Raw genomic sequence first — 57,671 nt, 5'->3', positions numbered from 1 at the left:
CCCATAGGATGTTAAAGGACATAACACCATTGGTCCTTTCCACCCTCCCCCAAAACCTTGGGAACTGCCTGAATATGTATTGGGCAATTAACCGACTAGCCGTACCCGATTGGAAGCCTCATACCGGACTCCTTCAAAAAAGATTAATTGATGCTCCCTTATCCGGATTTGGGCTTAACAACAAAAGCCTGTATGTGGAAAACGGACTGGCGGGATTGATATTATTAGATCATCAAATGAAGTCGGACTTTGGGGATTTTGATGGGATTTTTGACCAGAAGGACAACATTTGGGAAGCTTTTATACATTTGGAAAGGTCCGAATATTGGGAATACCTTTCTAACAACCTTGACCATGAACTGGGCTTGCTGTATGGCATAACAGGGATTAACTTTTCTATTCTCCATCTATCCAAAGAAAAAACCATCATTCAAAAATGATCCCATTATGAAAGACGTCAGTTTTCTTATTCCCATTAGGTTGGACTCTATACTCCGGTTGGAAAACCTTCTGGTTGTGGTCGATTTTTTGAGGAGTCATTTCCACTCCCCCATCTTGATATATGAATCGAATAGTTATTCTACAGGAATTTTGCCTTCCCTAATCGGTACGAAAGCAGTTTACAGATTCACAGAGGACAGGGACGATATCTTTCACCGGACGAAATACATCAACAAATTGGTAACCTTATCCTCTACTCCTTATGTAGCCGTATGGGACTGTGACGTCATCATCCCCCCTGAGCAAATTAAGGAAGGCATTCAACACCTACAGGAAGGCCGATCCAGTTTCGTCTTCTCCTATGCCAATGAGTTTTTGGATACCGGCTTCATTTTAAGGGAGATTTATGTGAAAGAAAGGAATATTGACATGCTGTTATCTCAAAGAGGGAAAATGACCCCATTATATGGTCCCGAGCCAATAGGAGGGGCATTTATGGCCAATCGGCAGGACTATATGGACATAGGGCTTGAAAATCCCGATTTTTACGGATGGGGAAGGGAAGATGGTGAAAGGCTTCATAGGTGGAAAGGCATGGGGTATAAATAGACGGGCCACTATTCCATCTGTCCCACCCCCGAGGCATTAATAGTGGCTTTCATAGTGTTCGGGAGGATCAGGGAAAATGGAGCGATATCCTAAATATTAAATCCCTCGGGAAGGAAGAGTTAACCAAAAAAGTTAAGGAATGGTCTCTTTTTTGAACAAATTGCCAAATATCCTCGGAAAGCTGAGGTCATCATCCGGGATAAAAACCCAGGTAGCCTACTGGATCCAAAAATGTGGGGCTAAAAAACCCTGGATGGTGGTACAAATTGGAGCCAATGACGGCAAAACCAAGGATCCCCTGCATCAGGCCATTTCAAAAAACCCGAAATGGGATGTCCTTTTTGTGGAGCCAGTCCCTTATCTATTTGAAAAACTAAAGGCCCATTACCCGGAAACATCAAGATTTAGGTTTGAAAACTCGGCGATTAACGAGGGTAGTGTCCAGGACTTTTACTGGGTGGACAAAAAGGCAAAATATATCCTGGGCAATATTCCTGAATGGTATGACCAATTGGGCTCCTTTGACAAAAACCATATCAGGAAACACCTGAATGGCATCCTGGAACCGTTTATCGTTTCCAAAAAAATACAGGGGATTACCTTGGAAGCCTTGTTTCAAAAGCACCACATCCAACAAATTGACCTACTGCGCATCGATTGCGAAGGGTACGACTGGAAAATACTTCGGCAATTGGATTTAAGCAGGTTTAAACCCTCTCTCCTTCTCATAGAGATAAAACACCTGAATAAGGAAGAACTAAAATCCACCATTTCATTTCTCTCCCACGATTATCATATCTATCAATTGGAGGGGGATTTTATGTGCATCGCAAAAGGCACTCACGAACAACTTTCAAAAAATGACAGGTACCACTTAAGTTCCCGGCATTCCTTCCAACCCCTAAAAAACCAAATAATGTCTCATCAGAAATAGTTTGACTATAGTTTTTCCGTAGCGTACGCTGGTTACTGCGGATGTACTCTGCAAAGATCTGCGATATCTGCGGGAGATATTCGGACATTAATTGGTTATAAAAACATAAGTTGATAATGAACAATAGTCAAAAAAAATTAAAAATTGCCTTCTTTGTGGAGCGGTTCCCAAAATTATCGGAAACCTTTGTGGTCAATCAATTGAGCTTCCTGCTGAATGCAGGACACGAAGTGGATGTTTTCCCGGTTGGAAGGTCCGGGGAAAAAGACATGCACCGGGATATTCACCAATTGCGCTTACTCCGTCGCACCAATTATCCCCCTATAGTGCCCCAAAACAAAATTTGGGCATGGATAAAATTCACGGGGTTGGTATACGTAAAACCGACACTACGTACTGTGGTTAAATTACTCAAGGCGCAGGACTTCTATCGCAACCAGGATATGCTCCGTCGGTTTTATTTGATTTCCCTGATTTATCCATTTATACCAAAAAGGAAATATGATATTATCCATTGTCATTTTGGCCCTACCGGGTTAAGGGCGGTATTTGTGGCCTCGCTGGGGCTTTTGGAAGGGAAAATGCTCACCACATTTTACGGATATGATATCACCCATCATACCATGGGAAAAAACTATTACCAGAACCTCTTTAACAGTTGCGATAAATTTATCGTCATTTCAAATTATATCAGGGAAAAAGCAGCTTCCGTGGGGTTTGACCGGGACAAGTTGGAGGTATTGCCCATAGTTGTGAACACCGATGAATTTATTCTCTCCAGTAGGAAAACAGACAGCGATTGCATACGCCTATTGAGCGTTGCCAGGTTAGTGGAGAAAAAAGGGTTGTATTATTCCATTTCGGCATTTCACCTTCTTGTGGAACAATACCCTAATATCCATTATGACATCGTGGGGGACGGGGAATTGATGGAGCCTTTGAAGGAACAGGTAGCATTACTCGTATTGGAAGAAAGGGTAATTTTTCACGGGGCCAAAAAGAAGGATGCCATCATTGATTTTTATAGGAAGTCCGATATTTTTGTCCTGCCCAGTATAACGGGCAGCGATGGCAATTCGGAAGGTCAAGGGCTGGTGCTGCAGGAGGCACAGGCCATGCGATTACCTGTGTTGGCTACCTTGCACAATGGAATCCCTGAGGGGGTGATGGATGGTATTACAGGATATTTGGTGCCAGAGAAGGACATCGATGAACTTGTAAAAAAAATGGAGCTGCTTATTGAAAACCCAAAGGCACGTAGGGAAATGGGGGAAAGAGGCAGGGAATTCGTGAACAGAAAATTTAACAACACCCTTTTAGGTAGGCAATTGGAAAATATTTACAGAGACCTACTTTAAAAATCATGGATTTTTATAATATAAAAATCAAATAAAAGATTTTAATTATAAAATTTTATGGGTATATATAATGTTATTTTGAATTATTAATCAAAAAATAATGCAAAATAATTTGAAGTCATATGTTTTTTTTTTTTTTAATTTAACGAAATAGTTGAACCTTTTTATTCTTTATTTTTATGGAAAGCAACTTCTACTTCTTAAAATGTAACCATAAGGTAGTAAAACTGGACATGCACTTGGTCACTCATATTTCCGTAGATGATTATGTGGTTACCATACATTGTTTGGATGGGTCTATTCATTCCTGCTGCTCTTCCCTAAAAAGGATGGAAAATGAATTGCCTTCCGTTTTCAAAAAAATCAACAGAAGCTGCTTGGCCAATAGTGGTTTAATACAATCCATCCACAGTAAGGAAAGAGAAATAACGATGCTAAACGATATTCGACTGAGGGTGGCCAAATCCAAATGGTCTGAACTTAAAAGGGAATTTGTTCAACTTAAGCACCGGACCAATCAAATCCACAGGGGAAAATAGTCCTATCTCTTATTTCAATTTATTTGAAGGTACTTTTGAAGGGGAAAAATGTAGGGGAGAATTCAAAAGATACTTTATGAAACCGAAAAGAAGTTGTCACCGAAAAACCTGAAAGCCATTAACCCTCTATTGCTTAAGAATTCGCTTTACCTACTCTAAATTCCAGTTCACGGGAAAAAACGGTCCGTTCACGGGATAATCCATACCGTTCACGGGAAACAGAATTATTCCTGTTTTATTTTTAGTTTTTTATGGATAGGTTTAATTCATGTATAAATTTAAAACATATCAATCATGAAAAAGAAAATGACATTGCAGAAATCCGCTATGGCTGCGGGAGTGGTGGCCATGAGCATTGGGTTGTTTAATTCGTTTGATGCAGAAGCTGATGGGGGCTGTCAGTTTGTGTGTTGTGCAAGAAATTATACCATTTTCTGTGAAGACAAAGATGGAAATGCATGGGAGAATTCAAAAAAAATCGATTGAGCCACTACCTGTACAGGACATGAGTGGGATTAAAACCATGAATGGCAGCATTTATTCTTTAAAAAAGAATAAATGCTGCCCTAGTTGCGGAAAAAAATGGCTAGGTTCGGTTGGTGGTTTATGTTTATTCTTGGTTTGGGCATGCCAGGCTCCAAAACAGGGGCAGGGCTCCACAGAAAAAAGATTTGACATGTCCAGTCTCCCTGCAGTCTTTCTTCTTCCAGGAAAAAAACATGTTTTTGAAGAAATAATAATGCCGGGAAGCTTATTGTTCAAACAAGATAAGTTGGTTATTTCTGATAAATCGGAGAATGGATACCTCTCGCATATTATTGACACAGATAGTTGGAAATACCTGTATCCCATGGGAGTGATTGGATATGGCCCGGGGGAGACACCTTCGGTATGGGCGATAGAAAGTGGTCTTGATCCGGACTACTTCTGGACTTATAGTCTTACTGCCAAGACTTTTTCCCAGTATCCCTTGAAGGAAACACCAGAAAAGCTAGCCGTACGCCAAATAAAACAAAAGGAAGATTTTTTCCTGGCCATGGGCCTGACATGGAGCTCAGATAGCACAATGATGACCTATCTGGTGAGGGGAGAGGACAAATTTGTGGAATTTAAAATAGACGGCACAAGATTAAAAGGTTATGGAAAATGGAAAAATACGATACCGGGAAATTACTCGGACGAAATAATAGCTTCCCTGCACAAAGGGAAGTTAATGGGAAACCCCAAAACCAACAAATTCCTGAAAGCATGTATACTTAGGGACCATTTGGAAATTTTAGACAAAATGAGTGGTGTTATCATTTCAATCGATGGCCCGCTAAGTCATATCCCTCAATTCAAAGTTGCCGGTTCAGCCGGTAATCAATCTCCCATAGTCCAGTCGGATCAACCTCTGGCTTACATGGATGCTTTTCTGGGGGATGATTTCCTCTTTGGGTTGTATTCCGGAAAAACAGACCAAGAAATAATGGAATTGGGAAGAGGGGAAACGGAAATCTTTGTGTTTGACCTAAACGGGGAAGTCCGCGCACTATTTAACCTGGATACCCCAATCAGTGCCTTTACCGTGGATGAAGCCAATAAAAGAATATTTGGGATCACTGTGGATAAAGACCCAGGGGTAGTTGTTTTTGATTATAATCTTTGAGAAATTTTTGGAAGGCCTTTTTGATCCTATACATCAGCATCTCCCTTCCCTTTATCAAAAAAATCCAGGCAAAAAACAAGGTGCCCGGATAAAAAATTATTCTTAACTTACTTCATATTGCCATTCTCCTTCAACCAAAAAAAACCCGGAATAACATGAAATATTTACAAATAACCTTATTATATCTTCTATTATCTTTTTTCCATAACACCCAGGCCCAGGACCTGGTAAGCGGGAAATATTCGAAAAATGAATTATCGGCAGTGCTGATACCTTATGCGGAATGGAAACCCTTCCCCAAACTGGAAAACCGGAAAGCCTGGAAGGAAGCTGAACAGTCTCTCCTGGAGAAATACTTACAGTCCGCCAATGAATACATCGATTATGATTGGCCCTATATCCCGGCCACAAAATCCTTACTTATTGAAAGAACAGGTGACAGGGATGAATACCAGGCCGTCTCATTTGAGAAAAGGAAGGTATTGGGTACCATGATCATGGCTGAAATTTATGAAAATAAGGGCAGGTTTATAGATCCCATCATCAATGGTGTGTGGTCCATCTGTGAGGAATCCTTTTGGGGTGTGCCTGCCCATCTGCCCAAAACCAAAGAACATTCCGGTTTAATAGATGTTTCCAAACCATTTGTGGACTTGTTTGCAGCGGAGACTGCAACCTACCTGGCCTGGGCAGACTATTTCTTCGGTAAAAGATTTGATGAAGTTTCGCCCCAAATCCGGAAAAGAATAAGGTATGAGACACAAAACCGGATTTTTGAACCGCTGATGAAACAGCACCACGGCTGGATGTCCGCCAATGCCAATGGCAGGCCACCCAACAACTGGAATCCATGGATATGCTCCAATTGGATCAATGCGGCTTTGTTGCTTGAAAATGATCCGGCCAAAAGGACAGCTTTGGTCCATAAGGCCATGGAGGTATTGGATGAATTTCTGAATCCTTATCCCCAGGATGGCGGTTGTGATGAAGGCCCCAGCTATTGGGGGGCTGCGGCGGCTTCCCTTTATGACAATATTTCCCTGCTCAACCTGGCTACTGATGAAGCCTTTCAATATGTATTGGAAGATGAAAAGGTGAAGAACATGGGTAAATTTATTTACAGGGCACAGATCAGTGAGGATTATTTTCTCAACTTTGCTGATGCAGATCCCCAGCCGACCATGTCCGCGGCCATGATTTATCGGTATGGTAAGGACATCCGGGATCCGGATATGATGAAATTTGGGGCATATTATCGGGACCCCGAACAAACCACACTTCCCCGGTTTCATTATTTTCGCAATTTGTTTGAGCTTTTTATTCAGGATGAGTTTAAAAACGCCGAAAAAGGATTGCCCCTGCCAAAAGATGTGTGGCTTAAGGATATCCAGGTATTGGTAGCCAGGGACCATGAAGGTAGCAGTGATGGGTTTTTCCTGGCAGCTAAAGGTGGGCACAACGATGAAAGCCATAACCACAATGACATAGGCAATTATGTGGTCTATTATAATGGACATCCTTTATTGATCGACGTAGGGCGTGGAACCTATACCCGTAAAACCTTCAGTGATGACAGGTACACCATCTGGTACAACCGCTCAGACTACCATAACTTACCTACGGTGAATGGCAAAACCCAGCTTCCCGGTAGCCAATTTAAAGCTACACAGGTTTCTCATCAGGCCAAAAGAAACAGTCCGGGCATGACCCTGGACATTTCCCGGGCCTATCCTGATGAGGCCGGCATCAATAGCTGGAAAAGGACCCTGACCCTGGACCGGGGAAAGCAGGTCACGATAACCGATGATTATGATCTGACAGATGCCAATCACATCACCCAGCACCTGATGACCATCTATCCTGCCGTGGTAACTAAGCCGGGAACCTTGACCATTCCATTTATGGATGGGGATGGACAAAAAAGGGATTTTACCTTGACCTATGATGAAAAAAAGATGGAGGCATCTGTTGAAAAGATCCCATTGACCGCACCTGAGGACAAGGGTATCATCACCAAATGGGGTGACAATATCTACCGGATCAATCTTGAAATGAAAAATCCCAACCCTAAGGACAAGGTGAAGTTTGTGGTGAAATGAGGAAAAAGGTAAACCTGACAGGTTTAGTGTCAAACATCTGAAAAATCTTTCTCGGAAAAGTTAAAAACCTGTCAGGTTTTAAGCAATTACCGAATATGGTATATTAGTGAGGGAGGAAACCTGACAGGTTTGGTATCTAACATGTGGTAAAATCATTCAAGGAAAAGTAAAAAACCTGTCAGGTTTTAATCCTCTCCTAAACTTAAAAGTCAATATTAGTCTGAAAATCATCAACAAAGGAAAATGTTAAAAGGAATCAGAATTTTACTGTTTACAGGTTTTTTCTTAACCATAAGTATCAGTCTCTTTGCCCAAAGAAATTGGAAGGAAATTTCCACAGTTGAGGATTTGAATGAAACCTATCCGGAAACCATCAAAAATCTATTCGAACAGATCAATATGGATCGCCCTGGTCTGGAAAAGGTAAAGGCAGCTTATGTGCATGGTGATATGATAAGTGCCGGCAAAGAATTGTTGGATTTTTATAAAACTTCGGGGAATGCACCTGAACTGATAAAACAACTACCCGGCAAAACCAATAAAACCATAGCCTCAACCGATAAAATTTTGAACAATGTCTTTGTTATCCAAAACGTAAGGGGGCAGGTTCCTGTAGGAGATGATGGTCATAGGGACTGGTATTACAAAGGTCCAAACAATGACCGGGAATGGGCCTGGCTTTCCAACCGGCACAGCCAATTGTTGGAGGTGTTCAATACTTATTTTGAAACCGGCAACCCCAAATATGCGGAATACCTGGATGCTTTCTTAAGGGATTTTATCATCAAAAGTATGCCTTATCCTGATCAAAAAGGCTCGGAATCCATTTGGAGGGGACTGGAAGTAGCGGCCAGGGCCAAAGCCTGGACCCGTATTTTTTATGGATTGATTAGCAGTGACTATTTGCAACCCGCCACCCGGCTTTTGATCTTGAGCAGTTTGCCTGACCATGCCCATTACAGTAGAAATTTTCATGGGGGCAATAATTGGTTGACCATGGAGATTTCAGCACTGGCGACCATTGCTGCGCACTTTCCTGAATTCAGGGAGTCTGACAGTTGGTTGGACTATTCCATTGGTGCCATGACTGCCAGCATGGAGGACCAGGTTTATCCCGACGGGGTGCAAACCGAATTGACTTCTCATTACCATAATGTGTCCTTGGCAAATTTTAAACTGTTTAAATCCATTTGTGAAAAGGCCAATAAGCCTTTACCGGATTTTTTTAACCAAACCATAGAAAACATGTATGCCTACATTGCCCATGCTGTCAGGCCGGATGGCCACCGTATATTGAATAATGACGGCGATAGGGGCAGTGACCGCGATCTCATCTTAAAAGGAGCAGCGCAATTTGACCATGCCGATTGGGCGTTTATTGCCACTAATGGGCAGACCGGCATCAGGCCGATGGATGGCCCATCCTATTTCTTTCCCTGGGCAGGTCATCTGGTATCGAGAAGTGGTTTTGATGCCGATGCGCATTGGTCTTTTTTCGATGTGGGACCTTGGGGCAGTGGGCACCAACACAATGATAAGCTGCATCTTTCCGTCGCTGCCTATGGCAGGGATTTATTGGTGGATGCCGGCCGGTTTGCCTATACCGGTGAGATAGCAGAAAAATTCCGGCCTTATGCCAAAGGAACGCAAAGCCATAACCTGATCCTGATTGATGGAAAAGGTCAGTCCGCAGGTCCCACACATGCCAGTGAACCCATTGGAGAAGAGCACTTCAAAATTGCAGAAGATTATGATTACGCCTCCCATTTCTTTGATGATTTTATTGACCTGGAAGGAACGGCCCGGCATGTTAGGACTCTTTTTTATGTAAGGGGTGAATTTTGGGTGGTCGTGGATAAAGTCGATACAGACAGGCCCAGAAATATTGAAACTCTATGGCATTGGCATCCCGAATCAGTAGTGGAACAATCGAAACAAATGGTCAAAACCAACAATGAAAAAGGCAACCTTGCTGTGATTCCGGTGGGTGGACATAATTTTGACATTAGCTTTGTAAAAGGTCAGGAAGACCCCGAAATCCAGGGCTGGTACAGTCCTGAATACAATATATTCGGGCCTAACACCACCGGTATTTATTCTACCGAAATTGAGGCAACCGCTACCTTTGTGTGGATACTTATGCCATCCGAAAAGGAAACTCCCATGGTGAAAGCAGCCATCATCTCGGAAAGTGAAAAAGATATCAGGATTAAAGTGAATTCAAAGGGAAAAACCTGGCAACTCCAAATCCCATTTATGGACAGTGATAAAGCCAAATTATTAATAGACTTGTAATGGGGAAGCAGCTTCTTTATAAAGCGATTGATTGATCACAGGATATGTATGTACTCAATGATGCCAGTAAAATGTCAATTCAATATAATTCTTGCTAGGAGATTGAAATGTACGGTACATCGGTCTTCCGACTTCGGTCTTCCGTCTGTAGTAGAATATTGGGTTACTGGCAAAGAAGCGGATATCCATTTTTCCAGATCTTTCCAGTTAGAAAAACAAATAACTATCCATATATGACCTTCAAATTCCGGCCATTTAAACATTCATATTATACCATCTTCCTCTTACTATTGATTTTAAAGGCTTGCAATTTTAGTCAGGATCCAAAAGAAAAGCTCCCATCAGAAAATCAGACCCATGATCGACTGGACAATTATTTGGAATGGGGAATTTACAGAGGAGATAAAAAGGCCAATCAATATGCAGAAATGGGCCAGATCCATGCTGCTAATGTACATACCTTAGAACCGGTCTGGGAATACCGTACCGGAGATGCCGACGAAAATTCAAATATGTACAGCAATCCCATTGTGATTGACGGGAGAATGTACTTTTCTACACCGGCGCTAAATGCAGTAGCCTTAGATGCGGTGACCGGTGAGGAAATCTGGGTTTTTGAATCTTCCAAATACAATAAGGATCAAAAAGTACTTAGAGGCAGGAACCGGGGTGTTACCTATTGGGAAGGAGAGGAAGGACAGCGCATATTCCTCTTTGTTAGAGACCGGGTTTATGCCATTGATGCAAAAACAGGTGAATCTATTTCCTCTTTCGGTGGGAAAGGCCATATTCAACTGACACAAAATCTGGGAATGGATGAGGACAAAGCTTATATAGAGGTGACCACACCGGGTATCATATATAAAAACCTTTTGATTATCGGTTCAAAAGTTCCTGAAGATTACCACTCCACGCCGGGACATGTCCGGGCTTATAATGCTGTCACCGGGGAATTGGAGTGGGTTTTCCATACCATTCCACAAGAAGGCCAGTTTGGACACGACACCTGGGAGTGGGTCGAAGGGGAAATGTACGGTGGAGCAAACCCCTGGGGGGGATTTTCATTGGATGAAAAAAGAGGTTGGGTATTTTTTGCTACGGGTTCTCCTGCCAACGATTTTTATGGTGGGTTCAGAAAAGGCATCAACCTGTTTGGCAATTGTGTCATTGCTCTGGATGCTGCCACGGGGGAACGTAAATGGCATTACCAGACCGTCCGACATGATATTTATGATTATGACAATCCTCCTGCCCCTATACTTGTCACTCTTAACATGCCAGATGGGCAAAAGGATGCTGTCGTACAAATGACAAAAATGGGCTTGACGTTTGTTTTGGACCGGGATACGGGAGAGCCTTTGTTTCCCGTAGAAGAACGCCCCATTCCATTCTCTGAAGTTCCGGGCGAAGAAACCTGGGCTACACAACCTTTTCCTATAAAACCACCTCCACTGGTTCGGCAAACTCTAACAAAGGCAGATATCAGTAAAGTGACACCCGAATCCCATGCCTATGCGCTGGAGCAGTTTAGTAAATATGATCTGGGGGGAATTTATTCACCTCCTTCAGTAAAGGGGACAATCTCGCTGCCGGGACATCTTGGAGGGGTAGAATGGGGAGGTGGAGCTTTTGACCCATTTCTGAATATTTTGTACGTGAATGCCAATGAACTGCCCAGTATCAACAGACTATTGGAAGTCAGTGACAACATGGAAGACACTTACTCTGAGCCCGCAGAAATGGGTGCGGCTTTATACCGAAGTCATTGCACTGTCTGTCATGGCGCTGATTTGAAGGGTAACCCACCGGTTCACCCTTCTCTACAAGGCCTGTCTTTAAATGATAAGGAAATTTATCGAACCATCAGTCAGGGGAGTAACCTGATGCCGGCCTTCAATCACCTTTCTGAAAAGGAGGCCAAAGCTTTGGTAACTTTTCTTAAAAGTAACCCGGCCTTACAGGAAAAACTGATCAGTCAAAAAGACAATAAAACGGGGAATTCCGGAAAAACAAGGTTTGTTATTGACGGATACAAATACCTCAAAGATCAATATGGTGCCCCTGCCATTTCCCCTCCGTGGGGTACCCTTAGTGCTATGGACCTGAATAAAGGGGAAATACTTTGGCAAGTGCCTTTGGGAGAATATCCGGAATTGGCAGCCAAGGGAATCCGCAATACCGGTTCCGCCAATTTTGGTGGGCCCGTGACTACTGCAGGAGGGGTGGTTTTCATAGCTGCAACTCCGGATGAAAAGATCAGGGCTTTTGAATCCTATTCTGGCAAAGAATTATGGGAATACCAATTGCCTGCAGGAGGTTATTCCATACCAAGCACTTTCATGATCAATGGCAGGCAATACCTTGTGGTCACTGCAGGGGGCGGAGGGAAAAATGCCACCAAGTCCGGCGATTCCGTCATTGCCTTTGCCTTGCCGGAACCTAAAGAAAATCAGCCTGCATCTCCCTCCAGCACTTGGATGTCACTTTTTGACGGGAAATCCCTGGACGGGTGGGTCCACTTGAATGGCTTCCATCAATTTATTGTAGAAGATGGTGCCATAGTGGGCCGGACTGTCGAAGGAAGTAATAATTCGTTTCTCTGCACAAAAGAAGAATTCGGGGACTTTGAACTGAAACTGGAAATCATGATTGATAGCATTACCAATTCGGGAATTCAGATCAGGTCCTCCGCCAAGCCACTCAAACATGGTGATCACTACAATGAAAGTGCAGGCAGGGTGTATGGCCCACAGGTTGAAATAAGGCAAAATCACGGTCAGGGATTGCTGACGCCTGAAGGATATTCCCCTACCACCGGCGTTTTATATGGAGAAGCATTGGGGACAGGATGGATGTCTTCTGAAAAGTTGATGAAAGACGGTCATCCACACTACCGTAATCACGGATGGAATGAACTCCGGATCCTTGCCGAAGGCCCCCGTATTCAAACCTGGGTGAACGAACATCAGATAGAGGACCATACCAATGAAGCGGTTTATAAAACCCATCCTAAAGGATTTATCGGTTTGCAGGTTCATGGTGTGGATGGAAAAGGACCCTTTGACATGAAATTTCGAAATATTAAAATCCGCCGCATTTCCAACAATTAAACCTATCTGATTTATTTTTTTTAAAATTTCACCTAATCCCTTTTCATTTTGTAAGGCAATTGGTAAACCTTTCCCTTACTATCAGAAAAATACAACCTGCTAAGATTTAATCGAAATCATCTGTTTCAAAATCAGATTTATTCACCCAACCTGCTTTCGTCTCCTCGTTTTTCATGAACCTTTCATAAAAATTCAAATCGGCAGGATTGGCATACTCATATTGATCAAAAACGTACCCCTTGCCAAACATTCTGGGATCGCCCTGTTGTTTCAACTCATTTTCCATTTGTTCCCTCAGACTATTGGCTATATGGGCATATTCCGGTTTCAATGTCAGATTATGCATACAATCACTGTCTTTGCTGATATCATAAAGCTCTTCATCCATTCTTTTCCCAAAATTCAGTTTCCAGTACTCCTCATTTTCTCCGCTACGGCGCATATCCAAAATACTGGTTTTAGTAGCTCCGCCGTCTGTATTGAGATAACCTGTCTCAGGATTTCCGGCAGGCCACCTGGAATTTTCGTAATTCCTCACATAAAGAAAATTTCCTTTTACTATACCCCTGATGGGATAACCAACATCATTGGGCCTCCCCACATCATGCCTTTCTTTACCAATAAGGACGTGGTCTCTTTCAGCATTGATAAATCCTTCCTTATCTGAAAATAAAATATCAGTAAGGCTTCTGCCCTCAACAGCCTCCATTCCAGACTCTTCAAAAGGTATTCCCGCCAACTCCAGAAAAGTTGGTGCCAAATCAATGAAGCTGATAAAATCATTGACTTTTCGCGATGCGTTTTTTATACCATTTTTCCACATGATGGCCAGAGGGAGATGGTTGGACATCTCGTAAGCCTGCCCTTTCACCCTGGGAAAAGGCATACCATTATCGGAAGTGATTATAATAATGGTGTTTTCCAATTCCCCTTTTTCCTCCAGGAGTTGAAGCATCTTTTCGATATGCTGATCAAAATATTCGAGTTCTAAGGCATAATCCAACATATCTGTCCGGACAGCGTCATTGTCAGGCCAAAAAGCAGGTACCTGTTCGATTTCATCTGTAGATTTTCCATATCGCAGGGAAGAACCATACTCATAAGCCCTGTGAGGTTCTACAGAGCCATACCAAAAACAAAAGGGTTCACCTTCCGGTTTTTCATTTAAAAAATCCTCAAAATTAGCAGCATAATCTACTTTGGATATGTGTTTGGTCGGAGGTTCCAGTGTTCTTTCATTGTATGCTTTGCCTGTTAGCAGTCTATTCTCACCGTTTATTTCACCTGAATTTCCTGGAGCCCATCCTTTCACGGTATGGCCGGTAAAATAACCATGCTCACCCAGTGCTTCCATAAAGGTTTTGAATTTTGCGGGAAAATGAGCCCAGTGGTTACCTGCTTCTTCCAGTTGCCATGAGTTCCTTCCTGTAAGAATAGTTGCTCTGGAAGGGGCACATTTGGCATTGGGAGTATAGGCATTCATAAACAAAATACCTTCTCTGGCCACCCTGTCAAAGGCAGGCGTATTGACCCATGTGGTCCCGTATGCACTCATATGGGGAAATGATGCATCATCAGCTATACAAAACAAAATGTTGGGACGTTGATATTCCTGTTCAGTATCGGAACTTGTACACGAGGAGCAAAATGAGATGAAGAAAAATAATCCGGCGATATAAATTGTTGACTTGTAGGTTGAATGCATAGTTTAAAGGGTTTAAGAACTGATTGAAAAATGCTTTAATTCATGGGATTGGCCGCATGAAAAATTCTATTTAAACAAAGCATTTCCATTGTTTTGGTTTTGGGAATTTTAATGAAAAACCTCTAAGTCCGCATGTTGGAAATTTTTTCCGCTCCACCTGATTTCAAATTTGGGATCAGCCTGGTTTTTATTTTGATAAACAATCTTTACCGGATGAAGACCCTTGGCCAAATTTACCTTTGCAGTTCCTGATTTTTCATTTCCAGATACCTTGTCCTTATCAAACAGCAATGCCTCATGGATGTGCATCACAAAACTCTCGTTGGTTTGAAAATCAAAAATATATTCACCTTCTTCTTCCACTTTTAAAAACCCCTCATACACGACGGTCATCTCTTCCTGTCCGGTGCTATTAACCACCTGGATTTTTGGCAGGATACCTTTTTTCTTGGAATCTTGGTTTTGGGGATTGATGTAGGGAACCCAGGGAGATTTTATGGAATAGAGGGAATAATGGATTCCTTTTTTGAGATTCCTCTTTCCTGCTACTGCGGGTACCGGAACACGATCATAAGGTCGTTCAGCGGATGCATTGGGTCTTCGCCATTGGAGCACAGTGTTTTTCATGTCCTGTTGAAGCCTTACAAAATCCTGATCGGTTGCGGCAAGATCAGTGATTTCACCGGGATCATTTTGGGTATCGTAAATTCTGAAATCATCCCGGTGGGAAAGGATGTTATAGCGGACTCCTTTAAATCCCTTAAGGTAGACCACCTGCATCTCCCCGCGCTTCTGCCCGATATGGGTTTCATGAAAACTTTGATAGGCGGGTGTTTCACCATTGACCTGATATTCGACATATACCTTACCATCAAAAGCAGTGCTTTGTCCCTTCAAGATGGGCAGCAGAGATCTGCCATCTGTATTGGCCGGTGCTGGAATACCCGCCGCCTCTGCAAATGTAGGCAACCAATCATGGAAGCCTGAGGGAGTCTGATTTTTAGTGTCTGCTTTGATTTTACCTGGCCACCTAACAAATGTGGGTACTCGAATACCCCCTTCCCAGGTATCTCTTTTTGTTCCGTCCAAGTTGGCAAAGCTCTCAAAAAATGTCGGCGCATAATCTCCATAGCCATACGATTCATGATGAGGGCCGTTATCTGATGTAAAGACAATCATGGTCTCACCATCAATTTCCAGATCCTTCAATAACTGCATCAGGTCTCCCACTGCGTTGTCAATCCTTCTGACCATACTGGCAAATCTTTGATGAACCTCTGGCCAATTATCATTGCGGTAATCCGGGTGGATATATTGATTTACTTCCCCTTTGGCTGTATTGATATAGTTTCCATCTTCTCCGATCCATTGCAGCCCACCCTGTACTCCGGCACCTTCGGGGTAGGGCATGCTTGCCACTTCAAGGCCTGCATGTGGGGTGTCATAAGCAAGGTAAAGGAAAAAAGGTTTTGTGGGAGATTCAGCTTTGTGGTCAATAATATACTTTTTGGCACGGGCCGTAAAAAGATCCGTTGTATAACAGCCGGATAACCTGGATGAAATTTCCTCTTCTCCGTAATAAAGTTCCATAGGACCGCGTTCAGGGACTTTATGGGCCGGATAGTGATTGTGCCCGTCTTTATGCCTGACATATCCGAAGAAATAATCAAAGCCTCTTTTGGTCGGATAGGCTTCCCAGGTGGCAAGGCTGTTTCCTTCCAGGCCCTGAAGGCCATATTTACCGATCAAGGCAGTGGTGTAGCCCGCTTCCTTTAATACTGTGGCCAGGTTGTGGTTGTCCGGGAGGGCTTTATCAAACTGGTTATTGCGCACATCAGCATGTCCTTGATGCAGGCCCATAAGCAGGGATGCCCTGGAGGGGGCACATACCGGGGCGGGTACATAATGCCGGGTAAGGGTTAAGCCCTCTCTTGAAAAAACATCCAGGTGAGGGGTACTGTGGGCGGGTTTTCCATCTGCTTTCCGCTGATTCTGAAACAACACACCAATATCCCCGTAGCCCAGGTCATCAGTAAGAATGAATATAATGTTCGGCTTTTCTTGGGCCTGCGCATTATTTAAAAACAGCAATAAAAATAAATATTGGGCAAATATTATTGTTATAATCTTCATCAGGTTAATGGGTTTTAGTATTTTCAATGCCTTTATTCAAACTCAGAGCATCCTCTCTTTGGGAATATTTCCAGAAGAGAATCCCTTCCTTATCAAGTAAATGTAATTAATAAAGATCAAATCCCTTATTTTTGCACCATGGAAAACGGAATGCCGACGATAGCTAAAATACTGATTTTTACAGGCCTGATCCTGATCGTGGGGGGATTGCTGCTCTGGGGTTTTACCAAATTCTCCGGGTTACGGTCGCTTCCCGGTGATATGGTTTTTAAGCGGGATAACTTCACTTTTTATTTCCCTTTGGGAACCAGTATTTTGATAAGTTTGCTGTTGACCCTGATCATTTTATTGTGGAGGAAGTTCAGTGGGTAATTCCTTAACCATTCCTTTTTTCTTTATTTACGATATTCCCTTTGGTGTCATAGTGAGTAAAAGTAATCATGGGTAATCCAGTTTTTCTTTCCACCTTTATTCCTAAAAACCCGCCCTTTACTCTTAGAAACCGGTGTTCGGCCCTGACATCTTCCTGATCCCAACCTTGGGCATGGGCATCACTTACCGGGCCTGACCCAAACTCCATCAACCCGGTTTTGCCATCAACGGAAACATACTGCCAATGCCTGTCTCCATTGACCACAAATGTGTTTTTATATGCTGACAGAAAATCCCGTAGCCAATTGCCCTCAGTTTCAAATGATTCGTTGGCATGGTTATCCGACTTCTTTTCCCGATCAGGACCCACTACAGGAGTGGGGGAAAACAAGATTTTAAATGTGGCGTCAGAAGCCTTTAAAGTTTCCTCAAACCACTTTTTCTGTTCGCTTCCCCAAATTGTCTTCTCTTCACTGTCAGGACTGGGATTGGGAGACCGGTATTCCCTTCCTTCCACCAACCATATCTGTAAATCCTTGCCCCACCTATAAGTACGGTAGGGTTTGTCCCTGATCGGCGCATTTTCCCTCCAGATTTTCAGACCGTCCTCAAAAGTGAGTTCTCCATATGAACCCGATGAGGGATAAACATCATCCTTCAAAAGGTCATGGTCATCCTTTAACATATATATCGGGGTGTTTTTGTAAAAATCCACCAAGGCAGGCCATCCGTCCATGGCGTGCCATTTATGTCTTGCCTTTTCTATGTTTTTTGCCAATGGGCCTGGTTTATCATAATATATATAATCACCTGTATGGACGAAAAAATCGGGTTTTAGCCTGCCCATACTGTCATAGGTATCAAACCCCCTTTCGTCATTGTCATAACTCCAAAAGTATTGACAGGTTGAGGTCACCAACTGAATGGGATTTGGAGTAGAAGGATCAGGTGCCGTCCGGAAAGCACCTTCAGTAAAAAACAAACCCCTTGTATTATTTGATTTAGCTTCCCAGATAATATTGTAATTGGATTCTGCCTTTAGGTTTTCAAAAGGGATCTGGACTGTATAATCATTTTCTTCCTTTGCGAGGTACCATTTTGAAACAATGGTTTTCCCTTTATTCATCAACTTAACCCTTACCCTGCCTGCCATTCCCTTTACCGCACCATCCATCTGATCCACAGGCATATTTTCATCGAAATCAATGGGATGCCGGAAAACTGTCTCATTTCTTTGGTGGCTGATAGGCTGAGGCTTTTGCCAGGCACATAACCGGGTCCAAAGCAGGGCTGAATGAGCGTCCACCTCAGCAGTTTTAAATCCATTCGTAAAGAAAATTTGAGAGCTTTTGGACAATCTTTTCCTGGCCATTGCCACCACATTGGGGAAACTTGAAAGTGACAAAGACGCCAGGCCTATGCCTATTTTTGCAAAGAAACCCCTTCTGCTGTTATTCTTCATATGCCAACATTTTTATGTTAATTTTGAATGCGTTTAAAGGTAAACTGAATTCTATCCTCATTCCGCTTTACCAAATTCTTGCGGTGTGGCGTGGGTGGATTTTTCTACTGCTTTGAGTTGGTTTTGGAACAATATCCCAAGATTCCCTTTCATTAATTGTCCGGAAAATTCAATTACTCCTTATGCTTTCCACTTCCTCCCAGGGCAATACGCCGGCATCGGCTGCCCATTCATTGTATTTTTGCTCCAACTCCACCACCACATCCGGATATAATCCACTGACATCTTTCAATTCTGTCCGGTCGATATTCATTTCATAAAGCTCCCATTCCCCGGAACCTTTCTTTTGGACCATTTTCCAATTTGCTTTCCTTACAGCCTTGTTTCCCTGATGTTCCCAAAACAGGTATTCGTGGCCTTCTCTTTTATTTCCTTCCATTAGAGGAAGTAGGCTCTTTCCCCTTAATGGCAGGATATCATGGCCTTTGTAGGAGGTAGGGTATTCGGTTTGAGTCAATTCCAAAAGGGTGGGCATGATGTCCATGATGTGTCCTACTTCATGATTAATTTTTGGTTCCTTTATCATTGCCGGGTAGTGCATAATCAGGGGTGTCGATATTCCTCCTTCATGTACCCAGTGTTTGTACATCCTGAAAGGCGTGTTACTGACATTGGCCCAGGACCTACTGTAAGAAACAAAAGAATTCCTGGATCCAATGGGCCCACCCGAAAACTCAGCATTGTCAATCGCCTCATGCGTCCCGCCGTTGTCTGAAAGGAAAATGATCAACGTATTATCCAGTATTTCATGTTCCCTAAGCCGTGAAACCAACTCGCCTATTCCTCTGTCCATAGACGTCATTTGGGCAGCATATACGGACATTTTAAGATCAAAAGTATCCTTCTCGGCCTCACTTAAGGCATTCCAGTCCAATACCTGATCATCCGGATCTGTCAATTCAAAGCCCTCAGGCACAATTCCGGATGCTTTCAATTTTTGGTATCTTTTTGCTCTGATGGAGGAGAACCCTTCTTTGTAGGATCCCCGGTATTTTTGGATGTCTTCCTCCCTGGCCTGAAGTGGAAAATGGGGAGCAATATGGGGCAGGTAAAGAAAAAATGGGGCGTTGGCAGTTTCTTTTGAGGCCATATGCTCATCGATAAACTGAATGGCATAATCGGTAAACGCATCTGTGGAGTAGAAATTGGCAGTATCTAAAGGAACGGGATCATCATCCAAGATCACTTGCCTTCCTGATCTTATGGGAAAAAAATAAACACCTCCTCCTGACGGGAAGCCGAAAAAGCGGTCAAATCCACGTTGACGGGGCCAGTTTGCCCTTTCTCCACCCACATGCCATTTCCCTGACATCAGAGTGGTATAGCCATTGCTTCTAAGGGCTTCAGCTATGGTTACACATTTTTCATTCAAGTACCCCTGATACGAAGGGTGGCCCATATCCCCTACCATATTTCCAATTCCCGCTTCATGTTGGTAAAGGCCTGTAAGCAGTGCGGTCCTACTGGGACAGCACCGTGAAGTATTATAAAATTGCGTCATCACCAACCCATTCTTTGCAAGTTGGTCAATATTAGGGGTTGCGATTTCAGCACCAAAAAAACCGATATCGGAATACCCCATATCATCTGCCATGATTATAATAATATTCGGGAGCCTTTGATCCTGGGATTTCTCTGCTTTTTGACAGCTCTGAAGAAAGGAAGTCAACAGAAAGAAAATATATACAATTACAAAATGGGTGTCTTTCATAGCTATTAATTTTATTTTTGATCAAATAATCCGGTATTTCCTTTTTCCCAAAGTGGCATCAATTGGGCCACTATTTCCGGATGTTGTGCGGCAATATTTTTGGATTCCAAGGGATCATGCAGGTGATCATATAATTCTATCACCGGATTTTCTTCCCGAAAATAGCGGGTGAGGCGATATCGCTCATTGCGCATGGTGATTCCATGATTGAAATAGCTAAATGCAATATTGTCTCTTTGCTCATCCTTTCCTTCCTGCATCAGTTTGACCAGACTCTTTCCGTCAAGTGGAAAATCCACCGGCAGTCCACATAATTCCATCAGGGAAGGGTAAAGATCCACTGAACTCACCACCTCATTTTTTCCAATCTCACGCGGTTTTATCCCGGGGACTTTGATAATAAGAGGGCTCCTTAAAGCTACTTCAAAATTGGTATGTTTTCCCCAAACCCGGTGATCGCCCAAATGCCAGCCATGGTCTCCCCAGAGTACCACTATGGTATTTTCCGCCAGCCCAAGCCGCTCCAATTCATCCAATACCTTTCCTACCTGGGCATCTGCATAGCTTACGGCGGCATAATAGGCATGACGTAATTTTCTTGCATATTCATCCGATAGGGGATTTTCCAGACGGGCCTTTTCATCTCCTGCTTGGTAATTATTAAATTCTCCCATTCGTTGCAAACTTGCCAAATGTATGTTTTCGGGGATATCAGGAACAGGAGATAGGGGTATATCCTGTTCATTATATAAATCCCAATATTTTTTGGGTGAGGTAAATGGCAAATGAGGTTTGAAAAAGCCTACACCTAGAAAAAAGGGCTGGTTTTTTCCGGCCAGTTGACGGAGTTTTTCTGTGGCAAGTTCTGCTGTGATGCCGTCGGGATAACCTGTATCCGGCACATCTGCTTTCTCATAAGGTTTTACCTGATTATTCATTCCCTGCCTATTGGATCCGTCTGCATATCCAAAAAAAGCATTCCAACCTGTCCCCCATTTATCCGGATCAAACAAAAATTCATTCCAACTGTAAGGCATTTCCGGTTTGGCACCTTCAGGCGATTCTTCATAACCATAAAGAAGGCCGTCAACAGAATGCCCGATTTTTCCTATTCCCACGGTATAATACCCATTTCTCCGGAAATGATGGACCATACTTTCAGGAATATCCTTTTCAGGTTCATTTGCCATGAAAGTTTCCAGAGCCGAGTTTTGAAGATGTCTTGTTGTTTTAGGCAAGAGACCCGTAAGGATACTACTTCGGGATGCCCCACAGGTTGGAATCTGAACATAATGATTTTGGAAAACCGTTGAGGATTTTGCCAGCCTGTCCATGTTCGGGGTTTTTACCAGAAGATTGCCATAAGCCCCAATATCAGGCCTGAGGTCATCCACTGCTATAAAAACAACATTAAAAGATGGCAGATCTTTCTTCCCATTTGGAAAGGACAAAGTGGACATTACCATAAAAAACAGAAAGGTGCAAGCTGTTTTTTTTAAGATCATTTTCACTGAAGTTGTTTATAGGTTTATGGAAATTTTCGCATGGTATTCTTTCTCATATAGGAATCGAAAGTTTTAGCAGCCAGGAATCTATAAATTTTTCTGCAATTGATTTGCCGTGCTTTCAGGTCAATCATAATTTGTAGTTTTTCAATTTAATGATTTACCTCCTTTAAAAAGAATTGACCTGTAATTCGATTTCATTCATGCCAGGGGATAGGCGGATGGAGCCGAACTGGGTATTGACTTTCTCTCCATTTAAGGATACCACATCATTGGGGGCAAATTTCAAAAACAACTCAGCTGAGACATTGGCCGGTAATTCGAAAACATAGCGCTTCAAACGGTTATTTTCCTTTTTGTAAGAAGCGTGCACCTTACCCGTCAGAAAAGGAACTGTAATTTCCGTTGATGTCAGATGGCTCAATTGGGGTTTTATTTCCAACAGACCAGCTCCCGGAGTTTTGGGCACAATTCCCCACATTTTTCGGGCAACAATATTGCCGGGAACGGCTCCCCAGGCATGGTTCCAATCGGCATTGGGTTTGTATTTCATGTCCCAGGCTTCCAAGGTCATGGTGGACCCTATGGCGATCATGTTCCACCAGCTCCGGTCATGGGTGGCAGTCATTAACTCCAAAGCATAATCGGCCTCCCCGGCATTGTACAGACCATCCATCAGGTACTGCGAACCATACACGCTGCAGGCCATACCCCTGGATTTGATAAATTCCACGACAGCAGGAATGTTTTCCTCCGAAACCATATTGAAGGCCAGCGGCATCATATTGGCGTGCAGGGAAGAATGTCCGGCGCCCTCACCATCCAGGTAAATCCCCTTTTCCGGGTCCATCAACTTTTCAGCAATCGCCTTTTTTACTTTTATTGCCATCAGTTCATATTCCAAGGCCTCATAGGTTTTTCCCAACAGCGATGCAAATTGCCCCATGATTTCCAGATTGCGGAAATAGAGGGCATTGATTACTGTATTGACCGGAGTAAAGACAAAACCATCGCGCTCTCCTGCTTCAGTGGCCAATTGCCAACCAGTGTCCTTTTGGGCCGGGGGCCAGTCCACGATATCTTTAAGTTTGATGGAGGGATCCTTAAACCCCAATTTTTTCATAAATTCAGGCGTGGCATTTACCGAACTTATCAGCCCATCTTCCCGGGCCAATTCTATCAGGGTCTTGTGCTTCAGTTCATCATAATATTTTTCAATCAGTTCGGTGTTGCCCGTGTACAAGTAATCCTCGTAAAACATCAGTGCCACATGTAGCTGCCACTCGGTCGGCCATGTGGGTTTTTCCATAAAATACTCAATGCTCCTTCTGGCAATCGGGTATTCCCAATCAACGGCATAATGACTGAGCTGATTGATATAGGCATCGGCCTCATAGGGTATGCGCTCTCGATCTCCATCCACATAGATGCCCGCAAAGGAGGTTGCTTTCATAGTATATTTGCACAGGTCCCATACTTTATTCAGAATGGTATCGGAACTGCTGAAATGGCTTTGGTCTTCTTCAAAATAGCCAAAGAATGCCTGCTGAGTTACTTCTTCGGGCCGTTTTTTAGCCACAATTTCAGCATAGCGAAAAGGCAATAGCACCGGAAAAGTATCGGGCATGGCCACGGCTGCAGGCCCTGTATTCCTTTCGTCTGCAGGCAACTGCAACACATACCTGTTGTTTTGGGGGCTTACTTGTACTTCAACTTCCCGGAAGCGGATATGCCCCTGGGGGTTCCGGTTTATCCTTTCCCCTTCAAGTTGCTCCCCTATGCGTACCGTCAGTGTTTCTGCCTGATCGGTTTTGTAACTGAATTCCAAGTTGGCAAATGCCGCTTTACCAAAATCCGCCAACCAGGTGTTTTCCTCGACTTCTTCAAGCGTCAGGGGCAAAATATTTCCCTGCTGGAAACGGTTGGCAGTTGTCAGGTATTCTTCCCTGTCCCCTACCTTGAAAACCTGACTTTGCGAATACCGGCCGGTACGATTGTCTCCATCCCAAAGCCTTACTTTCCAATAGTAGGTCTTGTTTTCCTCTAGGTCCGCACCTTCATAGGCTACATTATAGGATTGTTGTCCCGGGATTTTGCCTGAGTCCCAGACATCTCCTTTGTTCTGGTCGCTTTTTTCCAGTGAACTGCTGACCAAAATCTGATAGGCTGTCTGAAAAATCAGGCCTTTAGGAACCTGCCAGCCAAACACCGGTTTCTTGTCTTTTATAATTAGTCCGGAAGGATTTCGGATCAATTCCACATGAAGGTTTTCAGGAGCAGCCGTACTTTGATCAGACAGAACTTCTCCGATGGCATCCAACTTTTTTCGAAATGCCTTCAACCTGCCCTCATGCCGGGGATCTTTTGAAAGGTTTTTGATTTCTTTGGGGTCATCGGTCAGGTGGTACATTTCTTCCACCGACTTGTCGTTGACATAGCGGAAATATTTCCACTCTGCCGTACGCAAACCTTCACTGGAAGGAATGTTTTCAAAGTCCCACAAATGTTCGATCAGCACTGTGTCCCGTTCAAGTTTTTGTCCTTTGATCACGGGTACCAGACTCTTGCCTTGGTAACTTTCCGGAATTTTTACACCCGCTAAATCCAAAATGGTGGCGGGAACATCTACATTGGCCGCCATTTCTTCCGAATCCGAATGACGGGTAAGCCGGGGATCATATACCATCAGGGGCACGCGGATGGAATTATCATACAGCAACCATTTTCCGGCCAGTTGTCTTTCTCCGGTAAAATAACCGTTATCCCCCAAAAAGATGATCACAGTATTCTTATCCAGGCCTTTTACTTTTAATTGCTGTCTGATTTTTCCAATTTCCAAGTCGATTCCGGAGATCATCCGGTAATACCCTTTCATGCTGTGTTGGTATTTCTCAGGTGTATCGTAGCGCCAGGTCCAGCGAAGCCGGTTAAATCCGGATTTTACAAATTCAGGCTGGGCATCAAAGTACCTGTTCTCCGCAAGGTCCGGACCCGGGATTGTCACTCCCTGCAGCAAAGGATCGACTTCCTTTTGCCAGAAATATTGCAGTTCAGCCGGGTCATGCGCGTGGGGGGCACTGAAGGACAGAGAAAGGCAAAAAGGCTCATCTGAATTCGCTTTATTGATAAACTCCAATGCCTGATGGCCGGTATAGCGCGTCAAATGTACCGTGTCTCCATTTATGGTTTTATAGAAATATCCTCTATGATCCTTAAATTGCCCGTTTCGGTCGTAGGAATCGTATTCATCAAATTGTCCTGCAAGGTCCTTGTGGTTGACGCCGAATTTCCCATAAAACCCCACGCGGTAGCCAGCTTCTTTTAACAGTTTGGGGTAAGCCGTTTCCATGTAATCGGCTTTAATGGGTCCCGTCTGGAAAGTATAGGCATGTGTCCTTTCATATAACCCTGTTAAAATCGTGGCCCGGCTTGCCGCACAAATGGGGGTGGTAACCAATGCGTTTTTAAAATAGGAGCCTTCCCGCGCCAAACGGTCCATCTCTGGAGTATGGATCAGCTTGTTACCGGCATGTCCCAGGGCATCCCACCTTTGATCATCAGTAAGGATAAAAATAATGTTGGGCCTTTCCCGGGTCTGTGCATTTGCCCCAAACAAGCTTAATAAAATAAAATGGGCAAATATGATTAAAGTGATCTTCATAAAATTAATTTTGGTTGAAATTTTATATATATCCAGGATTATGTAAGTATTATATGGTTGATCTAATCAACAACTCTACGTTTCGGAAACAAGGCCATGGCATCATCTATAATCCTTTGACTAAAACCGAAATATGTTGCAACATCTTTATCACTTAATTTTTTGTTTTTAAACCTTGTCCAGTCTTCCATTGACAATCTGTCATCGGTGTGGCTGTACTGAAAGGCGTTGATGCCCTGAAGGAAAACAAAACCTTGGTCCGTTTCATTTACTTCTTTCATGATTGATTCAAACGCATGTTCCGGGTCACCACAAAAAGCCAATGCCTGTGCTGCCATCAATCGGTTGGCTGCAAATTCATCCTCATTGATCAATTCTTTCAATATTAACTGTACCCTATCATTCCGGGGTCTTGTCAGGAATAAACCATACGCACCCCAAAAGCGGATGACCGGGTGGTCATGTTTGATGAATTCAAAGTATGAAGCAATTTTTTCAGGATCACGGGAACCGGCAGCTTTCGCTACATCCAAAATCAGATCAATCGGATAATCCCCGCTCTGGGCATAATCATAAATGGTTGTATATGTTTTATTTTCCCCGGCCAGGTCATGGAACATCGGCTCCGGTATCAATCCTATATCCCTTGTCTCAATCATCCACCTGTCCAACTCATTTGAAAGGGAGTCCAGTTTTTCACTGAATCCAGGCTGGTCGGCTATGGATGCGACATGCCAGGGATCCTTTTCAGAATCAAAAAGTTCAAAAGCGGATTTAGGCTGATAGAACTGGGATTGAATAGCGTCAGTTTTTCCCTGATCATGGTATTCTTCCCATGCCCTCCAATTCGCCTGTACCGTATATCCATATCTGGTGTCCCTCCCTAGAGGTTTGTGGGGGAAAAAATTGCGGATAAAATAATATTGACCGTCCGTGACGGCTCTGGAAAAGTCATACCGTTCCGACATCCTGTCCCTGTAAAAATGAACGTAATCCATTGGTTCCACCTTCTCAGGATTTAAAAACACCCTCCCCTGCATTTTTTCGGATATCTCGATACCTGTAATGGATAAAAGCGTTGGTGCCAGATCAACGAAGCTTATCAAACTGTCATCTATTTCTCCCATGTTTTTATTTGCCAGATGTTTCCATTTTTCGGGCAGGTGAACCATTAATGGCACCTGGGTTCCTACATTGTAAATAAAGCGCTTGGACCTAGATAGCTGACCGCCATGATCCGAATAGAAAAATACGATGGTGTTATCCTCAAGACCCTCATCTTTAAGCTCCTGCAGCAAATCCCCTGTCATTTTATCCATCAAGGTGATCAGGTCATGCAGGCGTGCCCAGTCCTCCCTGATTTCCGGTAAATCCGGGTGGTAAGGGGGCAGGTTGATATCTTCAGGGCGGATTCGGGGTTTTTCCGGAATTAGCTCATTATCCAAATAATGCCGGATCCTATCTTCACTTAATTGGCTTTCATGGGTCACTATATTGTTAAAGACCGCAAAAAAGGGTTGACCTTCTTTCCTGTTTTTGTAATGGGCTTGATTGCTGGATTCATCCCACAAAGTATGGTCATTTTCGTAATTTGAATTATAATCCTTTTTGCTATTATTGGTACAATAGTAGCCCTCCTGTCTCAATATTTTGGGATACGCAGGTATCTCTGCGGGCAATTGCACCCTGCTTCTCATGTGGTGGGTACCGGTGGTGGAGGCGTACATCCCGGAAAGAATGGTAGCCCGGGCAACTGCACAGACCGGGGCATTGGCGTAGGCATTGGTATAGCGGATGGATTTCTGGGCCAGCTTGTCGAGGTTTGGCGTATGGGCCTGTTCAAATCCGTAGCTTCCCAGGTAAGGACTGATATCCTCGCAGGTAATCCATAGGATATTTGGCCTTTCAGGATCCTTTTGATTTCCCATATCAGTACCAAAGGACAATGTGGCGAATACCATAAAAAATAAAAAGGAGGAAGTGAATACTTTTAAAGTCATTTTTGCCGGATTATTATGCTTGGTTGAGGAATTTACCGCATGGGGCTATATTGTAAATAAGAATCGAAAACTTGGGTGTCCTGTCCTGAACATTCCATGATAGGAACCAATTGTTATCAAGTTAATATTAAAAGTTATTTTAACAATCCTGTACTGCCCTGAATACTGCTGTTATAATGAATAACATAAAAAATAAACATAAATTGATTAAGTTAGTAGGGCTATGGTTTTTCCCGACCTTATTACCCCAATCTGAATCCGCCATTAACCTCAAACCGGAATGGAGATGAAATCAAAACAATGTTTTTTTACATTTTGCCTGCTATTCCACTTTTGGGGATTGGCAGTGTCCCAGGATCTACCCGAAAATTTTCCCCATCTCCCATTTCACCTAACCGCCAGACCCTGGACTGCTTCTTCATTGGAAAAGTCGGATTATCTGAAAGTTTTGGAAGAAGTCTGTCATGTAATGGCAAAACACCAGGATCAAAACGGTGCCATCATTGATCCATTTCTCAGAAGAGAACATCAGTATTCCACACCGTATTTTGCTTATACGGTAGGAACACTCTTATCAGTTGGAAAAGCTTCCCATTTGAAGGCATCAGGAATAATGGCCATGGAAAATGCCACTGCCGCATTGGCAGGCGGTTATGCCAAAATACCGGATGCCCATGGTGAGTTTTTTATCAGCCCGCTATCGGAAGGTTTGAAATTGTACAAAGATTTTGTGAGCGAAAAACAATATCAGGAATGGGAAAAAAGAATGCAAACTCCTATTTCGGAGATTATGGAAAATCAGGAAGGCCGCATCAACAACTGGCGCACCTATGCCATGAAAGGAGAATGGAATAGGGTAAAAAACGGTTTTGCTGCAAAATCTTCCGCCACTGACTTTATTGAAAATGCATGGAATGAGAAAAGCCAAAGGTTGCGCATCATTCCCGATAAATGGTCCATGTATCAGGATTGGAGCAGCGACCCCCAATCTCTGGCTGTGGAAGCGGTAGGAAGGGGAAACCTGATCGGCTTGACTCTCGATGGGTATGACGGACCAGCTGCATCGGAAATCAAAAAAGCAGTGCGGAAAGGAACGGCAATTACTTTACTGCTTCAGGCCCCTGATGGACAGGCCCCATCCAACGGTAGAACGGACAACCATGTCTTTAATGATGTATTGTACCTGTTGGGATTTGAAGCCATGGCCGAAGATGCGCTACAGATGGGTGACAGCCTTTTGGCCGGCAGGTACCGCCGGGGGGCATATCTGGCCTTTCAAAGTATCAAAAGATGGCAAAGGGAGGACGGAGATTGGAAAGGCTCTTTTTTTGTTACCAAAAATTTCTTTGATCCCGCAGACCGGATCGGCTATCAACCGGCAAGTCAATGGGGAAATTATACAGGAGCTATTGCATACCACCTGGCAGAGGCATTTCATGTCCGGCAATCCATGGTCAAGGAAGTTCCAAGTCCAACAGAAATAGGAGGATATGCCTTTACAACTGATCCTGCCTTTTCGACATTCACAGCCAATGCAGGCGGAATGCAGGTGGTGGTCAATCTTAGAGGTGCAAGTGTGCCCAAATATGGATTAAGCTGGACCCCATTGGGAGTGAACAGGTTCAGCCGGGTCAACTGGGATGCAAGGTTAGGGCCATCGGATGGGGAACATGATTTAAAAGGCCAAACTGCATCAGGGGAATTCCAAAGCGGGGTAACTTTTGGTCCGGAATGGAAAATCGACGGGCAATGGGTCAGGATATCGGACCTGCCAAGGGATTATCGGGTCATTCCCGAAGTGGAATTCGTTCATCCCCTTTTGGTAAAATTCAAATTGCTGTACACCTATGTCACCGGGATGGGAGGCCCCTATTTTAGCCAGGAATTTACAGTAACTCCGGATGGTATCATGACCAGGTTAAAATCCCTTCAAAATATCCCCTTTGGGCTGACCGTCCCACTTTTGGAAAATGATGGCCGGCCCCTCATAAACAATATTACAGACCGGATAGCAAGTACTGCTTATGATAAAAATGGGGACGAACAAAACTTCATATCCCTAAACAGCAACCTTGTCATCAACAAGGATAGTCCTGCCATCCAAAGTACCTATGGCTGGTTGAAACCCCTGAGATTTCAGACCGATAGCTTGTCCAATGATGTATTTATCTATCCCAGAAACTCCTCCGAACCGCATGCAAAGGAATTTCTGGATAGTTTTCAATGGTTGGAAAATGGGTTTTCCAGCATTTTGGGTACCGTTTCGGGCAACTTGTATATCGGCAGGACATCTGCCGGAGGTGAGGGCAGAGCTTTGGATATCAACGGAAATGGAGAAATTGATGTGCAATTCGACCAACTCTGCCGGTTTATCCTGCAACTCGAGGAGGGAAAAGTGGTACATGCGGAAGCTGACCGCAAGGTCAAAATGATTTATAGAAACAAGGAATACTTACTGACTCCCTTTCAGCCACTGCCCATAGATTAATGCTCCTTTATCAAATTCTCCAAGAATATTAGCCAATCTACAACCTATCCTCCAACACCATCACCTGTCCATCTGCTTTCAGTGTTTGCTGTAATTTTTCATAAGGCAAATCCTGAACAGGAAGTTTTTCCTCTATTGCCAAAGCTGCAGCAGTGGCAGCAGATTGTCCCAATATCATAAATACCGGTTCCATCCGTATGGACCCGAAGGCGGTATGGGAACTTGAGACACATACTGCCACCAACAGGTTTTCACATTCCTGTTTTTTTGGAATAATGGTGCCATAAGAAATGCTATATGGTTCCTTTGGTTTGACACCAATATCCCCTTCATTCTGTACATTTCCCTCGGCCGTGACGATGCGCTGAATATTGTGTGAGTCCAATGAATAGGAACCCATCCCAATTGGTTGGGGAACCTGTTTTGCTCCCAATACATCATGCTCGGTCATCACATATTGCCCTATCAATCTTCGGGCTTCCCTGACGTAAATCTGATGGGGCCAGTTACCATTGTCTGTAAACTCATCTTTGGCCAGTCCCCATTTGTTCATTTCGTTTCTTACCTTTTCGGGTACTTTGGGATCATTGGCCATATAATACATCAGGCCTTTTTGATAGTCTTCATGTTCCTTGATGATGGCTTTTCGCTCTTCATAGGTGGCTTCAGGATAAGCATAATTCTTCCCGATGTAATCCGTGCTGAACGGGCCGTGGTTGTTGGTATCGGTTTTCAGGTTGGGAATGGGATCAAATTTGTCAAAAGTCTCGTTCCATCCCGTTTCATAAACCCTTGCCAACAATTCATAACGGGCAGGGTCATACCCCTCCGGTTTGGGAAAAGGCAGTCTGTTATCAGAATGTTGGCTGAGGCACATCCGGAAATTATATGCCTGTACCTTATTGTCTCCTGTGCCGTTTTCCGGCAATTCGGCGTCAGAAATCTCGGGCAGAAGACCACTTGAAGGGTCTCCGGGAATAACGTATGGACTTATCGGTTCATAGAAATAATGCCTGTGCTGGAACACTCCAAACTGCACCCCATTCCATGTTTCACCATAAGTATCATTGGATTCCCTACCTACATGGTAACTGACGCCTGATGCAGCCATCAAATCCCCCTCATAAGTGGCATCTATAAACATTTTCCCTTTGAAGGTTTTTCCGGAAAGTGTGGTAATGGAAATGATCTTGCCATCTTCTAACTGCACACCATTTTCCCTATCCAACCATTCATCCCGAAACACTTGAATATCATTTTCTGCCACAAAATCTTCAAAGACTTTTTCTGCAGCATGTGGTTCAAATATCCACATGGTCCTGGCATTCCCATCAATGGCCGGTGTCCCCTGCCCCACATTGCCATATTCGTCCTTTTTCTGCCAATTCCAGGAATCTTCATTTTGGTAATGCATATAGATCCTGTGGTAAAACTCCCTGGCCAATCCACCGATGACAGATTTATTTCCGGTATCTGTAAATCCAAGTCCTCCGGCAGACAATCCCCCAAAGTGGATATCAGGAGATACCACTATCACTGATTTGCCCATTTTCTTGGCCTGAACAGCCGCAGTAATGGCAGCGGACGTGCCGCCGTAGATGATAAGATCGGATTCAAATGAATTGGTATTTTTTGTTTCGCAACTAAAGATTAACAGCAGGATTGTAAAAGCGAGGAGGAAGGGGGTTTTGTGCATGGAAGGGGTGGTTATAATTTATTAGGTTAGTGGTTAATCAACCAATTTAAAAATAAATTACCAATAATTGTAAAAATAGAAAGATGATGCAATGTAGATTACTTACTAGAGCTCTTATTTTCCTTGATTTCCTTGAGACGTGTTATAAACTCCTTTTGGGTAAGGGGTGTGGAAGATTTCATTCGTCTTTCGATTTCTTGTTCGCTCATAGGGAAAGGTGAGGATATAGGCTTTAATTAGACTCAGGCATACAATTTAAACTTATGTTGACTTAACAAATATCGATAAAAATGTATCAACCAATACTACCTGTACATATTAATAAAAAATGGGATCTCAGAACTATCAGCGATAATTGAATACCCCAAACTCCGTCAACAACAGATTGAGGAATGGGATTTGGATGACCTTCAAACAGTGGAGGGATGGATTGCCCTTGCCAAAAAGGTCATCCACCAATCAAATTGCCCCGATCTGATCAAAAAGCCCATTTGCAAAAAATGTAGCTACTATAATTTTTGTTACGCAACCGAAAGTGACAGCAATGGGATAAATTAGTATATTGTAAATAAAAACAAATGGAGCATAAGATCACCATCAACACGGAAGACCAAAAGCTAATCCATCAAATTTTGGAATTGATCAAGGATGAACAGGCCACCTATAGATTGGAACAAGCTGACAATAAAAGCAGTGATAAATTGGTCGAGATTATGGACCAAATAGCAGCCAAGAATCCCATCAAAAGCATCAAAGACCCACTGTCTTGGCAAAGAGAGGTACGGAAAGACAAAAAACTAATGGGTAGGAACTGATGCTCATATTGGATAGTAACATATTGATTTATGCCTTGCTGCCAGAATACCAAAAGCTTCGTGATTTTTTAAGGCAAAAAGAATCGGCTTGCTCAATTGTAAGTAAAATTGAGGTATTGGGTTACAATAAATTGACAAATGACGAAATAGAAGCATTTCGTTCTTTATTTGACAACATCAACATTTTACCATTGACTTGGGAAATAGCTGACACTGCAATAAAGTTGAGGCAAACAAAAAAAATGAGTTTAGGAGATTCCATCATCGCAGCGACCTCCTTAGCTTATCATGCTGAGCTCCTTACGGCCAATACCAAAGATTTTGATTGGATCGAAAATTTAAATATTACAAATCCTATAATTTGAAAAAAGCATACTACCTTTTCAACCCAGGGCGATTGAACCATAGAGGAATTGAAATAAAGAGGCGATTTCTGTACCGGATGAATTAAGAAGCCCATTAATCTCACCATAGAGGAATTGAAATTTGATCTTAGACCATAGAGGTGCTGTAGTCCAACCACCATTAATCGCACCATAGAGGAATTGAAATAATGCCTGTGCTGGAACACCCCAAACTGCACCCCATTCCAGGTCTTACCATAAGTTTCATTGGATTCCCTGCCTACATGGTAACTGACGCATGAGGCAGCCATCAAATCCCCCTCATAAGTGGCAATAACCAATTTGGAAGGAAAGAACGGTTCTATATCAAATATTATAAGTCATTAGACAGTGGTAATTATCTATAAAACGCAATTTGAATTTGTGCCACAAGCTGTGGCACAAAAACCAAACTTTAACCCTTCATTTACTAAAAATTTATCTTCCTTTCCCTAATTTATTTCAGGGCACATGCTTCAAATCACCAATTCCCTTTAATAAATAGTGTATTTGCATAAATCGGCTATGCCGGATTTGGGACGTCAGGGTTTTAGAGTGTTGGGATTAAGGTTGATACTAAGGAAAAAATAAATAATATAAATACTCAGGGTCTTCGGCTGATGGATAGTTCGATTTACTTATTATTTCCCAATTGCAGTCGGATAGCTTCTTCCAATAACCGTTCCCCCTCTTCTTTTGAAACGGGTCGTGCTATGCTTTTGAGTGACTTCCATACCCTTTCTCTTTCTTTTAATGTCTTGGCTTTTGCGAAGGGATTCAGGTCTTTTACTTTTTTGTCCATACTTCAAATATACAGCAATTCCATTATCCGGTACAATAAAAATGTTCAATTTCCTCTTCGTCGGCAACTTTCACCTGAAGGATTTTTCGTTTTAGTTTTTCAATATTTGAAACTATCAGCAGGATCCTTTTTTTGGAACTATAACCGCAGGCAATGGTGTAACAATCTTTCCGCGGGTAACCTTCCAGCGGGGACAACCTGTGTTTGGGATTATCCAAAACAGAGAGTATTTCAGCTTGGGTTATCCTATCCGGATAGTCTCCATCCTTTTCGCTTAAACCTGAAAATTCTAGATCCATATCTGCATAGCTTTTACATAAATGAAAAACCGGAGAAGAATAAAATTCCTCCGGAAAATAAAATATTAAGTAACAGTTACATTCAAAAACAAAAGCCCCAAAAGCCCGACAACGAGAATATAATAAAGGGTTGGAAGAATTGTTTTTCTTAAGATCAAGCCTTCTTTGCCCAAGTAACCAACCGTTGCTGATGCCGCAACCACATTATGTATGGCTATCATATTACCTGCGGCAGCACCAACAGCCTGCAGGGCCACTATGATCGTGGTCGGCATTGACAACCTTTCGGCAACTCCAAATTGGAATAAACTGAACATTAGGTTGCTCACGGTGTTGCTTCCGGCAATGAAAGCTCCCAAAGCCCCGACTGCAGGAGCGAACAAAGGATAAACCATCCCAACCCTGGAAGCAACCCATTCTGCCATTACAATAGGCATTCCCGGCAGTTCCTGGGGATTGATTCCGGAGTTGATATAGATCCTTACCATGGGTATGGTAAATACCAAAACAAAGCCTGCCCCTAAGATCATCTTTGAACTTTGTGCAAATGCAATTCCCACATCTTTCCATTTCATCTGATGCAAAAACACTGTGATGGCCGCAACCAGGATCAGGATGGTTCCCGGTAAATATAAGGGGGTACTTGCGGCAGAAATCTGGGTTCCAAGTATATTCTTATAACCAATTTCAATTGATGTAAGCAGGGCCTTTACGGGCAATTGCGGTAGCCGGGTCATCACAAGTATTATGGCCAGCAAAATGTATGGGAACCAGGATATGAACAGTGATAAAGGAGCCTTGTTTTGATTGATGTCCACTTTCAAATCCCCAAACCATAATTTTGGCCAGGTACTTCTTTCGGCGAAGTCCCATGTTTTTTTCGGAACCAAAAATCCCTTTTTTGTGGCAGGAACAATGATCAACAATCCCACCAAAGCACCCAATAAAGACGGGAATTCGGGGCCAAGGAAAATACCGGTCAATAGGTAAGGTACCGTAAACGCCAGGCCTCCAAAAATGGCATAGGGAAACATGACCAAACCTTCCTTCCAGCTTTTGTTTTCGCCAAAAAACCAGGTCATCATACAGATCATAAACAAAGGCATGATGGTACCTGCGATGGTATGAAAGATGACTGAATTTGAGGTGATGATCTGCAGGTAATCCATATAGGTCATGTCTGCTGCTGCCAACATGCTATCCACTTGGGAACTTTCCAATCCTCCACGGACACCCACTAAAATGGGAGTCCCTACCGCACCAAAGGTGACCGGTGTACTTTGGACCATCAGACCCAACATCACAGAAGCCATTGCAGGAAAGCCCATTGCCAATAATAATGGGGCTACAATCGCAGCAGGTGTTCCGAATCCTGCTGCTCCTTCTATAAAAGACCCAAATAACCATACAATGATGACCACCTGCACCCTCCTGTCTTCACTGATACCGGAAAAGCCATTACGGATTGACTGTATCGCTCCTGAATAATTGAGCAAAGTCAGGAGTAAAATTGCCCCAAAAACGATGTATAAAATGTCAAATGTAATAAACAGGCCCTGTATGGAAGAGGCAAGGATATCGACTATGGAAAGGTCCCAGGCTAGGTTTGCAATGACAGCCGTACTGAGAAAGCCGATCGGCATACTGTATTTGGCGGGTATTCTGAATCCGACCAAGAGTACGGCGACCAATAATATCGGAAAGAGTGCCAGAAAGGATAATACCGAAATAGACATAAGGGATCATTTTTGGGGTGTATCGTTATTTTTTTTAGGAACTGCCCTTATTACCTCAACCCAATGTTTGGGTTTAGTATTGGTAAAATGGGCAATTTGATGTCTGCAACTGAAGCCGTTTGCAATGACCGCAGTCTTTTCGGACACTTCATTGAGTGTCGGGAAAAGAATTTCATCTCCTATTTTTTTTGAAATATCATAGTGTTCTTTTTCATAGCCGAAAGAACCGGCCATCCCACAACAGCCGGAAGGTATTTCCCTGATAAGTGTATTGGTGTTTGCGAAAACATTTTTGGCTGCATTGGTACCAAAAAGGGCTTTTTGATGACAGTGTCCGTGGATCATAATGTCATCTGCCACCGCCTTGAATTCTACGTTCAGTTTTCCGGATTTCATCTCATGATCAAGGAAAACATCGATCATTAATACATTGGATTTGAGTTTCCGGGCAAGCTCCTGATCATCAATCAGGTCAGGCAGATCATCACTGAGGGCAGAAGCACAGCTTGGTTCACAGACCACTACTTTGAAACCCTGATCAAAATATTTCTCAAGACCTTTAGCGGTTCTGGTTCCATCGGCTTTGGCGTCTTTTAGAAATCCATGTGAAATTTTTGGTCTCTGACAACATCCCACATTGGCCAATATCACTTCATAGCCACAGGAATTCAAAAGCGCAACTGCAGAGATTCCAATTTGAGGTTCATGAAAATTCAGGTAAGTATCAGCAAAAAGGACAACTTTATTGGAGGAGTGTGGTTGTTGGTTTCCGTTCTTCAAAAACCATTTGTAGAAAGGTTGGCCGGAATAGTCAGGCAGGGTCCTCCTTTTGTCAAATCCAATTGTTTTTTGAAGTAAAGCCCTAAAAAACCATGATTTTTGAACGGCATTGATGGCCCATGCAAAGGAACCTGAAAATCTTGAAGCCATCTTGGAGGAATCTCTAATCAACCGGTCTCTTAAAGTTGTGCCATGTTTGTCAAAGTAAAGCTGTCCCACATCACTTTTCAATTTGGCCATGTCCACATTACTCGGACATTCAGATTTACAGGCTTTGCATGAAAGGCAGAGGTCCATGGTTTGCCGGAGCCTTTTGCTGGTCAGGCCATCCTTATCCAATTGGCCTGACATGGCCATTCTGAGCGCATTGGCCCTGCCTCTTGTCGAATGTTCCTCATCTCTTGTTGCTTTGAAACTGGGGCACATGGTCCCTCCAATAATCTTTCTGCACTCCCCCACCCCGGTACACATGTGGACAGATTCCCGAAAGCTATTTTCTACCCTATATTTAAATTGGGTATCAGCAGTTTCATCTTTATAATCAGCTCCATACCTGAGATTTTTCTCTATGGTTTGGGCATCCACAATTTTACCCGGATTCATTAGATTTTCCGGATCAAAGAGGGTCTTGACCTCTTTGAAGGCATTGTAAAGCTTAGTTCCAAAAAATCTTTCATTATATGCACTCCTTACAAGCCCGTCTCCATGTTCTCCACTCCAGGAACCGCCATATTCCAGGACCAGTTCGAATGTTTCATCCGCTATTTTTTTGAGATTCTCGATGTCCTCGTTTTGCCTTAGGTCCAGAATTGGCCTGACATGAATGACCCCAACACTGGCGTGGGCATACATGGATACTTCCGTGTTGTGTTTCTCACAGATTTTGAGAACCCTGTCAATGTATTCCGGGAGTACATCAATGGGTATGGCCGCATCCTCGATAAATGGAAGGGGTTTTTTATCTCCTTTGATTCCCAACATCAGACCCAGGCCCTTCTTCCTTACAATCCATACATCCTCATAAGCTTTACCTTCGGGGAATATTGGAAAAGCATAACCGAGTCCCATTCCTTTCAATTTTTGAACCATCTTTTCAGGTCTTTCCATCACATCCTCAAAAGAATCCGAATAAAACTCCACAATCAGAATGGCAGCAGGATTTCCCTCAATGAAATGACAATGCTGCTTGGTCGTCAGGTTCTCCTTGGAAAGGTTCAGTACTGTCCGGTCCAGTATTTCTATGGCAGAGGGATTGAATTCCAACATGGGTGTGACCGCAGAGATGGCATCCAACAATTCACCAAAGTGTACCACCACCACAGACTTGAATTTTGGTAAATCCACCAGGTTTAATTTGATTTCAAGCGTAGTGGCCAAAGTCCCTTCGCTACCGGTGATTATTTTTGCCAAATTCCAATGGTCAGTATTAACAAATTCATCCAAATTGTATCCACCAACCCTACGCATTACTTTGGGGAATTTGGTCTTTATCTCATCCAGATTACTTTTGACTATATTTTGAAACCTCTGATAAATCTCCCCTTCCCTACCTGACTGTGAGCTCTTGACATGGTATTGTTCTGGGGAATGTGCATTGAAATGCAGCACCGTATCATCGGCCAACACTACTTTCGCTTCCAAAATGTGGTCTACTGTTTTGCCGTATAGGATGCTTTTGGTGCCGGAAGAATTGTTACCTACCATTCCGCCCACATTTGCCCGGCTGCTGGTCGCAGGATCAGGTGCAAAATGCAATCCTAAAGGTGCCAGTTTTTCATTCAACACATCCCTGACCACACCGGGCTGGACTTTCACCCATTTTTCCTTTTCATTGATTTCCAGAATTTGGTTCATGTATTTGGAAAAATCCAGTACAAGTCCATCGGCGACAGTTTGTCCGGCAAGACTTGTCCCCGCGCCTCGGGGAAGAATTTTCAATTTGTTTTTCCTTGCAATCCCTATGGCTTTTCTTACATCCTCCTCATCTTTGGGAAGGACCACTACCTGGGGCTGAATCTGATAAATACTGGCATCGGTAGCGTACATTCCCAACGAATATTGATCGGACAATACATCTCCTTTTATTTTATTTTTAAGTTCAGCAATCAGCGCATGGTCCATGGCCATAAAATCTTGGGTTAAGTGATAATTGGAATTGTAGGTACTGGGTGATATCTGGGATTGCGTGGGAATATAATACGTTTCCTGGGCTTTTCGATCAGAAATCAAGATTTTCGGTTATCCTGGTTCCATCCTTAAGGAAGGCATTGGTATATTTTTCAATCCTTGATTTGGCTTCTTTTAAATCCGAATTGTTCAGATTTATATTTAAAAGATCTATAAACCAAGGAAGCTTTTGTTTGGTCAATACATAAGTCCTGACTATTTCCTTTGATATGGGCAAAGTAGTGGCCTTTGAATCATCATGTACATCCTTGTTGCCGGCCTTCAACAGTTTTTGGTATTCTTCTTCCAATAAGCTTTCAAAAAGTCCTACAGAAAATATATCGCCTTTTTTCACTTTGGAATCGGGATCATCTTCAGTAATTGTGGCCTTTTTATGTATCCATTCCCATAGGATGCTTACCCTTATTTCTCCGGTCGCCATGTCCTCCATGAGGTAAAGCACATTGTCATTTCCAAAATAATCTGCGGGTTTTAGGGCGGCTGCCTGCATACCTTGACCAAATGCATTTCCATACTGCAGGGCTACGCTGATCAGATTTCTGGCGCCATTTATAGTTCTAGGGGCATCTTCAAGCTCCAATAGTCCATTTGCATCTTCCATTGTATAGGTCAGTTCAGGGAATTTCCTGCCCAGTTGGTTGGGTTCACCCACCTTTTCCCATACCGGCCTGATGATATGTACCATTTTCCAATGGGCAACCCATTTACCGCTAGCGCCTTCTTTTTGCTCCCGCTGCCCTCCTTTCAAGGCCTTTTCCATACTGGAGGCAACACCTTCCTTGGAACCAACAGGAATGTTGGGTTCCATACCTCCTTGCCAAAGCGCATAGTTTCCCGATTTATCAGGGGTGTTGACCGCTCTTCTGACCCTGTCTTCATAATTTCTCATATAGCCATAGGTCATGGTGATGGATTCTATGTTAGGGTTAACAAAATCCCCATCCCAGGACATGGCATCAGAAACACTGTTGATATAATCCCATCTTCCGGTATTGAAGCCCACAAAGTGTTTGCCCAAAGCAGCCCTTATTTCCATCAATTGGTAGGTTGCTTCCAATTGTTCTATCAGCACATAAACCCTAATGGTTCCGGATTCAAGATCCAAATGATTTTCGAGTGCAGACATCAGCTTGTCCCATAATGCGGCCTCTGCCGCTGTCTGTATTTTTGGTAAATAAAGAACAATGGATGAACCTCTCGCCTGCAGGTTTTTATAATTATTGACCACATAGAGTGTCAGATCCACGATAGAGGCTGCCATTCCTACACCATTTTGGTCCCTGATATGCCTGTCATCCAAATGCAGTCCCCTCGCCCTAAAAATGATGGTTGTGAAGTCAAGCTGTTTTTTCCAGTCAGAGACAATCGGATGACCAAAAAATCCATTGGCCCATTTGTTCATTTCCCTGGAAACAATTTCTGCCACCTCCAAAAAAACCGGGGAACGGCTGATGGCAAGTTTCAAATTCCTTTGGTTGTCCAGGGACATGTTGTCAATCTGACCTAAGGCGTCTTCCCCATCAAACATCCACCCATCTGCCCCGGACAGTAATGCATAAGCGACATTACGGATACTGCTGTTCAAGGGGGCATTTGGTTTGGCTGCGGGCCCTGTTCCCTGAATCCATTGTCTTTGGAGATCTTTAGGCACGGGCTTTCCTTCAAAATTACCGGACCTGGCATCCCTAACGGAAATATCTGTTCCGGCGATCTTTGAATCCTGATCCAAAAATTGAATTTTCAATTTGTTGTTTTTCCTTTTGTTCCTCCTTTCAATTCTCTCATTCATTATTTTTTTGATGTCGGCATTGAAAGGTGAAAGGACAGCAAGGGCGTCCAAGGCTTCCGTGGTGAAAATGTCGTTGTAGGTTTCTTTGAGGTTGTTGTGGATTTGGAGGTTTTGGGTCATGGTTATTTTTTTTGTTGTTATAAAAGGAAAGATATTTCCTTCTGAGAGGTCATAGGTTTAGATTAAAGGTTTGAGCTTTTAAAAGCCAAATAAATATATTGATAATTTAAATGAAGTTCTTCTAAACTAGCAAATAGAACCTGGTTTTGCAAAGTCCAATTTGGAAGGTACATTATAAAAAAGATAAAAAGGCAATATAAAAACTTACAGGAATATAATTATCTCTTGGTTAACCATGTCAGACTGTTTGGTGCCAAAATTAAATATTCCAGATCTTGCAATTCATCAACTTCTACCCACAGAAATTTTCCTTGATCCGGATCCCAGTTTTGACAATACTGTATGGGTTTATAACCTTCCGGAACGGAAACTATTTGGTCTTTATCTGTCCAATTTACCAAAATGAGCAGTGTTTGTCCGAGATGGTGTAAACCTATTACATCAACTATCAGGGGATTGCTGCTTTGGCAGGGAACCAGCTTTGAAAAAGCTTTGGTGTGCTCCCTTAGAACATATGCAGGGGATTTTTGGAATTTGTTTTTTGACTTGATCCAACCTTTTTCGGCTGCCAGTTCAAAATATGTTACCGCATTAGCTCCCGATTCACCTAGGTATTTCAGGCTGAACAAAAACCAACATGCTCCAAAAAAACTATACTGCCGGTTGTCAGCCCATCCGGTAGGCACCCGGATTTTTTTGCCGGATTTTGTTGCATTAGGATTCCATCTCATGTGAAATGTCACCGGGCTAATATTGATTTTTTTTCCCGGAAATAAGTTTTGGGCAGATTGGACGGTGTAGGCCTGGCACTCCAGGGTTTCTACCAGGGATTGGTCATCAAAAGCATGCACCTGCGGATTGATGGAATAGGTGACACCATCCAGATGATCAGCTTCCACCGGATCCCTGTTCAATTCTGTAAAAAATGCATCTGTTCCTGCATAAATTTCAATCCGGGGAAAGGAATTACGAAGCTGGGGAACTGCTTCCAGCCAACTTTTTGGCGTGGTCTTCTGATTGTCCCCAAAAAGCAACAATCTTTTAACAGGGCCAAAATAAGACTTTAATCCTTCCAAATCTGACACAGGATTTTCCCTGTCAGAAAATACACATAATTCCACTGAAGTTCCGGTATTTTCCGCTTCTTTCAATAAATCCAAAGCGGCACTAAAATCATGATCCAAGTCCAAATCTATTCTCCAAAAGTCCGGGGCCAGATCTGCTATCGCTTGTTTGATCAAGCTCGGATCTGTTCCCGGTTTAAGTTCAATCCCAAATTGGGTCAAATTAAGTTTCTGCCCTTGCAGAGAAATTTTGATGGGAAGTTTTTTAGAAGTACCGAAGTTTAAACCCAAGGGGGTATCCACCACCAAGTGAACCTTTTGTCGAATTTGATCCCCTTTTTTTACCTGAACCGGAAAGGGAATTCCCAATGGCGTACAATAGGTTTTGTAAGATGCATCAGTCCAATTACGTTGGTCCTCCGTTTCAAAAATTTCACCTTCAAATATCAATCTTGCTTTGATTCCCCCGGACATAGTCCAGTGCATTTCACTGATGTCATAAAAGGGCTGATTGGGACTGATATCTTCGGGAAACCGGCTTTTTGTACTGCTTCCATCAGGATGCATAATCCGCACTTTTTTACCTTTACATGGATCAATGGGATGCAAAACAGTGAATCCAATTCTGTTTCTAAGAAAATCACTCTTGGCAATGCCATTATAATCGAAAGTAATCCTGCCATTTGAGTCTCCTGAGATTTTACATTCCAGATCAAAATTGATGTCATTCCTTTTATAAAGTGCCCGGTAAGAAATCCGGAAACTGTCAGCTTGGGCACTGACCTTTTCATCTATGATCTGCATGGGTAGTGTGTTCCAGTTATGGTCACGCAGTGCATGGTTGATCATGCGGATGACCTCAAGACCACCAAGCCGGATGTACCTGATAAATCCGTTCTGATAGACCAAATCAAAATGACCTGCTTTCAGTTCTTTACCTTCCATTTGGGTTGATTTTTATTTGACAATAACAAAACCATTTCACATTATTGGTTTAGGTAATGGCCTTAATCTGCTCTTTAACGGATTCGGGTTCAAAGATTTCTTTCCAGTTATCCTTGAACATCTTTCCTTTTCCGATTTCAATGGCCTTGATGGCAGCATCGGAAAATTTACCGCCGGGAAGCTGTCCAAACAGCAAGGCCAATTCTATGTTAATGTGCCCCATGAGGAATTCATAGGCGGCCTCTTTAGGCACTCCTTTTTCTATGGCCACATCCATCCCTTCCTTCATAATGGTAATCAATGCACCGCAGAAGGTTTCGGAAAGTGCGGGTTCAAGAATTCCCATCTGTTCGATGGTGACCTCTATGGACTTGGTCACCGGACCATAGATGACCTTTGCCACATTTTCTCCCACTTCATAATGCTCCCTTGATCCTTGGATCAATGCGCACACAATGTTTTGTTTAGCTGCAATACCACCAAAATAATCAAAATGGGATTTCTCCACAGGCTCCCAATTGAAAACAGAGGGATGGCAGGGATGTGTGGCGAAAAAACTAATGTCTGATCTTTCAGGCAAGTGCCCCGCCAAAGGTGCAGCCGGATCCAAAAACATGGCGATTGATCCAGGTTTCATGTTGGGAATGTGTTGGGACGTCACTTTGCCCATGGCCACATCCGGCACGGCAAAAATAACCACATCGGCATCCGGCACGCATTCTTGGGCTTCACTAGGGGAAACCCCAATTTCACGCATTCTTTCCAGGCCTGCCTCACTTATCTCAAGATAACTGGTTTGATATTCAGGGTGGTCCTTCAGATTATTACTTAACCGATAGCCCATTTTTCCACCGGCTCCTACAAGGGTAACTTTAATTGGTTTTTCCATGATTCGTTTTAGGTTTATTTTAGTTTTTCAAATTGTTTCGCTCATCTTAAGTGCTCCTACCAATGACAGATTTTGAAATTGATGGTTTAGAATTATAAATAGCATTCGAATCTATTACAGGACTTTGCCTTGTCACCTCGACGTCAGGAGAGGTCTGCAGCCCGTCTTGATGTCATTCCTATTCTGAACATTTACAAAATGTTGGGAACTCGCAATGACGTTCCACCTTTTTCCTTCATCCTTTGTTTCCTGCATCCTTCATCTTTCCGTCTTCAGTCTTCCGTCCTAATTAACACCACCTTTTTGGGCAAATTCAAAATATCTGACAGTACCGTTTTGACCTCCTTTAATGGCAATTTCCATCCCATCCACCGCCGGGTTTTCAGCATGTGCCTGACACAAGGGGGCTCCCGGTGCCAAAATATTGGAGAATTCCAAAGCACTGATTTTCAATTTTTTCAAAATGTATCCGGAAGTATCTCCTCCTGCGGTTACCAGTCTTTTTAATGGAAAAGCTTCCAGTAGCCTGCCGGTGATCTCGGCCTGGCAATGTGCTATCCACTGGGGTTGGGCATGCTGCTGTTTCAAAGTAGTTTTGACCATGGGATCATCCGGGCCTAGGGCGGAATATATAACGGTGTGATGTCCTGATTTCAGGGAAGACAATGCGGCATCTGTGACTCTTTCCATTTCCTGTTTAGAAAATTCAATTGAAAATAGATTATCCACTGCAATGCGGATACAGGTGAAGCCCAGTTTTTCAACGTGTAAAATCTGATCGGCAGTAGTCTGGGCACAACTTCCTGATACAACGAGGATGGGAGTAACAGATATGGACTCTATCTTCAAGTCTTTTGCCGCCCCATAAACATGTCCCAAGGCATATTCTACTGCTGAGGAACCCAGTAAAAGCTGATGGGAGGACAGGCTGTTTTTTTCAATCCACTTTCCGATGGGAATCAAATGATCATTTTTAAGGGTGTCAAACAAAAGCAAAGGGACTTTGTCTTCTGAATTTTCATTGAATATAAGCTGATTTAAGGGAATTGCATCCAACTTTTCCAGTTGTATTACATCCACCAAAGCCATTTCCCGATCCATCTGCCGCTGCAAATGCCGCCGGACATCACTTTCCTGCATCGGTGTGACAGGATGGTTGGACATCACAGGATGCCTGTCCAGACGGTAAACGGTATCCCTGATCCTTGCAAAAAGATTTCCAAATACCACGAAGCGGTTCAGCGTAGGAAATCCTATCAATAATGGGATGAAGAGGCTAGGGAAATACTTTTCCGCCACATCCATGGCCACACCGATATTCCCGATCTCCGGTGAACTGTCCAATGTGGAACAGATTTTATAATGAAAATACCGAAAGGGGATCTTTCTCATATTTTGAAAAATGGGTTCCAGTTCTTCCTTCATTTCCAGGGGAGCAAGGCTTCTGGCAATGCCGGCTACACCAAAAGCCTGCACCTTAAAATCCGGAAAAGCCCGGTTTTTGAATACGAACCGGTCAATTTCATTTTGATCAGGGGCATTGAGAAACAAAACTGTGGGAATTCCCATCAGACTCAAAACCTCCATCACATCGGCGGAGCCTGTAAAATCATCCCCGTAATATCCCAATAATATGTCCAAGTTGTCTTTCATCCAAAAAACTGAAATGCTTCGTCCACGACTTTATACTTTTCCCTGGCCTCAGAAACACTTTGACCCTCCATTGCAGCCTGCCAGGCATATTTTAGGCTTTCCACTCCTGCTGCAATCCCGCTGGGATGCCCCATGATTCCGCCTCCGCAGAGGTACATCAAGTCTGTATTCTGAATGGCCTCAAAGGTATCAAAAGCCTGTCCGGCCCATTGGCCGGAAGACAACACCGGCAAAGCGCGGTCCTGTAAAGACCATAAGGGATTTTGGCAGGACTTAATGGAAGCTATTACCGATTCATCGGTTTCGCAAAACTTATTTCTAATGCCATTGCAGTGCAACTGGTCCACACCCGCCATCCGCCAAACCTTGGAGATGGCAGGATATTCCATCCCCAGTAGCGGGTGCCTGGAAAATATTCCCCAACCGTTTCGGTGGCCATGAATCGGCATTTGGCTGTGTTTGGCAATATGCTGGATACTGCTGAACCCTACCCAGTTGAGGTTCAGCATGATGCAGGTTCCTCCTTTTTCCAAAAGATAATCATGCCGGTTCAACATTTCATCAATGGTACCGCTGATATTGAAGGCGTACATCGGTTTAAATCCGGTTTTGTCCGCATAATCATTGATCACGGCCATACAGGCATCAACCCTGTCCTCAAAGTGATTGTATTCCGGGGAACCCATCAATTCATCATCTTTAATAAAGTCAAGTCCTGCTTCAATCAGGGTTTTAACCTGATTGGCTGTGGCTTCGGCATCAAGCCCCACACTTGGTTTGATAATAGTGCCCAATATGGGTCTTCCGGAAATGCCCAAGCTGTCAAATGTGCCCTGGATACCAAACTTGGGTCCATCAAAATATTTTCCATAAGCATCCGGTAACCGTATGTCCAGAAGTTTCAGTCCTGAAAACTGCCCAAGTTCAAAGAGATTGCCGCCAACGGTTGCCATCAGGTTGGGTAGATTGAATCCGATATTTTCCATTGGCCAGCTCAGGGTAATCCTGGCTTGTTGGATGGGATTGTTTTTGTGTTTGGCATGCGGAAGTGAAGGAGCCGCTACGGTTCCGAGAACCTCAATATTTTCCACTTTCGCCGCATATTTCTCCATCAATTCCCTGGATTCACCGGGAATCTTTACAAAAGTCCCCGTGGATTGCTCACCCGCCATGGTATTAATGGCTTTTTCAAGTTCAAAGCTGGTTTCGATCAAATAAGTAGCGTGAAGTCTGTTCATTTTTTCGGATTTAATGGCTTGTTTTGAAGGTCGGATTCATAACTAAGAAATACCAGTTCAACGGTCTTCAGGTTGTCACTACCTGTGGTTTCGGCTTTAGCTTCTCCCAATAGATCCGCAAGAATATTTTGGTTGCAGGCGACGATAGAGGAATGTATCAATGCGTAATTGGGATCAGCCCAGGAAAATTGGGGTGGATCGGCCTTTATAACTTCACTGTCTTTTCCTTTTTGTGTCAAAGTAATGATAAAGTCTTTGTCCAGGCGGAGGGATCCGGCATCCCCCTCAATGAGGATAAGGGTTTGGGGAAAGGTTTCTTCCTCCAAAACGGAGGCATAAGAAATTTCAATAAAACAATTTAATCCATTTTGCATGGTAATCAAAATATTGGCGACATCCTCACCTTTTATTTTAGGGTTGATTTTTTGTGTTTGGCAATAAATCCGTTCTACCTCGCCAAACAGAAACCGTGAGACATCCAAAATATGTACACCAAGATCCATAATGATGAACCGGTCCAGTTTCGCAAGTTCCGGTTGGTTTTCGAAGACAGGAAAACCTGAACAGAATGTTAATCGGGCCTTAAACGGAGTCCCTATTTTACCTTCCTGCAGGAAAGTTTTACAGGCCCTGATGGGTGTTTGGAACCTGAAGTTTTCATGGATAAAAAATTTGATGCCTGCCTGCTCACAAACCCTGACCATCTGCCGACAGGTTTCCCATTCTTCTGCCATGGGTTTCTGGCAAATGACATGGATGCCTGCCATGGCGGCCATTTTTACCAACGGAGCATGGCTGGGAATGCTGCTGATGATATCCACAAAATCCAGTTCCTCTATATCCAAAAGCTCAGACGCATCCTGATAATACCCGGCGGCACCATGCCGGGAAGCGGCATTTTTAGCCTTTTCCAAATCTGTGTCACAGACAGCCACCAATGCCACCGCATCCGTTTCTTTCCAAGCCTGAATCTGATAATCCGCCCAGAAACCCGTTCCGATTACTGCAAATTTTAATTTCCTTTCCATGGCTTTTAATGCTTAAAACTCATGTACATTTTCCTTTGTAATCTTCAAAAGACCGGTATTTACCGTGGTAGGTACATTTGTAATGCCCAATGCGGCGTCATTTGAAGATAATGGATTGGTGTTGTGTACCATGTCATATAGAAACTGGGCACCGTACCAGGTGAAGAGTTCCCTTTTTTGCCCTGCAAGCATTTGGATCACGCCTTCTTTCACCAGTTGAAGATGTTCCGGTTCCCAATCAACGGTGGTTACCTTTACCTTTCCAACTTTGCCGGCCTCCTTTATGGCAAGTCCTATTCCCGGTCCGGAATTGGCATCAAACCCACAGATACCTGCCAGATCAGGATGGGCTGCCAGCAAATCGGACGTTATTCTCGCCGCAGTTTCCACATTGGCTTTGTCATCATATTTTCCTACAACTTCAATTTCCGGATAATTTTTAAAAACATCCAAAAGTCCCTGAAAACCCTGTTCCATATTGTTCAATCCAAGGATGCCCATATAGGCGACTTTTCCTTTTCCGCCAATCAACTTGGCCATTTCTTCCCCCTGCATCACGCCTATCTGATACCAGTCGGTGCCCAAAAAGGCATGCCTTTTGGAATTGGGAATATCAGAATCATACACAACGGTAGGTATGCCTGCGTCCACGGCTTTGTTGATGGCCTGAGCAATTCCCGGATCAGTTCCATTGATCAGCAGACCGGTGGGACGTGTGGCGATCACCTGTTCTATGGTCTCAATCTGAAGGGGAACATCCCATTCGGCTGGTCCCAAAATGGATACTTTAACTCCCATTTTTTCACCCCAACGCTTGAAGGCAGCCTGATCATGGTTGACGTACATAGGCATGCTGATGGCGGTGGTCACCATGACATACTCTTCATTTTGTATGACAATTTCACCGGTAACTGTTCTTAATATTGTTTTTGATTCTCCTAGGTTTTGTCTTGAGGGAAGTTCACAGGAAAAAAGGATCAATGTTAAGATTAAGATCCCACAGATCTCCGATCTAAAGCTGAAATGTCCGGTGCTTGGATCCAGGCTTTGTCCCGTCCATTTTGCTATAAAAACAAATCTATTGTGAGAATTGGAGTTATTCATGTTCATCATTAAGTTTTTAAATCCAGCCATCCTTTTATTTATTCTTCCTTTGTACAAACATATCCAACCAAACCGCTGCAATCAAAATAACACCCAAAATGATGTCCTGCCAAAGTCCTGATATTCGCGAGATCACCATGATATTGGCCACTATCCCCATAAACAAGGCACCCAACAAGGCACCCGGTATTTTGCCAACCCCGCCTGTTAAACTGGCTCCCCCGAGGATTACCGCGGTTATGACCCTGAGTTCCATCCCCCTTCCCAAAGTGGACATGGCAGCCCCCAGTCTGGAGGCCAATAAAATCCCAGCAATACCTGCCAATACAGCAGAAATCACAAAAGCGATCATGATCATTTTTTTGACCCTTATTCCGGAAAGCTCAGCGGCTTTTTCGTTTCCACCAATATAATAGTAGCGCCTGTAAAAGATTGATTTATTGACTAAAAAGGTGAAAAGAAGGACGATGATAATCATATACCACACCGGCATCTGAATGCCCAACAGCCTGGATTGTCCGATGGCGTTGAACCAATAGGGAAGGTTATGGATTCCCGATCCGGCGACCAACAATGCCCCTCCCCGTAAGATCCCCATCATTGCAAGGGTTTGGATAAGGGGATTGATGCCTTGGTATGCAATCAAATAACCATTGATCCAACCGACGAAACAGGCAGCTATCAACCCCAAACCGATGGCGATGGGAACAGGGACTTCCATGAAAAACATCAGATGAGCGACAATCCCGGAAATAAAGGCTACGATGGATCCAACAGATAGATCAAATACCCCGGAGATAAGCAACAGCATCATCCCTACGGCCACAATGGTATCAATGGAAAGATTTAGCAGCAACTGGCTTAAATTTTCAAAAGTCGGAAAATTTCTTGGAAAGAGGATACTTGCGGCAATACATACCACTAATATTACAAAGGCCAAAAAATAAACGCGGTCTTGAAGAATCTTTTTTATCATAGATGGATGGATATGACTGATATTACTTTTTTAGATTATATTCAAATAAAACTCAATTTACTGATATTCGCCGTGGTCAGTGTCCCCACTGACCATGCCTTTCAAAAAGCAAGTGAAATGATGCTTTCCTCACTTGCTTCATCCCCACGCAATTCTCCTGATATTTTACCGGCCTTGATGACAATGATCCTGTCAGATAAAGCCAGTAACTCCGGAAGTTCACTAGATATAAGCAATATACCTTTTCCCTTGGCCAAAAGCGTTCGGAGCAACTGATAAATTTCCGCTTTCGCACCTACATCTATCCCATGTGTGGGTTCGTCGATGATAAGGATATCGGGATCAGCCAACAGCCACCTTGCCAACACCACTTTTTGTTGGTTGCCGCCACTGAGCAGGGAAACCTTCTGGAGGACATGGGGTGTGACAATGTTAAGTTTTTCCCTGTATTCCATGGCTATTTTATCAGCAAGCGGTTCTTTGAAAACATTGTTCTCCATGGCGGCCTCCGGACTGCTGACCAGAATATTGTCAGTGACTGAGCGGTTCATGAACAGCCCTTGGGATTTTCTTTCTTCCGGGATATAACCGATTCCGGCTTTGATGGCATCGGCGGGATGTTGGATGGATTTTTTGATTCCCTTGAGGTGAATGGTTCCGGATGTACCGGGTAGGTATCCAAAAATAGCCTGGGCTATTTCACTGCGGCCGGCTCCGACCAAACCTCCCAAACCCACAATTTCCCCTTTGTACAATGAAAAACTGATATCTTCAAAACCTTTGCCCGATAGACCTGTGACTCTAAGCAATTCTTCTTTCCCTACTGAGGAACCCCTTTTTACTTCTTCCAATATTTCCCTTCCCACCATTTTTTGGATCAACTGTTGGGTTGTTATCCCATGGATGGGTTTTGTTCCCTGATACTTTCCGTCTTTCAAAACCGAAACCCTATCGGCAATCCGGAAAATTTCCTGCATCCTATGGGAGATGTAAATAATGGCTTTTCCCTCAGATTTCAATTTCCGCATCAAATCAAATAGGATAAGAGTTTCCTGATCCGTAATGGAGGCTGTTGGCTCATCCAATATCAGGATATCCGGGTTTTTGGATAATGCCTTGGCAATTTCCACCATTTGCTTTTGTCCGGGTGAAAGTCCGGAAACCTGGGTGTCAGGTAAAATATTCTTGATTTTGAGATCTTCAAGAAGCATTCTGGTTTTTCTGAATAGCTCCTGATGATTGATCATTCCCCAACTGTTCAGAGGCTGGGTATTGGCAAAAATATTGTCAGCCACAGAAAGTGTGTCAACCAGACTCAATTGTTGATAAACAATAGCAATCCCGAGGGAAGCGGCATGTCCTGGACCAGAAATACTTATTTCTTGTCCTTTAAGAAGGATCTGCCCATGGTCGGGTTGCAAATTGCCGGTCAGGATATTCATTAGGGTGGTTTTCCCCGCCCCATTTTCCCCACATAAAGCATGTATCTCTCCTTCCTTCAGCTCAAAATCAATAGCCTCCAATGCTTTGACTCCGGGAAAATATTTGGTTATGCCAATGAGTTGAAGTAACATGATATATTATTGAGGGTATAGGCATTGATAGAAGTAATCTTATTCCCTTGCTTTTTGGAAGTCCGAAGTCCGAAATTGGAAGTCGGAAGACCGAAGAAGCCTGCTGACGAAGATGGAAGCGGATATTCATATTAAATTATTCGAATATAAAAAAACTAAATTAATTTGAGGAACGGGCTGAATTTTCACCCCATGGTAAAATGCATGGAAAAATAATCCTGAAGCTTACTGATTTTGACTTCAAAACCATCTCCAGATTTATTGACCGTGCAATCTCCCTGACACCTTAAGATTTTTGAATTTTTATATGACTCACCCTGGATTTTGATTTTTACTGTAATATCCTGAACGGGTATCAGTTCCCTGATGGGACGTACCGGACCGGATGTGGTATTTACAAGGGAAAGTATATATTGTCCTTTTTCCTTCAGGGACGTAGTCAAACCCAAATTGACACTAGGAGGCGCATTGGTTTCTACAGGGATTTCATTTCCAACAAGATATTTGACTGCTCTTCCTAAGAGGTTTCTGGGATCTGCATGACCAATCACATGGCTCAATAAATCCGGCTGATTTGCAAAGTATATGACCTTTCCCTGACCATAATTATTTTCAGTGATCGTTGGGAACTCTGTGGAAAATGAATCCACCCAAGCTTTATCAGGTGGTTGATTATGGATTGTTGGAACCCAGGTGCATATAACTTTTGTATTGGCAAAAGGTTTACAAAGTGCCGTGTATCCTGCATTGAACAGCAACTCGGTTTCACCACTGTCCTCTATGACCAAAGGATGTGATTTTTCCAGAATATACTGGTAATTGTCACTTTTGGTATTTTCCCTTTTCCCTGCATAATCAACTCCAAACAATTCGCTCAATCCGTAATTTTCAAGCTCGACACCTTTTTCATCAAATAGACTGGAAGAATATGTGGCAATTAATTTACCGCCGTTGCTGACAAAAGTGTTTAGCAGTCCAATCTCTGTTTCAGAAAGGCATTTTACATTTGGAAGGATTATCAGTTTGTATTTTTCGAGTTTTTTTTCAGTAATGTGATCGTCCAAAAGAAAATCATGGGGTATATGGTTTTCCATCAAAACTGTCTCAATCCCTCTGATTTCATTTCCAAAACTTTCTTCATCCTCAGATTTTTTTCTGTAGGATTCCCTCGTGGCATTGGAGTAGTAAATCCCAATATTTGAAAATGGAATATGTTGTTCCAAAAGAACTTCATGATCTCTAACAAAATTGTATGCCTCAGTTTCATTGAAAGCATTCCTGTTGTCATAGCTAAGGGTAGGTACGTTTGTAAAATAACAATTCCAAAAGCGGCCTCCTGCTGACAATATCTGCCAAAGCCAGATTTTAAGGTCGATCGATGGGTCTGCCACCAATCTATGCGATGTTCCGTTTCCGCCATACATCACCACTGCCTCTCTATCAGGAACCATGGATTTTAAAAATTTGATGATGGTGGTTCCATAATTCAAATCGAAGTAATATTTGTCTGCCCCATGGCCGGTCATAAAGGCGACACTGACTAAAATATCAAAATGGTTCCTTGCATTTTCAAACCCTATTCCCCAATCCAATTGCTGACCGACATCATAGATACTGAATATTTCTGCCGTGTAAACTTTACCATCCCCAAAGGATTTAACCGTATTTTTTATTCTTCCCATATACCGGTCTGCCTCTATTCTTTTCCAGGCCATGTATTCATTGATTTCTTCTGTTGAAGACCGGTTGGCATCAGGGAGATTTTTACCTGAGAAATTATGGAAAGAGTTTTGGCAGGAAGTACAATAGCAGATGCCATTGAACCCGGGAGAATTATGCCATATTCCATCAACATGGTAGTTTTTCAAGACATAAGTCACATATTGATTTGCATAATCCGTTCTGTGTTTGCCAAGATAACAGGAAGCATAAAGTTGGGGCTTGGTGTAAGTCAGTTTAACCGGGTCACCATTTTTGTCCTTCATAAACCAATCAGGAAATCTTTGGTAAACATGTTCTTCAACCCCTCTGAAATCTATCCTTGCGATGACTTTGATCCCTTCTTTGTGGCAGGCATCTGAGATTTCCCTCAAGATATCCCGATTACCCATTTCTTTATTGATGTTTCCTGCAGGCAATGGGTTTTGGAAAAAATCCACAATTCCCCCGGCATTTACACACATTGTGTTGTATCCTACTTTTTTGAGATAATCCACCACCTTACCTGCGTCATATTTTCTTGCATCAATTTCCCTAAGGACTGTATGCATAATCCTTACGGGTTTATGGTACCATTGACTATTTGGGGATTCCATGGACCATTTGTTTAACTTAACAGTGGCCATGGCAGGGCTTAGCATCACCCCACCTGCCAGGACAGTTCCCAACTGTATGAAATTTCTCCGTGTTAACGCTGTTGATTCTTCAAATTGGTCCAAGTTTGGGTTTGGATGGTCTTTCATTTTTTGAGGGTTTATTTTGAATCTTTTGCAATCTGAATATCTCTTTTAACCTGAGGCCTCAGGAGTTCCCAAGAGAATTCCGTGAAATTCTCCCCATATCTTTGCGTGCTTACATGTGGTGTGGGGTTATACCTGTCCTTAGTGTATTTTATGACCTGATCCCAATGCTCAAGGCATTTTTCCAAGAGGCCAATGGCCAGTTTCTTTTTCTCAATATCACCGGTATTTCTAAAATCCTGAAGTGCAACACCTGCCCTTAATTTATCGGCAAAGTAAATCCCCAAATAACTCCAAGTAGAGATATCATCCAATTCGGACTCAAGCGCTCCGGAATATTCATTGGTTTGGGAATATAAAGGACCTATCAACTCCAAGGCCCGCTTGCTGTCATTTTCAGATAACTCTGCCAAAGCAAGCGGTGTGATTTGATCAGATCCGATTTTTTCTTTGTTCATGGTCTTTTTGGAATAATCGACTATCGAAATCATGTCGGGATCCAATGTTTCATGGTTGATCAGTTGGTCAATAGAAATAAAGGGAGATGACCTATCGAACCATTCCGTTTTAGAGGAAGGTTCAGCTTCAATAAATCCTTCGGAATAAAGCGTATAGTCCCAAGTTGATCTATAAAAAGAAGCCAATCTCAAAGGCATATTACTTGCCAATTTAGAAGCTTCCAAAAGTGGCGCTCCCTTGCCCTCTCCATATCTCAGTTCAAATTGATGGATAAAATAACTATCGGGCGTATCCGGTTGGTAAAGCAGCCGTCCCCAGGTTTTATAAAACATCCATTGCTTTTCAAAAGCATACTGCCAGGTTTTTATCGGAGAAGGCTTGTGAGAATAGTCCATTGCCGGAATATATCCCTCGGAACCAATAAAGTACCCATTGACATATTCTTTTGCATTCTCATTGATATGCGCTCTGATAAAATCAGGCTGTGCCCATCTCAAAATGAAAAAATCCTCATTTCTTATCATCCATTGAATCCTGTAATTTTCGGGTATGGGATTCCAAAATCTGTCATCCAGTTCTCCGGAATGGTAATCATGTGTGATAGCCAATTTGGGAGTGGAATGTCCGTGTGACCAGTTGAATTTGATCTCAACCAACGCCGGTTCTTCCAATCCTGCCCTATCAATCAATTCCCTCATGGCTATAGGATCACCTGCCAGTACAGATCTATGGATGAATTTAACAGGTCTATTTGCTTCTTTCATGCCGGCTACAATGGTTTCTTCAATCCAATCTTCCCTTTTTTGCGGCGTCATTTCTTTTTCACCAAAATTCCCCATCCAATCTGCCAATGTCACCCCAATGCCCGTCAAATCCTCGTATTCATTGATCATCTGAGTGACTGATTCTTTTGTGTATTTTTTCACAACATCAGAAAGGTCATTGTATTCATTTACGCCATAGGCCTCTGCAAATTCTGGAGAAACCACAATATTCCAGTTGACAATAAATGTTTGTATCCCCCTTAATTTGGCCATCCTAAAAAGTGTTTTCCAAAAAGTCTTCCATTCCTCCATTTCATCTTCGCTAAATGGGCTTGCTTTTGGATAGTTCTCAGCAATAATCATAAATGGAAATGGGTGGTTGTTCCAAAGTGAAAGCACGTTAAGCCGGTTTTCAACCATCATGTCCAGAAATTTTTCCCAAAAGGCAATATCCCTGCTGATATGCGTATGGATCTCTGTTGCCGGATTGGATCTATAAGGTGACCAAGGCAGGTTGTATTTGACAATCCGGTATTCAAATGCCGGATTGACCACTTTATCTTTGATTTCTTTTAAATTCGGGTTCAATTCAAGATGCTCTTTCAATTCCAGCACGCCATAAGCAGAGCCTTTTTCATCTGAGGCAAGTACCAAGAGTGTATGGCTATTATTTACCCTTTTAAATCTATAACCTTCAGACTTCAATCCTTCAAAATCAGTCTCGGCTACCATGGTATCAAAAGGATTTTGTATATCTCCTTTGGTGATAATAAGAATATCCTTTTCTCCTGAACTACTTTTGAATTCATTGATACGCAATTGTTTCCCCTTGTAAAACAATTGTTCCTTCAAATTATTGACAGCAAAAGAAAGTTGTTCAAGTTGGGTATTATAGGTAATTGAAATGATATCACTACAGTTGGCAATTGAAATATTACCTATTAAATAAATAATCAGCAGAAAGCATTTTTTCATCAGGATTTGGGTTGATTGTTGGCTAGAATGATAGGATACTACAAACAATTTTTGAATCTATCAAGATTACGGTTGAAAATCAGATCATGATCATGATTCTGTTGATGAATAAATGGTATACTAAAGGATGGACAAATTTCATAACCGGGATGAAAATCTGTTGAGGAATACTTGCTTTTTCGGTGAAATCGGAACATCAAACCCGCGGATCTCACTCATCACATGAATGCAGACCTTTATATAAAAAAAGATACTAAAAAGGGGATTATAACCCTATCTTTAAAGGTTATAAAATCGTTTAAGAATAACCCAAAGGTGGTAAAGGTTTAGATAAATCCGGCATTTTGCCCGGTAAATAAAAACAATTTTCAAAAATTCAATAATGAGATTATTATTCCAAATATTCCTAAAGCTTGGCCTTGGGATTATCCTTGTTAGTTTTATCAGCAGCTGCCGATCTGAAACCCATGGCACTACCCAAAATAAATCAATGCCCTCAGTTCCTATTTATGAAGTTTATTCGGTGGACACTGTGCTGTACCGGGAATATGTTGCCGATATAGAAGCGGTTCAGAATGTGGAGCTAAGGGCAAGGGTTCAGGGTTTTCTGGAAGAAATACTCGTGGACGAGGGGCACTATGTCAAAAGGGGTCAGGTACTGTTTAAGACCAATCAGGAGGAATATCAGGCCGAACTGGCAAAGGCCAATGCCAATCTGGAAGGTGCCATCGCTGAGGCAAGGGCCCTGGAATATGAGGTGGAAAGGCTTAAGATGCTCGTGGACAACAATGTGATTTCAGAATCTGAACTGAACGTGGCTTTTTCACGCCACAAAGCCATTTTGGCAAAAATAGAAGAGGCGAGATCTGCTGAGAAAAACGCTACTGTACAGTTGTCCTATACCGAAATCAAGGCCCCCTTTAGCGGGATTATAGACCGTATCCCTTTTAGGATAGGAAGCCTCATTGAGCGGGGCAATCTGCTCACCACTGTATCGGATGTCTCAGCTATCAATGTCTACTTTAATGTTTCCGAACGGGAATACCTTGAATACATCAAGACAAAAGAAGAGGGATACAAAAAGGTGAAACTGATTTTGGCAGATGGGTCCATATACCCTCATGAAGGACAGATAGAAACAATGGAAGGTGAATTTCGTGGCCGTACGGGTGCTATAGCTTTCAGGGCAAAATTTCCCAACCCCACCAGGTTGCTGAAACATGGAGCTACAGGAAAAATAGTAGTGAGCAACAGAGTAAAGGATGCCATCATCCTGCCACAGAAGGCAGCTTTTGAGATCCAGGACCGCACCTATGTTTATGTAGTCAACAGTGATAATACTGTTTCGGCCAAAAGCTTCATTCCGAGGTCCAGGTTTTCCCATTACTACATTGTGGAAAGTGGACTGGCACCAGGAGACAGGATAGTATATGAGGGAATACAGAATATGAGGGAAGGCATGGAAATTCAGCCCAACCTTGTCGATCTACAGGAAGAAAGGCTACCAGCCCCCTTGACCCAGGATTCACAGAACCAGCCCTTAGATTAAAAACAAATGATTGAAAAATTTATAAAAAGACCGGTCCTTTCACTGGTCATATCGCTGTTCTTTGTCCTGCTGGGACTACTGGCTCTTATATCCCTGCCTATAGCGCTTTTCCCCGATATAGCCCCGCCCTCCGTATCTGTGAGGGCCAAATACCGGGGAGCCAATGCTGAGGTGGTGGCCAAGACAGTGGTGATGCCCCTGGAAAAAGTCATCAACGGCGTACCCGGTATGACCTATATGACCTCTACCTCCAGTAA

Annotated in this window: 40 protein-coding genes (1 of these 40 running past the window's edge); 17 read left to right on the top strand and 23 right to left on the bottom strand. The window is 43.0% G+C overall.

The annotated features are described in order from the left end of the window. From ACEW8O_RS26415 to ACEW8O_RS26370, 10 genes are all read left to right on the top strand, one after another. Nucleotides 1-440, top strand: partial view of a lanthionine synthetase LanC family protein gene (locus ACEW8O_RS26415; RefSeq protein ID WP_373497629.1) — the final stretch only. 532 nt of this gene lie to the left of the window's left edge; 440 of the gene's 972 nt are visible here — the last part of the coding sequence; its start codon lies off the left edge, out of view; it ends in the stop codon at nt 438-440. A 7-nt stretch (nt 441-447) separates the two neighbouring features. After that, nucleotides 448-1,050: a galactosyltransferase-related protein gene (locus tag ACEW8O_RS26410; protein ID WP_373497628.1), complete on the top strand. Its 603-nt coding sequence runs from the start codon at nt 448-450 to the stop codon at nt 1,048-1,050. A gap of 139 nt (nt 1,051-1,189) precedes the next feature. Then, nucleotides 1,190-1,984, top strand: a complete 795-nt coding sequence (locus ACEW8O_RS26405) for an FkbM family methyltransferase (RefSeq protein WP_373497627.1) — start codon at nt 1,190-1,192, stop codon at nt 1,982-1,984. A gap of 116 nt (nt 1,985-2,100) precedes the next feature. Beyond that, nucleotides 2,101-3,342, top strand: a complete 1,242-nt coding sequence (locus ACEW8O_RS26400; RefSeq protein WP_373497626.1) for a glycosyltransferase — start codon at nt 2,101-2,103, stop codon at nt 3,340-3,342. 179 nt (nt 3,343-3,521) lie between these two features. After that, the gene (locus ACEW8O_RS26395) at nt 3,522-3,881 is read left to right on the top strand and encodes a LytTR family transcriptional regulator DNA-binding domain-containing protein (RefSeq protein ID WP_373497625.1); all 360 of its coding nucleotides are present in this window, start codon (nt 3,522-3,524) and stop codon (nt 3,879-3,881) included. Between the two features lie 294 nt (nt 3,882-4,175). Beyond that, the gene (locus ACEW8O_RS26390) at nt 4,176-4,367 is read left to right on the top strand and encodes a hypothetical protein (RefSeq protein WP_373497624.1); all 192 of its coding nucleotides are present in this window, start codon (nt 4,176-4,178) and stop codon (nt 4,365-4,367) included. 190 nt (nt 4,368-4,557) lie between these two features. Next, entirely contained in the window at nt 4,558-5,529 is a 972-nt protein-coding gene (locus ACEW8O_RS26385; RefSeq protein ID WP_373497623.1) for a BF3164 family lipoprotein, read from the top strand. 155 nt (nt 5,530-5,684) lie between these two features. Beyond that, nucleotides 5,685-7,628: a heparinase II/III family protein gene (locus ACEW8O_RS26380; RefSeq protein WP_373497622.1), complete on the top strand. Its 1,944-nt coding sequence runs from the start codon at nt 5,685-5,687 to the stop codon at nt 7,626-7,628. Nucleotides 7,629-7,871: 243 nt separating this feature from the next. After that, nucleotides 7,872-9,923, top strand: a complete 2,052-nt coding sequence (locus tag ACEW8O_RS26375; protein WP_373497621.1) for an alginate lyase family protein — start codon at nt 7,872-7,874, stop codon at nt 9,921-9,923. A 233-nt stretch (nt 9,924-10,156) separates the two neighbouring features. Continuing rightward, nucleotides 10,157-13,033, top strand: coding sequence for a family 16 glycoside hydrolase (locus tag ACEW8O_RS26370; RefSeq protein ID WP_373497620.1), 2,877 nt, complete (start codon nt 10,157-10,159; stop codon nt 13,031-13,033). A 106-nt stretch (nt 13,034-13,139) separates the two neighbouring features. Here ACEW8O_RS26370 and ACEW8O_RS26365 read toward each other — a convergent pair whose 3' ends face one another. Together ACEW8O_RS26365 and ACEW8O_RS26360 are read right to left on the bottom strand one after the other, a co-directional pair. Next, on the bottom strand, nt 13,140-14,738 hold the full coding sequence (locus tag ACEW8O_RS26365) for a sulfatase (protein ID WP_373497619.1): 1,599 nt from the start codon (nt 14,736-14,738) through the stop codon (nt 13,140-13,142). Between the two features lie 108 nt (nt 14,739-14,846). Further along, nucleotides 14,847-16,871 (bottom strand): sulfatase-like hydrolase/transferase, encoded by a 2,025-nt coding sequence (locus ACEW8O_RS26360; RefSeq protein ID WP_373497618.1) that lies wholly within the window; start codon nt 16,869-16,871, stop codon nt 14,847-14,849. A gap of 138 nt (nt 16,872-17,009) precedes the next feature. Here ACEW8O_RS26360 and ACEW8O_RS26355 point away from each other — a divergent pair, with 138 nt between their 5' ends. Then, the gene (locus tag ACEW8O_RS26355) at nt 17,010-17,243 is read left to right on the top strand and encodes a DUF2905 domain-containing protein (RefSeq protein ID WP_373497617.1); all 234 of its coding nucleotides are present in this window, start codon (nt 17,010-17,012) and stop codon (nt 17,241-17,243) included. A gap of 4 nt (nt 17,244-17,247) precedes the next feature. Here the strand turns inward: ACEW8O_RS26355 and ACEW8O_RS26350 are convergent, their stop codons facing one another. From ACEW8O_RS26350 to ACEW8O_RS26330, 5 genes are all read right to left on the bottom strand, one after another. Further along, entirely contained in the window at nt 17,248-18,705 is a 1,458-nt protein-coding gene (locus tag ACEW8O_RS26350) for an alkaline phosphatase (protein WP_373497616.1), read from the bottom strand. Nucleotides 18,706-18,874: 169 nt separating this feature from the next. Next, a complete protein-coding gene (locus ACEW8O_RS26345) occupies nt 18,875-20,476 on the bottom strand; it encodes an arylsulfatase (RefSeq protein ID WP_373497615.1) in 1,602 nt (533 codons plus the stop codon). An 11-nt stretch (nt 20,477-20,487) separates the two neighbouring features. Continuing rightward, nucleotides 20,488-21,981, bottom strand: coding sequence for a sulfatase (locus tag ACEW8O_RS26340; RefSeq protein WP_373497614.1), 1,494 nt, complete (start codon nt 21,979-21,981; stop codon nt 20,488-20,490). 169 nt (nt 21,982-22,150) lie between these two features. After that, entirely contained in the window at nt 22,151-25,642 is a 3,492-nt protein-coding gene (locus tag ACEW8O_RS26335; RefSeq protein ID WP_373497613.1) for a sulfatase-like hydrolase/transferase, read from the bottom strand. A 62-nt stretch (nt 25,643-25,704) separates the two neighbouring features. Beyond that, nucleotides 25,705-27,642, bottom strand: a complete 1,938-nt coding sequence (locus ACEW8O_RS26330) for a sulfatase (RefSeq protein WP_373497612.1) — start codon at nt 27,640-27,642, stop codon at nt 25,705-25,707. A 286-nt stretch (nt 27,643-27,928) separates the two neighbouring features. Here ACEW8O_RS26330 and ACEW8O_RS26325 point away from each other — a divergent pair, with 286 nt between their 5' ends. Beyond that, complete coding sequence (locus tag ACEW8O_RS26325) at nt 27,929-30,130, top strand: hypothetical protein (RefSeq protein WP_373497611.1); 2,202 nt, start codon at nt 27,929-27,931, stop codon at nt 30,128-30,130. 37 nt (nt 30,131-30,167) lie between these two features. Here ACEW8O_RS26325 and ACEW8O_RS26320 read toward each other — a convergent pair whose 3' ends face one another. Beyond that, nucleotides 30,168-31,826 (bottom strand): FAD-dependent oxidoreductase, encoded by a 1,659-nt coding sequence (locus ACEW8O_RS26320; protein ID WP_373497610.1) that lies wholly within the window; start codon nt 31,824-31,826, stop codon nt 30,168-30,170. 294 nt (nt 31,827-32,120) lie between these two features. Between ACEW8O_RS26320 and ACEW8O_RS26315 the strand changes: the two genes are divergently transcribed. From ACEW8O_RS26315 to ACEW8O_RS26305, 3 genes are read left to right on the top strand one after another with little or no spacing between them, the layout of a single operon-like run. Continuing rightward, on the top strand, nt 32,121-32,384 hold the full coding sequence (locus ACEW8O_RS26315; RefSeq protein ID WP_373497631.1) for a Dna2/Cas4 domain-containing protein: 264 nt from the start codon (nt 32,121-32,123) through the stop codon (nt 32,382-32,384). Nucleotides 32,385-32,404: 20 nt separating this feature from the next. Next, nucleotides 32,405-32,641, top strand: coding sequence for a hypothetical protein (locus ACEW8O_RS26310; RefSeq protein ID WP_373497609.1), 237 nt, complete (start codon nt 32,405-32,407; stop codon nt 32,639-32,641). After that, on the top strand, nt 32,641-33,006 hold the full coding sequence (locus ACEW8O_RS26305) for a type II toxin-antitoxin system VapC family toxin (RefSeq protein WP_373497608.1): 366 nt from the start codon (nt 32,641-32,643) through the stop codon (nt 33,004-33,006). The genes ACEW8O_RS26310 and ACEW8O_RS26305 overlap by 1 nt, the downstream gene beginning before the upstream one ends. Nucleotides 33,007-33,658: 652 nt before the next feature. Here the strand turns inward: ACEW8O_RS26305 and ACEW8O_RS26300 are convergent. From ACEW8O_RS26300 to ACEW8O_RS26230, 15 genes are all read right to left on the bottom strand, one after another. Continuing rightward, the gene (locus ACEW8O_RS26300; protein WP_373497607.1) at nt 33,659-33,826 is read right to left on the bottom strand and encodes a hypothetical protein; all 168 of its coding nucleotides are present in this window, start codon (nt 33,824-33,826) and stop codon (nt 33,659-33,661) included. Between the two features lie 23 nt (nt 33,827-33,849). Further along, on the bottom strand, nt 33,850-34,125 hold the full coding sequence (locus tag ACEW8O_RS26295) for a hypothetical protein (RefSeq protein ID WP_373497606.1): 276 nt from the start codon (nt 34,123-34,125) through the stop codon (nt 33,850-33,852). A gap of 65 nt (nt 34,126-34,190) precedes the next feature. Beyond that, nucleotides 34,191-35,861 carry an L-lactate permease gene (locus ACEW8O_RS26290; protein ID WP_373497605.1) on the bottom strand — a complete coding sequence of 557 codons (1,671 nt, stop codon included), beginning with the start codon at nt 35,859-35,861 and terminating at the stop codon, nt 34,191-34,193. 6 nt (nt 35,862-35,867) lie between these two features. Beyond that, nucleotides 35,868-38,870, bottom strand: coding sequence for an FAD-binding and (Fe-S)-binding domain-containing protein (locus tag ACEW8O_RS26285; protein ID WP_373497604.1), 3,003 nt, complete (start codon nt 38,868-38,870; stop codon nt 35,868-35,870). Continuing rightward, nucleotides 38,860-40,737, bottom strand: a complete 1,878-nt coding sequence (locus ACEW8O_RS26280; protein WP_373497603.1) for a malate synthase — start codon at nt 40,735-40,737, stop codon at nt 38,860-38,862. Before ACEW8O_RS26280 ends, ACEW8O_RS26285 begins: the two co-directional genes overlap by 11 nt. Nucleotides 40,738-40,955: 218 nt before the next feature. Continuing rightward, nucleotides 40,956-42,746 carry a hypothetical protein gene (locus ACEW8O_RS26275; protein ID WP_373497602.1) on the bottom strand — a complete coding sequence of 597 codons (1,791 nt, stop codon included), beginning with the start codon at nt 42,744-42,746 and terminating at the stop codon, nt 40,956-40,958. A gap of 49 nt (nt 42,747-42,795) precedes the next feature. Further along, the gene (locus ACEW8O_RS26270) at nt 42,796-43,635 is read right to left on the bottom strand and encodes a phosphogluconate dehydrogenase C-terminal domain-containing protein (protein ID WP_373497601.1); all 840 of its coding nucleotides are present in this window, start codon (nt 43,633-43,635) and stop codon (nt 42,796-42,798) included. A gap of 285 nt (nt 43,636-43,920) precedes the next feature. Then, the gene (locus ACEW8O_RS26265; protein WP_373497600.1) at nt 43,921-45,288 is read right to left on the bottom strand and encodes a four-carbon acid sugar kinase family protein; all 1,368 of its coding nucleotides are present in this window, start codon (nt 45,286-45,288) and stop codon (nt 43,921-43,923) included. Then, nucleotides 45,285-46,526, bottom strand: a complete 1,242-nt coding sequence (locus tag ACEW8O_RS26260) for a ribulose-bisphosphate carboxylase large subunit family protein (RefSeq protein WP_373497599.1) — start codon at nt 46,524-46,526, stop codon at nt 45,285-45,287. The genes ACEW8O_RS26265 and ACEW8O_RS26260 overlap by 4 nt, the downstream gene beginning before the upstream one ends. Further along, complete coding sequence (locus ACEW8O_RS26255; protein ID WP_373497598.1) at nt 46,523-47,554, bottom strand: Gfo/Idh/MocA family protein; 1,032 nt, start codon at nt 47,552-47,554, stop codon at nt 46,523-46,525. Before ACEW8O_RS26255 ends, ACEW8O_RS26260 begins: the two co-directional genes overlap by 4 nt. 12 nt (nt 47,555-47,566) lie before the next feature. Beyond that, complete coding sequence (locus ACEW8O_RS26250) at nt 47,567-48,658, bottom strand: substrate-binding domain-containing protein (protein ID WP_373497597.1); 1,092 nt, start codon at nt 48,656-48,658, stop codon at nt 47,567-47,569. A gap of 34 nt (nt 48,659-48,692) precedes the next feature. Then, entirely contained in the window at nt 48,693-49,634 is a 942-nt protein-coding gene (locus tag ACEW8O_RS26245; protein ID WP_373497596.1) for an ABC transporter permease, read from the bottom strand. Nucleotides 49,635-49,735: 101 nt separating this feature from the next. Further along, nucleotides 49,736-51,208 carry a sugar ABC transporter ATP-binding protein gene (locus ACEW8O_RS26240; RefSeq protein WP_373497595.1) on the bottom strand — a complete coding sequence of 491 codons (1,473 nt, stop codon included), beginning with the start codon at nt 51,206-51,208 and terminating at the stop codon, nt 49,736-49,738. A 185-nt stretch (nt 51,209-51,393) separates the two neighbouring features. Further along, nucleotides 51,394-53,670 (bottom strand): beta-galactosidase trimerization domain-containing protein, encoded by a 2,277-nt coding sequence (locus ACEW8O_RS26235; protein ID WP_373497594.1) that lies wholly within the window; start codon nt 53,668-53,670, stop codon nt 51,394-51,396. An 11-nt stretch (nt 53,671-53,681) separates the two neighbouring features. Next, nucleotides 53,682-55,865 carry a hypothetical protein gene (locus tag ACEW8O_RS26230; protein WP_373497593.1) on the bottom strand — a complete coding sequence of 728 codons (2,184 nt, stop codon included), beginning with the start codon at nt 55,863-55,865 and terminating at the stop codon, nt 53,682-53,684. A 382-nt stretch (nt 55,866-56,247) separates the two neighbouring features. Here ACEW8O_RS26230 and ACEW8O_RS26225 point away from each other — a divergent pair, with 382 nt between their 5' ends. Next, nucleotides 56,248-57,414, top strand: coding sequence for an efflux RND transporter periplasmic adaptor subunit (locus ACEW8O_RS26225; protein ID WP_373497592.1), 1,167 nt, complete (start codon nt 56,248-56,250; stop codon nt 57,412-57,414). Between the two features lie 6 nt (nt 57,415-57,420). Further along, nucleotides 57,421-57,671 (top strand): efflux RND transporter permease subunit (locus tag ACEW8O_RS26220; protein ID WP_373497591.1); only part of this gene is annotated, 251 nt, incomplete at its 3' end.

The organism is Aquiflexum sp. (assembly GCF_041749095.1).
Lineage (GTDB): Bacteria > Bacteroidota > Bacteroidia > Cytophagales > Cyclobacteriaceae > Aquiflexum.
The sequence above is the reverse complement of the archived record's forward strand: the minus strand, read 5'-3'. Positions and strand labels throughout refer to the sequence as shown.

Excerpts from the sequence above, each read along its gene's own strand:
- ACEW8O_RS26410 (WP_373497628.1), top strand. The coding sequence starts at position 448 with ATGAAAGACGTCAGTTTTCTTATTCCCATTAGGTTGGACTCTATACTC.
- ACEW8O_RS26405 (WP_373497627.1), top strand. The coding sequence starts at position 1,190 with ATGGTCTCTTTTTTGAACAAATTGCCAAATATCCTCGGAAAGCTGAGG.
- ACEW8O_RS26400 (WP_373497626.1), top strand. The coding sequence starts at position 2,101 with ATGAACAATAGTCAAAAAAAATTAAAAATTGCCTTCTTTGTGGAGCGG.
- ACEW8O_RS26395 (WP_373497625.1), top strand. The coding sequence starts at position 3,522 with ATGGAAAGCAACTTCTACTTCTTAAAATGTAACCATAAGGTAGTAAAA.
- ACEW8O_RS26390 (WP_373497624.1), top strand. The coding sequence starts at position 4,176 with ATGAAAAAGAAAATGACATTGCAGAAATCCGCTATGGCTGCGGGAGTG.
- ACEW8O_RS26385 (WP_373497623.1), top strand. The coding sequence starts at position 4,558 with ATGTCCAGTCTCCCTGCAGTCTTTCTTCTTCCAGGAAAAAAACATGTT.
- ACEW8O_RS26380 (WP_373497622.1), top strand. The coding sequence starts at position 5,685 with ATGAAATATTTACAAATAACCTTATTATATCTTCTATTATCTTTTTTC.
- ACEW8O_RS26375 (WP_373497621.1), top strand. The coding sequence starts at position 7,872 with ATGTTAAAAGGAATCAGAATTTTACTGTTTACAGGTTTTTTCTTAACC.
- ACEW8O_RS26370 (WP_373497620.1), top strand. The coding sequence starts at position 10,157 with ATGACCTTCAAATTCCGGCCATTTAAACATTCATATTATACCATCTTC.
- ACEW8O_RS26365 (WP_373497619.1), bottom strand. The coding sequence starts at position 14,738 with ATGCATTCAACCTACAAGTCAACAATTTATATCGCCGGATTATTTTTC.
- ACEW8O_RS26360 (WP_373497618.1), bottom strand. The coding sequence starts at position 16,871 with ATGAAGATTATAACAATAATATTTGCCCAATATTTATTTTTATTGCTG.
- ACEW8O_RS26355 (WP_373497617.1), top strand. The coding sequence starts at position 17,010 with ATGGAAAACGGAATGCCGACGATAGCTAAAATACTGATTTTTACAGGC.
- ACEW8O_RS26350 (WP_373497616.1), bottom strand. The coding sequence starts at position 18,705 with ATGAAGAATAACAGCAGAAGGGGTTTCTTTGCAAAAATAGGCATAGGC.
- ACEW8O_RS26345 (WP_373497615.1), bottom strand. The coding sequence starts at position 20,476 with ATGAAAGACACCCATTTTGTAATTGTATATATTTTCTTTCTGTTGACT.
- ACEW8O_RS26340 (WP_373497614.1), bottom strand. The coding sequence starts at position 21,981 with ATGATCTTAAAAAAAACAGCTTGCACCTTTCTGTTTTTTATGGTAATG.
- ACEW8O_RS26335 (WP_373497613.1), bottom strand. The coding sequence starts at position 25,642 with ATGAAGATCACTTTAATCATATTTGCCCATTTTATTTTATTAAGCTTG.
- ACEW8O_RS26330 (WP_373497612.1), bottom strand. The coding sequence starts at position 27,642 with ATGACTTTAAAAGTATTCACTTCCTCCTTTTTATTTTTTATGGTATTC.
- ACEW8O_RS26325 (WP_373497611.1), top strand. The coding sequence starts at position 27,929 with ATGAAATCAAAACAATGTTTTTTTACATTTTGCCTGCTATTCCACTTT.
- ACEW8O_RS26320 (WP_373497610.1), bottom strand. The coding sequence starts at position 31,826 with ATGCACAAAACCCCCTTCCTCCTCGCTTTTACAATCCTGCTGTTAATC.
- ACEW8O_RS26310 (WP_373497609.1), top strand. The coding sequence starts at position 32,405 with ATGGAGCATAAGATCACCATCAACACGGAAGACCAAAAGCTAATCCAT.
- ACEW8O_RS26305 (WP_373497608.1), top strand. The coding sequence starts at position 32,641 with ATGCTCATATTGGATAGTAACATATTGATTTATGCCTTGCTGCCAGAA.
- ACEW8O_RS26300 (WP_373497607.1), bottom strand. The coding sequence starts at position 33,826 with ATGGACAAAAAAGTAAAAGACCTGAATCCCTTCGCAAAAGCCAAGACA.
- ACEW8O_RS26295 (WP_373497606.1), bottom strand. The coding sequence starts at position 34,125 with ATGGATCTAGAATTTTCAGGTTTAAGCGAAAAGGATGGAGACTATCCG.
- ACEW8O_RS26290 (WP_373497605.1), bottom strand. The coding sequence starts at position 35,861 with ATGTCTATTTCGGTATTATCCTTTCTGGCACTCTTTCCGATATTATTG.
- ACEW8O_RS26280 (WP_373497603.1), bottom strand. The coding sequence starts at position 40,737 with ATGACCCAAAACCTCCAAATCCACAACAACCTCAAAGAAACCTACAAC.
- ACEW8O_RS26275 (WP_373497602.1), bottom strand. The coding sequence starts at position 42,746 with ATGGAAGGTAAAGAACTGAAAGCAGGTCATTTTGATTTGGTCTATCAG.
- ACEW8O_RS26270 (WP_373497601.1), bottom strand. The coding sequence starts at position 43,635 with ATGGAAAAACCAATTAAAGTTACCCTTGTAGGAGCCGGTGGAAAAATG.
- ACEW8O_RS26265 (WP_373497600.1), bottom strand. The coding sequence starts at position 45,288 with ATGAAAGACAACTTGGACATATTATTGGGATATTACGGGGATGATTTT.
- ACEW8O_RS26260 (WP_373497599.1), bottom strand. The coding sequence starts at position 46,526 with ATGAACAGACTTCACGCTACTTATTTGATCGAAACCAGCTTTGAACTT.
- ACEW8O_RS26255 (WP_373497598.1), bottom strand. The coding sequence starts at position 47,554 with ATGGAAAGGAAATTAAAATTTGCAGTAATCGGAACGGGTTTCTGGGCG.
- ACEW8O_RS26250 (WP_373497597.1), bottom strand. The coding sequence starts at position 48,658 with ATGAATAACTCCAATTCTCACAATAGATTTGTTTTTATAGCAAAATGG.
- ACEW8O_RS26245 (WP_373497596.1), bottom strand. The coding sequence starts at position 49,634 with ATGATAAAAAAGATTCTTCAAGACCGCGTTTATTTTTTGGCCTTTGTA.
- ACEW8O_RS26240 (WP_373497595.1), bottom strand. The coding sequence starts at position 51,208 with ATGTTACTTCAACTCATTGGCATAACCAAATATTTTCCCGGAGTCAAA.
- ACEW8O_RS26235 (WP_373497594.1), bottom strand. The coding sequence starts at position 53,670 with ATGAAAGACCATCCAAACCCAAACTTGGACCAATTTGAAGAATCAACA.
- ACEW8O_RS26230 (WP_373497593.1), bottom strand. The coding sequence starts at position 55,865 with ATGAAAAAATGCTTTCTGCTGATTATTTATTTAATAGGTAATATTTCA.
- ACEW8O_RS26225 (WP_373497592.1), top strand. The coding sequence starts at position 56,248 with ATGAGATTATTATTCCAAATATTCCTAAAGCTTGGCCTTGGGATTATC.